This window comes from Nocardia sp. NPDC004151, from assembly GCF_042874235.1.
In the GTDB taxonomy this organism is placed as follows: domain Bacteria; phylum Actinomycetota; class Actinomycetes; order Mycobacteriales; family Mycobacteriaceae; genus Nocardia.
The window spans coordinates 1-56,027 of sequence record NZ_JBIAMR010000002.1; the positions used below are offsets into that span (position 1 = coordinate 1).

The 56,027-nt window shown below is 68.3% G+C and carries 53 protein-coding genes, 3 tRNA genes and 1 pseudogene (1 of these 57 running past the window's edge); 28 read left to right on the top strand and 29 right to left on the bottom strand.

Annotated elements, in window-relative coordinates:
- From ACFYTS_RS03585 to ACFYTS_RS03620, 8 genes and pseudogenes are all read right to left on the bottom strand, one after another.
- Positions 1–507: pseudogene (locus ACFYTS_RS03585) on the bottom strand (transposase); the annotation flags it as partial.
- Positions 423–1,289 (bottom strand): hypothetical protein, encoded by an 867-nt coding sequence (locus tag ACFYTS_RS03590; protein WP_387301092.1) that lies wholly within the window; start codon positions 1,287–1,289, stop codon positions 423–425. The gene ACFYTS_RS03590 and the pseudogene ACFYTS_RS03585, both read right to left, overlap by 85 nt.
- Positions 1,290–1,424: 135 nt before the next feature.
- Positions 1,425–1,802: a hypothetical protein gene (locus ACFYTS_RS03595; protein WP_387301094.1), complete on the bottom strand. Its 378-nt coding sequence runs from the start codon at positions 1,800–1,802 to the stop codon at positions 1,425–1,427.
- Between the two features lie 45 nt (positions 1,803–1,847).
- Positions 1,848–2,429 carry a hypothetical protein gene (locus tag ACFYTS_RS03600; RefSeq protein WP_387301095.1) on the bottom strand — a complete coding sequence of 194 codons (582 nt, stop codon included), beginning with the start codon at positions 2,427–2,429 and terminating at the stop codon, positions 1,848–1,850.
- Positions 2,426–4,150: an alpha/beta hydrolase gene (locus tag ACFYTS_RS03605; protein WP_387301097.1), complete on the bottom strand. Its 1,725-nt coding sequence runs from the start codon at positions 4,148–4,150 to the stop codon at positions 2,426–2,428. The genes ACFYTS_RS03600 and ACFYTS_RS03605 overlap by 4 nt, the downstream gene beginning before the upstream one ends.
- A 38-nt stretch (positions 4,151–4,188) precedes the next feature.
- On the bottom strand, positions 4,189–4,536 hold the full coding sequence (locus ACFYTS_RS03610) for a hypothetical protein (RefSeq protein WP_387301099.1): 348 nt from the start codon (positions 4,534–4,536) through the stop codon (positions 4,189–4,191).
- A 47-nt stretch (positions 4,537–4,583) separates the two neighbouring features.
- The gene (locus ACFYTS_RS03615; RefSeq protein WP_387301101.1) at positions 4,584–5,171 is read right to left on the bottom strand and encodes a tyrosine-type recombinase/integrase; all 588 of its coding nucleotides are present in this window, start codon (positions 5,169–5,171) and stop codon (positions 4,584–4,586) included.
- 437 nt (positions 5,172–5,608) lie between these two features.
- Positions 5,609–5,682: transfer RNA gene (locus ACFYTS_RS03620), tRNA-Arg, on the bottom strand.
- 203 nt (positions 5,683–5,885) lie between these two features.
- On the opposite strand from ACFYTS_RS03620, the gene ACFYTS_RS03625 reads away from it, so the two are divergent.
- From ACFYTS_RS03625 to ACFYTS_RS03660, 8 genes are all read left to right on the top strand, one after another.
- Complete coding sequence (locus ACFYTS_RS03625) at positions 5,886–7,925, top strand: cytochrome c oxidase assembly protein (RefSeq protein ID WP_387301103.1); 2,040 nt, start codon at positions 5,886–5,888, stop codon at positions 7,923–7,925.
- Positions 7,926–7,936: 11 nt separating this feature from the next.
- Positions 7,937–8,881 (top strand): threonine/serine dehydratase, encoded by a 945-nt coding sequence (locus ACFYTS_RS03630; RefSeq protein ID WP_387301105.1) that lies wholly within the window; start codon positions 7,937–7,939, stop codon positions 8,879–8,881.
- 146 nt (positions 8,882–9,027) lie between these two features.
- Positions 9,028–9,477 carry a single-stranded DNA-binding protein gene (locus tag ACFYTS_RS03635; RefSeq protein WP_387301107.1) on the top strand — a complete coding sequence of 150 codons (450 nt, stop codon included), beginning with the start codon at positions 9,028–9,030 and terminating at the stop codon, positions 9,475–9,477.
- A 10-nt stretch (positions 9,478–9,487) separates the two neighbouring features.
- Positions 9,488–11,164, top strand: a complete 1,677-nt coding sequence (ettA, locus tag ACFYTS_RS03640) for an energy-dependent translational throttle protein EttA (protein WP_357279938.1) — start codon at positions 9,488–9,490, stop codon at positions 11,162–11,164.
- Between the two features lie 456 nt (positions 11,165–11,620).
- On the top strand, positions 11,621–16,522 hold the full coding sequence (locus tag ACFYTS_RS03645; protein WP_387301109.1) for an NAD-glutamate dehydrogenase: 4,902 nt from the start codon (positions 11,621–11,623) through the stop codon (positions 16,520–16,522).
- A 38-nt stretch (positions 16,523–16,560) separates the two neighbouring features.
- A complete protein-coding gene (locus tag ACFYTS_RS03650; protein WP_387301111.1) occupies positions 16,561–16,995 on the top strand; it encodes an acyl-CoA thioesterase in 435 nt (144 codons plus the stop codon).
- A gap of 13 nt (positions 16,996–17,008) precedes the next feature.
- Entirely contained in the window at positions 17,009–17,683 is a 675-nt protein-coding gene (locus tag ACFYTS_RS03655; protein ID WP_357279930.1) for a hypothetical protein, read from the top strand.
- Between the two features lie 105 nt (positions 17,684–17,788).
- Positions 17,789–18,520, top strand: a complete 732-nt coding sequence (locus ACFYTS_RS03660; protein ID WP_387301113.1) for a dienelactone hydrolase family protein — start codon at positions 17,789–17,791, stop codon at positions 18,518–18,520.
- Positions 18,521–18,536: 16 nt separating this feature from the next.
- Here the strand turns inward: ACFYTS_RS03660 and ACFYTS_RS03665 are convergent, their stop codons facing one another.
- Entirely contained in the window at positions 18,537–18,854 is a 318-nt protein-coding gene (locus ACFYTS_RS03665) for an AzlD domain-containing protein (protein ID WP_387301115.1), read from the bottom strand.
- Positions 18,851–19,561: an AzlC family ABC transporter permease gene (locus ACFYTS_RS03670; RefSeq protein ID WP_357279924.1), complete on the bottom strand. Its 711-nt coding sequence runs from the start codon at positions 19,559–19,561 to the stop codon at positions 18,851–18,853. The genes ACFYTS_RS03665 and ACFYTS_RS03670 overlap by 4 nt, the downstream gene beginning before the upstream one ends.
- A 93-nt stretch (positions 19,562–19,654) precedes the next feature.
- Between ACFYTS_RS03670 and ACFYTS_RS03675 the strand changes: the two genes are divergently transcribed.
- Positions 19,655–20,254: an XRE family transcriptional regulator gene (locus tag ACFYTS_RS03675; protein WP_357279921.1), complete on the top strand. Its 600-nt coding sequence runs from the start codon at positions 19,655–19,657 to the stop codon at positions 20,252–20,254.
- 30 nt (positions 20,255–20,284) lie between these two features.
- Here the strand turns inward: ACFYTS_RS03675 and ACFYTS_RS03680 are convergent, their stop codons facing one another.
- Positions 20,285–20,647: a hypothetical protein gene (locus ACFYTS_RS03680; RefSeq protein ID WP_387301118.1), complete on the bottom strand. Its 363-nt coding sequence runs from the start codon at positions 20,645–20,647 to the stop codon at positions 20,285–20,287.
- 61 nt (positions 20,648–20,708) lie between these two features.
- Between ACFYTS_RS03680 and ACFYTS_RS03685 the strand changes: the two genes are divergently transcribed.
- Complete coding sequence (locus ACFYTS_RS03685) at positions 20,709–21,164, top strand: MarR family transcriptional regulator (protein WP_357279916.1); 456 nt, start codon at positions 20,709–20,711, stop codon at positions 21,162–21,164.
- A 3-nt stretch (positions 21,165–21,167) separates the two neighbouring features.
- On the opposite strand, the gene ACFYTS_RS03690 is transcribed toward ACFYTS_RS03685, so the two are convergent.
- Positions 21,168–21,896, bottom strand: a complete 729-nt coding sequence (locus ACFYTS_RS03690; RefSeq protein WP_357279914.1) for an HNH endonuclease — start codon at positions 21,894–21,896, stop codon at positions 21,168–21,170.
- A 300-nt stretch (positions 21,897–22,196) separates the two neighbouring features.
- Between ACFYTS_RS03690 and ACFYTS_RS03695 the strand changes: the two genes are divergently transcribed.
- From ACFYTS_RS03695 to ACFYTS_RS03715, 5 genes are all read left to right on the top strand, one after another.
- On the top strand, positions 22,197–22,601 hold the full coding sequence (locus ACFYTS_RS03695) for a globin (protein ID WP_357279911.1): 405 nt from the start codon (positions 22,197–22,199) through the stop codon (positions 22,599–22,601).
- 136 nt (positions 22,602–22,737) lie between these two features.
- Positions 22,738–24,312: a glycoside hydrolase family 13 protein gene (locus tag ACFYTS_RS03700; RefSeq protein WP_357280011.1), complete on the top strand. Its 1,575-nt coding sequence runs from the start codon at positions 22,738–22,740 to the stop codon at positions 24,310–24,312.
- A gap of 100 nt (positions 24,313–24,412) precedes the next feature.
- Positions 24,413–24,691 (top strand): hypothetical protein, encoded by a 279-nt coding sequence (locus tag ACFYTS_RS03705; protein ID WP_357090307.1) that lies wholly within the window; start codon positions 24,413–24,415, stop codon positions 24,689–24,691.
- Between the two features lie 10 nt (positions 24,692–24,701).
- On the top strand, positions 24,702–25,145 hold the full coding sequence (locus ACFYTS_RS03710; protein WP_387301121.1) for a DUF5130 domain-containing protein: 444 nt from the start codon (positions 24,702–24,704) through the stop codon (positions 25,143–25,145).
- Between the two features lie 144 nt (positions 25,146–25,289).
- Positions 25,290–25,703, top strand: a complete 414-nt coding sequence (locus tag ACFYTS_RS03715) for a helix-turn-helix transcriptional regulator (RefSeq protein WP_357279906.1) — start codon at positions 25,290–25,292, stop codon at positions 25,701–25,703.
- Positions 25,704–25,899: 196 nt separating this feature from the next.
- Here the strand turns inward: ACFYTS_RS03715 and ACFYTS_RS03720 are convergent, their stop codons facing one another.
- Complete coding sequence (locus ACFYTS_RS03720; RefSeq protein WP_357279904.1) at positions 25,900–26,487, bottom strand: ATP-dependent Clp protease proteolytic subunit; 588 nt, start codon at positions 26,485–26,487, stop codon at positions 25,900–25,902.
- Positions 26,484–27,086, bottom strand: a complete 603-nt coding sequence (locus ACFYTS_RS03725; protein ID WP_387301123.1) for a ClpP family protease — start codon at positions 27,084–27,086, stop codon at positions 26,484–26,486. Before ACFYTS_RS03725 ends, ACFYTS_RS03720 begins: the two co-directional genes overlap by 4 nt.
- A gap of 179 nt (positions 27,087–27,265) precedes the next feature.
- On the opposite strand from ACFYTS_RS03725, the gene ACFYTS_RS03730 reads away from it, so the two are divergent.
- Positions 27,266–27,400 (top strand): hypothetical protein, encoded by a 135-nt coding sequence (locus ACFYTS_RS03730; RefSeq protein WP_357279899.1) that lies wholly within the window; start codon positions 27,266–27,268, stop codon positions 27,398–27,400.
- Between the two features lie 88 nt (positions 27,401–27,488).
- Here ACFYTS_RS03730 and pepN read toward each other — a convergent pair whose 3' ends face one another.
- Positions 27,489–30,080, bottom strand: coding sequence for an aminopeptidase N (pepN, locus tag ACFYTS_RS03735; protein WP_387301125.1), 2,592 nt, complete (start codon positions 30,078–30,080; stop codon positions 27,489–27,491).
- A gap of 142 nt (positions 30,081–30,222) precedes the next feature.
- On the opposite strand from pepN, the gene ACFYTS_RS03740 reads away from it, so the two are divergent.
- Positions 30,223–31,053, top strand: a complete 831-nt coding sequence (locus tag ACFYTS_RS03740) for a phosphoribosylaminoimidazolesuccinocarboxamide synthase (protein WP_357279893.1) — start codon at positions 30,223–30,225, stop codon at positions 31,051–31,053.
- Here the strand turns inward: ACFYTS_RS03740 and ACFYTS_RS03745 are convergent.
- Positions 31,050–31,736 (bottom strand): NAD(P)H oxidoreductase, encoded by a 687-nt coding sequence (locus ACFYTS_RS03745; RefSeq protein ID WP_387301128.1) that lies wholly within the window; start codon positions 31,734–31,736, stop codon positions 31,050–31,052. The two genes, ACFYTS_RS03740 and ACFYTS_RS03745, sit on opposite strands and share 4 nt — an antisense overlap.
- 116 nt (positions 31,737–31,852) lie before the next feature.
- Here ACFYTS_RS03745 and ACFYTS_RS03750 point away from each other — a divergent pair, with 116 nt between their 5' ends.
- Positions 31,853–32,797: an AraC family transcriptional regulator gene (locus tag ACFYTS_RS03750; protein WP_387301130.1), complete on the top strand. Its 945-nt coding sequence runs from the start codon at positions 31,853–31,855 to the stop codon at positions 32,795–32,797.
- Between the two features lie 98 nt (positions 32,798–32,895).
- On the opposite strand, the gene ACFYTS_RS03755 is transcribed toward ACFYTS_RS03750, so the two are convergent.
- From ACFYTS_RS03755 to ACFYTS_RS03765, 3 genes are all read right to left on the bottom strand, one after another.
- Positions 32,896–34,305 (bottom strand): RNA polymerase sigma factor, encoded by a 1,410-nt coding sequence (locus ACFYTS_RS03755; RefSeq protein ID WP_387301132.1) that lies wholly within the window; start codon positions 34,303–34,305, stop codon positions 32,896–32,898.
- Positions 34,305–34,706: a YciI family protein gene (locus ACFYTS_RS03760; RefSeq protein ID WP_379101157.1), complete on the bottom strand. Its 402-nt coding sequence runs from the start codon at positions 34,704–34,706 to the stop codon at positions 34,305–34,307. Before ACFYTS_RS03760 ends, ACFYTS_RS03755 begins: the two co-directional genes overlap by 1 nt.
- Before the next feature lie 103 nt (positions 34,707–34,809).
- Positions 34,810–36,006 (bottom strand): FAD/NAD(P)-binding oxidoreductase, encoded by a 1,197-nt coding sequence (locus ACFYTS_RS03765; RefSeq protein WP_357279880.1) that lies wholly within the window; start codon positions 36,004–36,006, stop codon positions 34,810–34,812.
- Between the two features lie 184 nt (positions 36,007–36,190).
- On the opposite strand from ACFYTS_RS03765, the gene ACFYTS_RS03770 reads away from it, so the two are divergent.
- The gene (locus ACFYTS_RS03770; protein WP_357279877.1) at positions 36,191–36,835 is read left to right on the top strand and encodes a DsbA family protein; all 645 of its coding nucleotides are present in this window, start codon (positions 36,191–36,193) and stop codon (positions 36,833–36,835) included.
- Positions 36,836–36,909: 74 nt separating this feature from the next.
- Here ACFYTS_RS03770 and ACFYTS_RS03775 read toward each other — a convergent pair whose 3' ends face one another.
- Entirely contained in the window at positions 36,910–37,911 is a 1,002-nt protein-coding gene (locus tag ACFYTS_RS03775; protein WP_357280008.1) for a M48 family metallopeptidase, read from the bottom strand.
- Positions 37,912–38,354: 443 nt separating this feature from the next.
- Here ACFYTS_RS03775 and ACFYTS_RS03780 point away from each other — a divergent pair, with 443 nt between their 5' ends.
- The 3 genes from ACFYTS_RS03780 to ACFYTS_RS03790 all read left to right on the top strand — a co-directional run bounded on the left by ACFYTS_RS03780 (position 38,355) and on the right by ACFYTS_RS03790 (position 40,307).
- Positions 38,355–38,825 carry a ribose-5-phosphate isomerase gene (locus ACFYTS_RS03780; protein WP_357090280.1) on the top strand — a complete coding sequence of 157 codons (471 nt, stop codon included), beginning with the start codon at positions 38,355–38,357 and terminating at the stop codon, positions 38,823–38,825.
- Positions 38,826–38,828: 3 nt separating this feature from the next.
- The gene (locus ACFYTS_RS03785) at positions 38,829–39,641 is read left to right on the top strand and encodes a DNA-formamidopyrimidine glycosylase family protein (RefSeq protein WP_357279875.1); all 813 of its coding nucleotides are present in this window, start codon (positions 38,829–38,831) and stop codon (positions 39,639–39,641) included.
- A gap of 156 nt (positions 39,642–39,797) precedes the next feature.
- Positions 39,798–40,307: a hypothetical protein gene (locus ACFYTS_RS03790; protein WP_387301135.1), complete on the top strand. Its 510-nt coding sequence runs from the start codon at positions 39,798–39,800 to the stop codon at positions 40,305–40,307.
- 13 nt (positions 40,308–40,320) lie between these two features.
- Here ACFYTS_RS03790 and ACFYTS_RS03795 read toward each other — a convergent pair whose 3' ends face one another.
- The gene (locus ACFYTS_RS03795) at positions 40,321–41,322 is read right to left on the bottom strand and encodes a sigma-70 family RNA polymerase sigma factor (protein ID WP_357280006.1); all 1,002 of its coding nucleotides are present in this window, start codon (positions 41,320–41,322) and stop codon (positions 40,321–40,323) included.
- Positions 41,323–41,476: 154 nt separating this feature from the next.
- Between ACFYTS_RS03795 and ACFYTS_RS03800 the strand changes: the two genes are divergently transcribed.
- Positions 41,477–42,076 (top strand): dihydrofolate reductase family protein, encoded by a 600-nt coding sequence (locus ACFYTS_RS03800; RefSeq protein ID WP_357279869.1) that lies wholly within the window; start codon positions 41,477–41,479, stop codon positions 42,074–42,076.
- 27 nt (positions 42,077–42,103) lie between these two features.
- Here ACFYTS_RS03800 and ACFYTS_RS03805 read toward each other — a convergent pair whose 3' ends face one another.
- The 4 genes from ACFYTS_RS03805 to ACFYTS_RS03820 form a co-directional block, all read right to left on the bottom strand.
- Positions 42,104–43,387, bottom strand: a complete 1,284-nt coding sequence (locus tag ACFYTS_RS03805) for a glycosyltransferase family 87 protein (RefSeq protein WP_357279867.1) — start codon at positions 43,385–43,387, stop codon at positions 42,104–42,106.
- A gap of 62 nt (positions 43,388–43,449) precedes the next feature.
- Complete coding sequence (locus tag ACFYTS_RS03810; RefSeq protein ID WP_387301137.1) at positions 43,450–44,790, bottom strand: phosphatase PAP2 family protein; 1,341 nt, start codon at positions 44,788–44,790, stop codon at positions 43,450–43,452.
- A 202-nt stretch (positions 44,791–44,992) separates the two neighbouring features.
- Positions 44,993–45,069 (bottom strand) — tRNA-Pro (locus tag ACFYTS_RS03815).
- Positions 45,070–45,107: 38 nt separating this feature from the next.
- Positions 45,108–45,178 (bottom strand) — tRNA-Gly (locus tag ACFYTS_RS03820).
- Between the two features lie 393 nt (positions 45,179–45,571).
- On the opposite strand from ACFYTS_RS03820, the gene ACFYTS_RS03825 reads away from it, so the two are divergent.
- Positions 45,572–46,585 carry a GGDEF domain-containing protein gene (locus tag ACFYTS_RS03825; protein WP_357279865.1) on the top strand — a complete coding sequence of 338 codons (1,014 nt, stop codon included), beginning with the start codon at positions 45,572–45,574 and terminating at the stop codon, positions 46,583–46,585.
- Between the two features lie 68 nt (positions 46,586–46,653).
- Complete coding sequence (locus ACFYTS_RS03830) at positions 46,654–47,490, top strand: DUF1542 domain-containing protein (RefSeq protein WP_387301139.1); 837 nt, start codon at positions 46,654–46,656, stop codon at positions 47,488–47,490.
- On the opposite strand, the gene ACFYTS_RS03835 is transcribed toward ACFYTS_RS03830, so the two are convergent.
- Positions 47,427–48,368 (bottom strand): alpha/beta hydrolase, encoded by a 942-nt coding sequence (locus ACFYTS_RS03835; protein ID WP_357279860.1) that lies wholly within the window; start codon positions 48,366–48,368, stop codon positions 47,427–47,429. The genes ACFYTS_RS03830 and ACFYTS_RS03835 overlap by 64 nt on opposite strands.
- Positions 48,369–48,483: 115 nt before the next feature.
- Between ACFYTS_RS03835 and ACFYTS_RS03840 the strand changes: the two genes are divergently transcribed.
- The gene (locus ACFYTS_RS03840; protein ID WP_379101176.1) at positions 48,484–49,077 is read left to right on the top strand and encodes a TetR/AcrR family transcriptional regulator; all 594 of its coding nucleotides are present in this window, start codon (positions 48,484–48,486) and stop codon (positions 49,075–49,077) included.
- Positions 49,078–49,217: 140 nt separating this feature from the next.
- Here the strand turns inward: ACFYTS_RS03840 and ACFYTS_RS03845 are convergent, their stop codons facing one another.
- On the bottom strand, positions 49,218–49,967 hold the full coding sequence (locus ACFYTS_RS03845; protein WP_387301142.1) for a hypothetical protein: 750 nt from the start codon (positions 49,965–49,967) through the stop codon (positions 49,218–49,220).
- Between the two features lie 210 nt (positions 49,968–50,177).
- On the opposite strand from ACFYTS_RS03845, the gene ACFYTS_RS03850 reads away from it, so the two are divergent.
- Complete coding sequence (locus tag ACFYTS_RS03850) at positions 50,178–50,651, top strand: NUDIX domain-containing protein (RefSeq protein WP_387301144.1); 474 nt, start codon at positions 50,178–50,180, stop codon at positions 50,649–50,651.
- Here the strand turns inward: ACFYTS_RS03850 and ACFYTS_RS03855 are convergent.
- Both ACFYTS_RS03855 and ACFYTS_RS03860 read right to left on the bottom strand, forming a co-directional pair.
- On the bottom strand, positions 50,648–53,227 hold the full coding sequence (locus ACFYTS_RS03855) for a polynucleotide kinase-phosphatase (protein WP_387301146.1): 2,580 nt from the start codon (positions 53,225–53,227) through the stop codon (positions 50,648–50,650). The genes ACFYTS_RS03850 and ACFYTS_RS03855 overlap by 4 nt on opposite strands.
- Positions 53,227–54,936, bottom strand: a complete 1,710-nt coding sequence (locus tag ACFYTS_RS03860) for a 3' terminal RNA ribose 2'-O-methyltransferase Hen1 (RefSeq protein WP_387301148.1) — start codon at positions 54,934–54,936, stop codon at positions 53,227–53,229. Before ACFYTS_RS03860 ends, ACFYTS_RS03855 begins: the two co-directional genes overlap by 1 nt.
- A gap of 223 nt (positions 54,937–55,159) precedes the next feature.
- Between ACFYTS_RS03860 and ACFYTS_RS03865 the strand changes: the two genes are divergently transcribed.
- A protein-coding gene (locus ACFYTS_RS03865) for a hypothetical protein (protein ID WP_387301150.1) crosses the window boundary here: on the top strand, positions 55,160–56,027 show its 5' portion. It continues 311 nt past the right edge of the window; only the first 868 of its 1,179 coding nucleotides appear in the window; the start codon lies at positions 55,160–55,162; its stop codon lies off the right edge, out of view.

A 56,027-nucleotide genomic window follows, 5' to 3' on the forward strand; every position in this document is an offset into this window, starting at 1 on the left:
ACCACCACCAGAACCCGACCGCACCAACCCTCCTGTCCCCGAATGTGATTCAAAGCGCGGGCTATCAGCCTGGCAAGTGATTCTGCAACAGGCTCCGTAGTCCAGGAACGCGACGAACTCGGTCCAGGCGTTGTTCCAGAGCTTCACGATCGCCGGGTAGCGACCACCCCATTTCGTGGCGAACTCGCCGAACCGTTCGCCGGCCGCGGCCTCGGTCGCCGCGGTGTAGACGGGTTCGAGGTCGCGGTTCATCTCGGCCCGGTGTTGACGACCTGCGTAGCGGAAACTGTTGCGCAGCAGGTGGATCACACACCTCTGCACGATCGTTTGCGCCCAGACGGTGTTGATCGCCTCCGGCAGCCCTTTGAGCCCGTCGCAGACGGCGATACAGACATCGGCGACGCCGCGGTTGTTGAGTTCGGTCAGCACCTGCAGCCAGAATTTGGCGCCTTCACCGCCGTCACCGGCCCAGAGCCCAAGGATGTCGCGTTCGCCGGCGGTGGTGACTGGAGACCTTCCTCGGCAAGCTCCGCCGCGAGGTCGTACTTGCCCATGTAGTAGGCACAGAAGCTCTCCGTGCCGCGTATCCAAGCCTGCAATTGCGCATCTTCCAGAACCTTCGCGATCGCAAACGATTCACGCGCATACATACCCGCGTGGGGAAACCGTCCCCGGTTCACGGCCATATAGCTGAGGATTCCGGAGAGCTTCGCGGCCAGTTCGTACAGCCGCTTGACCTGCTTGGGATGCTGACGCTGCTGAAGGCAACCATCGACTTGGCTTCGAAGCGAAACAACCTCTGGGGCAAGCTTCTTGGGGCTCTCAACCTCATAGCGTTCGAGGATGTCTGCCACCGCGAAGTCGACGATGTCGAGCACCGGATCGTCCACGTCGATCTGGCCGAGCCGCTGCAGTCTTTGCGTGATGATCACCGGGCTTTCGAACGAGTCTGCGGCGGGATCGAGTGCCAGCTCGTGCGACAGCGTGATGCCGGGATAGCCGATATCCACAGGCCGGAGGTCTCGATCAAGCTTCTCGCTGAGCACCGCCAGCATGACGCGACAGCTGCGTTCATTCGGTTGGGCGACGCTGCCGTTCAACCACTTCTTGATAAGCGTGTGACTCGTGGCGAGCACCGGGCCGCCGTCCAGCCGACTGTGATCCTGCATCCGCTTGGCAAGGCCGGTCGGCTGGACGCCGGCCTCGAACATGACGGCCTTCAGCTTCAGGTTGGGCTGCGGGGTTCCAGACGTCCGCAGTCCATCTCGATCTCCGCCAAGAGCGGCCACCAGTCCAGTATATGTCCTTAAATGTCCACGTACGCACCATATTTCGAGTTTGCCAGCATGCGTGCAGCTACTCTCTAGGCGTCGTGCTTCTGAGCGGTGAAATTCCTGCTTGTCGTCGCCTCCGATGCAGGTTCTCTACCAGTCCGGGGCCTTGATTGAACCGCGCTCGTAGTAGTCGTCATCGAGCTCTTCGTCCAGTTTGCGCTGCTTCTCGACCCGCTCGGCTTCCACGCGAGCCGAGTTCGCGTTCGTGTACGTCGATATCGCTTCGAAGGTCGAATCGGCTCGCAGCTCACGCAGTGCCTCATCGACCTTGGGGCGCTTGTCTTCCACCGCCGCTCGATACGCGGCCATGATGGAGGCTTCCTCGTCCACTGTCACCGACAGCAGACGATCCCCGGCATCTACGATCACGCGGACGCCGTTGACGACACCGACTCCCTGGATATGTTCGATGGCATATTGGGCGCGTTGAACTTTCGAACTCAGCGCATCGGAATCATTGTGCTTCACGGATATTCGCTAACCTGTTGATCGGGGTGGGAGTCGCCGATGCTCTCATGATGTGCGCCGGTGGATCTCAGATGGCTGCGGGGTCGTCGACCCGAGTCCCTCGAAAGGAAAGCACGGCGAAGCTGCCGTCACGCTCAACCAGCCGTCACCCTTGCCTGCGTCTTGCAATATGAACGAGTAGTGATCGGGTGTGCCTACACCTGTCAGCTTCGGGGTGGCTTCCGGATCCAACTTCCAACCCCAACTCGTCCACGTGTCCTGCAGCAAGCTCTTGTAATGCGAGAGTTGGCCAGCGGGAATCCCGACAACCCAATAACGCATCTGCACCTGATGCGGGCCGCGCTCCTGGTCCCCTGCGTAACAAGGTGCCCGCAGCGCTGGCTGAAGAGCGGAGCCGTTGTTGCCTTGGTCCGGAGTAAGTGAGAATCCCACCCCGGTTTCATCGGCGGTTTTTTGGAGATAGCTGATGATCTGCTGGTGGGCCGCTTCCTCGGTGAGTGTTTGGCTCACAAACTTCTCCTCGTTCTTGTTCGCGTCCGCGGTCTCATGCGTGCAGCTGACCGGTACCAGCGCTATCGCGATGATGGCCGAGGCGGCGAGCCCCTTCCGTAGGATTCGCATCATCATTTCGCTGTCGGCTCCGCTCCGGCGATGATGTCGCCTAGATTGACCAGTGACTTGCATGGTTTCCCATCGACGATGTCCCAATACTGACCGTGCGCGTCCGTGGTCACCCCCCAAAAGCTGTCCTTACCGGGATCGGACGCGAAATGGGTCGCCCCGAAGCTCGGATCTTCCGGATTGGTGCCGAACGGTTCCATCAGCTGAGCCTCGTAGATGATGTCGTGGGCGGCGGTGGAGACATACACCTTGTTCGGAACCTGATCCTGCGGAACGCCGGTGAGATGCAGATCCGAGGCATGGTCCACCGTCGTTCCCGGACTGGCTACCAATGCCACCGCATCGGCATTCAGGCTGTTTCCGTGAGCTGCGGCATCACCGACGACCGCGGTGCCGTAGCTGTGCCCGACCACGGTGTTGTACGACGGATTCCCGTCGTGCGTAGCACGCAATCCCTCCTGAAACTTGTTGAGTGCCGGCGCTCCGGCATCGGCGTACTTTCGGTTCGACGCATCATCGATGTTCCAGTTGGTCGGATCGGCATGCGCTCCCCAGTCCACCGGTGTGGGAGGCGTGTCGTATCCAATCCACGTAATCACCGCGGGATCCTTTGCGCCTGCTAGTTTCGCGCTTTCGCGCATGAGTTCGGCTCTGTCCATGTAGCCGTCGATCTTCGCCGGTGTCACTCCTGTGCCGGGCACGTAGGTCGAGACGTTGGTGGCTGTGTCGGGGTTGCCCGCGGAGATCGCCGCGTGGGGCATGGTGTCGCCGGTTACGCTGTCCCACACCATCAAATACCGACCCGGTTTATTGGCTTCGGCCTGGACTTTCAGCATGTCGGGAAGGTCTGTCGCGCGGTCCTTCGCATCGTCCAGTTGCTTTTTCCATGCGTCGTATTTGGTGCGGTCAGCGAAGATGGCACCTGGCTCGTTCTCGGGAGGGAGGTTCTCTCCCTTTGCCCAATCCGGGTGCTGTGCGGTCAACTGATCGACAGTGTCCTGGGCGGCCTGCGCGTGGGTGAGCTCGTCGTCGAGTTTTTCGCGGTTGTAGCGATCCCGATCGGCTGTGGGCAGTCCGTCATGGTTGCCGATGTACTGATCGTGTTCGTAGAGCGCGTCCTTCTCCGCGGGGGTCAGCCCATCCCAGAAGTTGCGCAGCTCTTTTGGATCGCTCGGCAACTGCTTGTTGCCGTCCAGGATGTCCTGCACCTGTGACCGGACCGGGGCGCCATCGGGGGTCTTCTCGTAGCCGCCCAGCAACTGTAGATCGGTGGTGATTGCTGTTGCCGCCGAAACTTCCGATAAGCCGAACTGGAACAACAACGCCTTGATCCGCGTCTGCAATCCTGATGCCTGGCCATCAAGCACCTGTTGGGCCAACACGTTGGCCACCGCGTTCGATCCGTCCGACGGCATCTTCGGAGCCGTCACGGTACCGTCGTCGTCGACCTTCATTCCCTCGGGGATCTCATGATCGAGAATCTTCACCAACGCGGTCTGGGTGTCGACGAGCTGGGCACCATAGGTGTTGTAGTGGTCGGCGATATCCACGATCGCGGTCGCGAGATGATTGCCATGCAGCTTGTGCGCCACCGCCCGCTCTGATGCCGCCGTCGCGCCGTCGCCTTTCCACTTGTCCATGGCCTTGTCGACCGCGCTGTTCATCGCGTCGACCTTGGTCACGAACTTGTCGTTCTGTGCCACGATGTCCGCGGCGAAATCGACCATCGACTGTGGATTACAGCCCCGCACATGGCTGATCGTGGTCAATTCACGCCCTCGCCGCGACCGTACTTGTCCAACTGGTCCTTGTTGGACTTATCCATGTCCTCGTATGAGCCGCCGGCCGACTTGGCGCGATCCGCCAGGGTGTGAATCTGGCCGCCGATCAACCCGTACGCCTTCAGTACCGCGTCGCCGACCTGCTCCGAGACCGCGGCCACCGGCGATCCCGGCATGCTCACCGCTTTGGTGAGCTTGAGTTTGCTGATTTCGTCCGCTTGCCCGCCCAGCTCAGTCGCCAGCCCGTGCAATGTCGTGAGGTCGACGTCGAGAATGTCAGCCACCGCTAGACCCCCCTGGTTCAGTTCGCGGTACAAACCTCCGGCGAACATAACATGGCAGCCTGACCAGTCCGGACCGGACGGTTGTGTGAATCGCGCTATAGCTTGTCTCCGAGGTGGGCGTCGCGGGCGCGGGTCTCGGCGGTGGCGCGGGCGTAGCGGCCGAGCATCTGGCGGGAGCGCCAGCCGGCCAGCATCATGAGGTCCTGCTCTTGGCCGCCGTTGGCCAGCCAGTTGTGGGCGAAGAAGTGGCGGAGTTGGTGAGGGTGGAGGTGGGGGATTCCCGCGGCGGCGGCGCGGCGCTCCAGGATTTGGTAGATGCCCCAACTGGTCATCCGGCCTCGTTTGCCCAGCCAGAGTTCGGGATTGTCGTTGGCTGCCTTGGGATGTCGGGCTCGGATCCGGAGGTAGCGGCGTAGGGCGATGCGGGTTTTGTCGCCGAAGGGCAGGACTCGTGGTCGTCGTCCCTTGCCGATGACCAGGGCGGTGTTCTCGTGGAAGTCGAGGGCTTCCATGTCGAGTGCGGCGATCTCGCCGACTCGGGGGCCGATGTCGACCAGCAGGCGGATGATCGCTGTGTCGCGGCGAGCTTCGAAATCAGTTCCTTCGCACGCGGCCAACAGTTTTCGGAGATCCTCGATGGGAGGCACCGGGATGGGCTTCTCGGGGACGTACGGCGGGGTCATCTTGTCGAACGGGTTGTCCTCGAGGATCTCCTCGGACTCTAGGTATTTGCAGAACTGCTGAAGGCTTCGGTACTGGCGGTTCGCGTACTCAGGGGTGAGTGGCTTGCCCGTTCGCCGGTTGGTCCGGTTGAGGGTGTCGATGATGTACGCGCCAATGTTCTCGCGCGTGAGGGCGTCGGCGTTGGCCTCGATGGGAGGCCTCTGGGCTTCCAGGAAGGCGACGAAGTAGCCGACGTCGCGGCTGTAGCAATCGATGGTGCCGGCGGATTTGTTGGCGCGTCGAAGCTCGGTGACGAAGTCCTCCAGGAGCTCGACGATGGCGTCGAAAACTTGCCCGATTACCCCAGGCTGCGCGCGAAAGTTCCGCGTTGTTTGAGCGTTATGTGGGCTGGGTATTGGTGTAACTGCCAGCGTTTTCGCTGGTCAGCCACCCGATGCGCCCCCGGCAGGAATCGAACCTGCGACCTAGGGATTAGAAGGCCCTTGCTCTATCCAACTGAGCTACGGAGGCAGTGCGGGCATCGGCGGTGATGCGGGCTCCAAACACCTTGACCCAAATCGATCTCGGTGTCCAGCGGGTTGAGTATAGCGAGCGTCCAGGTTAGTAATGGTTCGTCGCTTAGCAACTGTTCGGCGCGTCGGGGCGGTAGTGCGGACCGGAGGACCGGAAACCCCAGGGGAGTCTGGATGGGCGCTCCGAACTACGCTGGGCGTATGTCGTCAGTGCAGGACCCGCCCGCAGGATCGGATGTTTCGGCGAATCGGTCGGGTTCGGGGGTGACGTTCGCGGCGGTCACGGCACTGGGCGGGGCGGCGGCCGCGTTGGTGGCGGCGCTGGTCGTGGCGTTGTCGGCGGCGCATGCCCTGACCTTGCTGGGGATTCCTGATCCTGGTCCGCTGACCACGTACGGGCTGCCCGCGGTGCGGGCGGTGGCGGATCTGTCGGCGGCGCTGACCATCGGGTCGTTGCTGTTCGCGGCGTTCTTCGTGCCGCCGCAGGAGAGCGGAGTGCTGGACGTCGGAGGGTATCGGGCGCTGCGGCGGGCCGGGAACGCGGCGCTGGTGTGGGCCGGATCGGCGGCGCTGCTGGTGCCGCTGACGCTGTCGGACACCACCGGGCAACCGCTGCTGAAGTCGATGCGGCCCGAGCAGGTGTGGCGGGCCGCCGATCAGGTCGAGGTCGCGGGGTCGTGGCGGTTCACCGTGTTCATGGTGCTGGTGCTGGCCGTCGCGTGCCGGGTGGCGTTGCGCTGGGGCTGGACGCCGGTGCTGCTGTTGCTGTCGGTGCTCTCGCTGCTGCCGGTGGCCCTGACCGGGCATTCGTCCTCGGGCGGCGCACACGACCTGGCCACCAACAGCCTCATCCTGCACCTGCTTTCGGCCTGCTTCTGGGTGGGCGGATTGTTCGCGGTGCTGGCCTACGCGCTGCGCGACGGCAAATACACGGCACTGGCCGTGCGCCGGTTCTCGATCGTGGCGACCGTCTCGTTCGTGGTGATCGCGATCAGCGGTGTGATCAACGCCCTGGTCCGGCTGCCCGTGTCGGAACTGCTCGGGACCACTTACGGCAAGCTCGTGCTCGCCAAGACCGCGGCGCTGATCCTGCTCGGCGTCATGGGCTACCTGCAGCGCCGCAACGCGATCCCGGACCTGGAGAAGGATCCGCAGGATCGCGGCGCGCTCATCCGCCTCGCCGGTGTCGAGGCGCTGATCTTCGCGGCCACCGTCGGCCTCGCCGTCGGCCTGGGCCGCACCCCGCCGCCGGACCAGCGGACCGTGCCGACCCCGACCGAGGTCGAGATCGGCTACAACCTGGCGGGGCCGCCGACCGTGGCGCGGCTGCTGTTCGACTGGCGCTTCGACCTGATCTTCGGCACCCTCGCCCTGGTCATGGCCGGGCTGTATCTGCGCGGCGTGCTGCGGCTGCGCAAGCGCGGCGACGACTGGCCGATCGGCCGGACCATCGCCTGGCTCGCGGGCTGCCTGACGCTGCTGCTGGCCACCAGTTCGGGGGCGGGCCGGTACGCGCCGGCCATGTTCAGCGTGCACATGGCTCAGCACATGATGCTGTCGATGCTGGCCCCGATCCTGTTCGCGCTGGGCGGTCCGGTGCTGCTGGCGCTGCGCGCGATCCAACCGGCCGGTCGGAATCAGCCGCCCGGGGTGCGCGAATGGATCCTGGCGGCCGTGCACAACCCGGTATCGCGCTTCCTGACCCAGCCGGTCGTCGCCTCGGTGCTTTTCGTCGGCGGCTTCTACGCCCTCTACCTGGGCGGCATCTTCGACAAGTACGTCGGCACGCACGGCGCCCACATTCTGATGAATGTGCACTTCCTGCTCAGCGGATACCTCTTCTACTGGGTGGTCATCGGCATCGATCCCAAGCCACGCCCGGTGGAGCCGCTCACCAAGCTGGGCATGGTCTTCGGCTCGCTGCCGTTCCACGCCTTCTTCGGCATCGCGCTGATGAGCATGGACACCGTGATGGGCGGCTGGTTCTACCGCGGCCTGGGTCTGTCCTGGAACAAGGACCTGCTCGGCGATCAGCACACCGGCGGCAGCCTCGCCTGGGCCAGCGGTGAGGTGCCGCTGGTCGTGGTGATGCTGGCGCTGCTCATCCAGTGGTCGCGCAGCGACCAACGGCTGGCGAACCGGCTCGACCGCAAGGCCGAGCGTGACGACGACGCGGACCTGACCGCGCACAACGCCATGTTCGCCGAGCTCGCTCGGCGCGACAGAGAGGTGCGCAAGTGAAGGATGTCGCCATGGCGACCCGGAAAGTGAAGCGGCTCTACCGATCCGACGTGCGCCAGGCCCGCCGCCTGCTGCGCGGGCACATCCGCAAGACGCCCGTCTTCCACACCGAGATCCTGGGCCCGCACGGCCCGGTCCCGGTCACGCTCAAACTGGAGCATCTCCAGCACGGCGGCACCTTCAAGGTGCGCGGCTGCCTCAACGCGCTGTTGCAGGCGCGCGGCGACCAGACCCAGGTGGTGCTGGCCTCGGCCGGCAATGCCGGGATCGCGGCGGCCCTGGCCAGCGCGGTGCGCGGAATGTCGTGCACGGTGGTGGTTCCGGAGTCGGCCTCGCACACCAAGGTGGCGGCCATGTGGTCGCACGGGGCCGAAGTGCTGTGGCACGGAACCACTTACGCCGAGGCGCACAAGTACGCCCGCCAGCTCGCCGCCGAACGCGGTGCCATGCCCTTGCACGCCTACGACCTGCCCGAGATCGTGGCCGGGGCGGGCGTGGTCGGGCTGGAGATCGAGGAGCAGGTGCGCGGCAGACCGACGGTGCTGGCCGCGGTCGGCGGCGGTGGCCTGGTGGCCGGGGTGGCGGTGTCGCTCGGGCTGCGCGGCCGGGTGGTGGGGGTCGAGCCGGTGGGTGCGCCGACCCTGCACGCGGCGCTGGCGGCCGGGCGCCCGGTGGACGTCGACGTGTCCAGCGTGACCTCGGATTCCTTGGGCGCGAACCGGATCGGTGAGATCGCCATGGAGGTGGCGCAGCGCTACGCGGTGCGATCGGCGCTGGTCAGCGATGACGCGATCGTGATGGCCCGGGAGTATCTGTGGCGCGAGTTCCGGATCGTGGTGGAGCCCGCGGGCGCGACCGCCGTGGCCGCGATCCAGTCCGGGGCGTACGTGCCGGGGCCGGGGGAGCGACCGGTAATCGTCTTGTGCGGGGCCAACACCGACCTGGCGACCCTGTAGTCCATCGCGAAAGTTATCCCCACCCTGCGAGTCGTCCACACTCGCCGAGGCGGGGTCTGCCCCCGCGCACGCCCCCCGGCGAAGCTGGAAGCCGGACCGAACGCAGGGCTCGCGGCGACGGGCTCGAATCGACAAGGGGGAGCGCGATGTACGAGGCGAATACCGCGGTGATCGGCCGGGTCGTCACCCAACCGGTGGTGCGCGCGCTGCAGAACGGTGATCAGCTGCTGAGCTTCCGCATGGCCAGTACCGCCCGCCGCTACGATCAGGCCGCCGGGGACTGGGTGGACGGTGGCACGTTGTACCTCACCGTAAGCTGTTGGCGACGGGGGATCATCGAGGGAGTCGAAGCGTCGCTGCAGCGAGGTGACCCGGTCATCGCGTACGGGCAGCTGCGCTCGAACGAGTACACCACCCGAGACGGCGCGGAGCGCACCGACCTCGAGATGCGGGCCCTGGCAGTGGGTCCCGACCTGGGCCGTTGCACCGCCCCGGTGGTGCGCAAAACCTTCGGTCGACCCGACCGGACCGACCCCGTGGAACGGCCGTCCGCCGATCCGGACACTGCCGGAGAACCCGCTACTACACACAGTTAGGCTTGCCGATATGGCTGAGTTCATTTACCAGATGGTGAAGGTGCGAAAGGCGCATGGCGACAAGGTCGTGCTCGACAATGTGACCTTGAACTTCCTTCCCGGCGCGAAGATCGGTGTCGTCGGCCCGAACGGCGCGGGTAAGTCCAGTGTGCTGAAGATCATGGCGGGACTGGACCAGCCGAACAACGGTGATGCCTGGCTCGCGCCGGGCGCGACGGTCGGCATCCTCATGCAGGAGCCGCCGCTCAACGAAGAGAAGACCGTGCGTGGGAACGTCGAGGAGGGCCTCGGCGAGATCAAGGTGAAGCTGGACCGCTTCAACGAGATCGCCGAGCTCATGGCGACCGACTACTCCGATGAGCTGATGGAGGAGATGGGCAAGCTCCAGGAGGAGCTGGACCACGCCGACGCGTGGGATGTCGACTCGCAGCTCGAGCAGGCCATGGACGCGCTGCGCTGCCCGCCGCCGGACGAGCCGGTCACCAACCTCTCCGGTGGTGAGCGCCGTCGGGTCGCGCTGTGCAAGCTGCTGCTGAGCAAGCCCGACCTGCTGCTGCTCGACGAGCCCACCAACCACCTCGACGCCGAGTCGGTGCTGTGGCTCGAGCAGTTCCTCGCCTCCTACCCAGGCGCCGTGCTGGCCGTCACCCACGACCGGTACTTCCTCGACAATGTGGCCGAGTGGATCCTCGAGCTGGACCGCGGCCGCACCTTCCCCTACGAGGGCAACTACTCCACCTACCTGGAGAAGAAGGCCGAGCGCCTCGAGGTGCAGGGCAAGAAGGACCAGAAGCTGCAGAAGCGCCTCAAGGAGGAGCTGGCGTGGGTCCGCTCCGGCGCCAAGGCGCGTCAGGCCAAGAACAAGGCGCGTCTGGGCCGCTACGAGGAAATGGCCGCCGAGGCCGAGAAGATGCGCAAGTTGGACTTCGAGGAGATCCAGATCCCGGCCGGTCCGCGCCTGGGCAACGTGGTCGTCGAGGTCGAGAACCTGGACAAGGGCTTCGGCGAGCGCCAGCTGATCAAGGATCTGTCGTTCACCCTGCCGCGCAATGGCATCGTCGGTGTCATCGGCCCGAACGGTGTCGGTAAGTCGACGCTGTTCAAGACCATCGTCGGCCTGGAGAACGCGGACAGCGGCAATGTGCGCGTCGGCGACACGGTCAAGCTGAGCTACGTCGACCAGAACCGTGGCGGCATCGACCCGAAGAAGACGGTCTGGCAGGTCGTGTCCGACGGTCTGGATCACATCCAGGTCGGCCAGGTGGAAATGCCTTCCCGCGCTTATGTTTCGGCCTTCGGGTTCAAGGGCCCGGACCAGCAGAAGCCGGCCGGCGTGCTCTCCGGTGGTGAGCGCAACCGCCTGAACCTGGCGCTGACCCTCAAGCAGGGCGGCAACCTGATCCTGCTCGACGAGCCCACCAACGACCTCGACGTCGAGACCCTGAGCTCGCTCGAGAACGCGCTGGAGAACTTCGCGGGCTGCTCGGTGGTCATCTCCCACGACCGCTGGTTCCTGGACCGCACCTGCACGCACATCCTGGCGTGGGAGGGCACCGAGGACAACCCGGCCGCGTGGTTCTGGTTCGAGGGCAACTTCGAGGCCTACGAGGCCAACAAGATCGAGCGCCTCGGCCCGGAAGCCGCCCGTCCGCACCGGGTGACCCACCGCAAGCTCACCCGCGGATAGCGCACCACCCCAACCGAATTCACCGCTCGCCCCCACCCGGAGATCCGGGTGGGGCAGCCGGACCGCGCCGTCATCGGCCGGCTACCGCGGGCTCGGGTTCTGATCCGGCCCGCGGGCGAGCGGTCGGTTGGTCACTTTTGCCTGGTTCGACGATGTTTGCTGGACGGTTTACGGTTCGCTGGATGGCGTGCGGTGGCCGAAGAAGTGAACGGTTATCGAACAGCGAACTCAGCGGTTTCGCATTCGCACTAGTGCGTGAAAACTGTTTTGGTGCAAGGTTTGTCGGAGACGACCTGGCGATATCGGGCGAACATCTCACTCATCGAACCGTCCGGTTTGTCGGTATTGCGAGACGCGGCGTGGCATTGACAAGAATTCGACCCGGTACCTCCTGGGTCCAGCTACTCTCGCATCGGCGTCACTTTGTTACGGAACCGAATCCGAGGAGTTGGCGAAATGACGGTCTCGTCCGAACTGTCCAGCAAGGCCTGGGCCGCGAGTTTGCCCAAGTCGCTGGGCGGCAACCTCGTGTCCCTCGAGGAGGCATATTTCCGTCACGTCGACGCCGGCGACGCGGACTGCGCCATTCCCGCGACCTCCACACACATCTTCCGCTGCCACGTCGATCTGGCCGTGCGGCGCACCCCCGGCACCGCGAATGTCCATGTGTACCAGGCGGATGACGAGGCCGGGCTCGGCGTCGCCATCCAGTTGGTCACCGACGACATGCCGCTGCTCGTCGAGTCCGTCACAGCTTTCCTGAGCCGCATCGGCGTCAGCGTCAGCGAGGTCGTGCACCCCATCTTCGAGGTCACCCGAGACGCCGCGGGTCGCCTGGAGACCGCGGTGCCGCACGAGGTCGACGGCAATGGCGCGACCGGTCTGCGTGAATCCTGGATGCACGTGCAGCTGCATCCGGCCACCAGCCGCGCCCAGCTCGAGCGCATCGAGTCCGCGCTGCCCGACGTGCTCACCGACGTGCGCCGCGTCATCGAGGACACCGAGGCCATGCGCCAGGCCCACGAGCGTGTCGCCGGTGAACTCGACAGTGCCGCGGCCGCCGGTAGATCCGGCTTCCCGGCAGCCGACCTCACCGAGTGCGCCGACCTGCTGCGCTGGCTGGCCGACGGCCATTTCACCGTCCTCGGCTACGCCCGGTACGAACGCAGCACCGTGGACGGCCAGGCCAAGTCGATCATCGTCCCGGAGACCAGCCTGGGTGTGCTGCGCCCCAATGTCGGCACCGACTTCCGCGTCCCGGACAACAGCGGTGACCAGTCGCTGCTCATGCTGACCCAGGGTCTGGTCCCGGCCACCGTGCACCGCGCCGTCTACCCGTACTTCGTCGGCGTCGCCGAGATGGACGAATCGGGTGTGGTCACCGGTGAACACCTGTTCATCGGTGTCTTCACCGTCACCGCCCTGCACGAGAACGTGCTCGACATCCCGATCATCCGCCGCCGGGTGAAATCCATCATCGAATCCAGCGGCTTCGACCTGGACTCGTTCTCGGGCCAGGAGATGCTCGAGGTCATCCAGTCCTTCCCGCGCACCGAGCTGTTCTCCTCGCACGGCGACGCGCTGCGCCGCACCGCCAGCGCCGTGCTGAATGTCGGCATGCGCCGCCAGGTCCGCTTGTTCATGCGCCTGGACGGCTACGGCCGCTTCGTGGCCTGCATGGTGTACCTGCCGCGTGACCGCTACACCACCCGCGTGCGCCTCGAGATGCAGGACATCCTGGTGCGCGAACTGGGCGGCGTCTCCATCGACTACTCGGCGCGGGTCTCCGAAAGCGACCTCGCCAGTGTGTATTTCACCGTCCGCCTGCCCGATGAGGGCACCGCGGTCGACACCACCGAGACCAACCGGCTGCGCATCCAGCACCTGCTGTCCGAGGCCAGCCGCACCTGGGACGACCACCTGCGCGACGAGGTGGCCACCTCCGCGGTCCTGGATCCGGCCGTGGCACAGCGCTACGCCGAGTCCCTGCCGGAGAGCTACAAGGAGGACTTCGATCCCACCCGGGCCATGGCCGACATCCTGCGTCTGCAGGGTCTGGCCGAGGGCGGCATCGATCAGCACCTCTATCGCTGGCCCGATTCCGCCCCGGGTTCGTGGCGTTTCACCCTCTATGTCGGCGGTGGCGGCATCTCGCTGAGCCAGGTGCTGCCGCTGCTGCAGAGCCTCGGCGTCGAGGTGATCGACGAGCGCCCGCACCAGGTCGACGGTGACCACGGCCCGGAACAGTGGATCTACGACTTCGGCCTACTGGCTCGCCCGGAACTGCTGCGCAGCGCCCTGGACCGGAACATGGACGCCGAACTGGTCGAGTCCGTGGGTCGCCTCGATGTGCTCGACGCCCAGGTGCGCGGGCTGCGCGTACGGTTCACCGAGGCGTTCGAGGCGCTCTGGTACGGCCGCGCCGAGGCCGACGGTCTCAATGAGCTGGTGCTGCGCGGTGGCCTGAACTGGCGCGCCGTCTCCATCCTGCGCGCCTACTCGAAGTACCTGCAGCAGGCCGGATTCCCGTACAGCCAGGCCGCCATCACCCGCGTGCTGCTGGCGTTCCCGGAGGCGGCGAGCATGTTCGTCGACCTGTTCTCGGCGCTCTTCGATCCCGATTCGGCCAATGCCGAACATGCCGTGGAGCTGGAGGCCGCGGTCCGCCGCCGGATCGACGACGTGGTGAGCCTGGACGCCGACCGCATCCTGCGCGCCATCCTCGGCCTGATCAAGGCCACCCTGCGCACCAACTACTACGTCCTCGACGCCGAGGGCCGGCCGCGGGACTACCTGTCGCTCAAGGTGGAACCGCGCGAGATCACCGAATTGCCCAAGCCCCGTCCGCAATTCGAGATCTTCGTCTACTCGCCTCGGGTCGAGGGCGTGCACCTGCGTTTCGGCCCGGTCGCGCGCGGCGGTCTGCGCTGGTCGGACCGCCTGGAGGATTTCCGCACCGAGATCCTGGGCCTGGTCAAGGCGCAGGCGGTGAAGAACGCCGTGATCGTGCCGGTCGGCGCGAAGGGCGGATTCGTGGTGAAGCAGCCCCCGGCCGCCACCGCCGATCCGGTCGCCGACCGCCAGGCGCTGCAGGCCGAGGGCATCGCCTGCTACCGCACCTTCATCTCCGGCCTGCTCGATGTCACCGACAATGTCGATCGCGCCACCGGGGCGGTGCTGCCCCCGGCCCGGGTGCTGCGCCGCGATGCCGACGACACCTACCTGGTGGTCGCCGCCGACAAGGGCACGGCCACCTTCTCCGATATCGCCAATGACGTTGCCCAGCAGTACGGTTTCTGGCTCGGCGACGCCTTCGCCTCGGGCGGTTCGGTGGGCTACGACCACAAGGCCATGGGCATCACCGCCAAGGGCGCGTGGGAGAGCGTGAAGCGGCATTTCGCCGAGATGGACATCGACACCCAGTCCGAGGACTTCACGGTGGTCGGCGTCGGCGACATGTCCGGGGACGTGTTCGGCAACGGCATGCTGCTCTCGCGGCACATCCGCCTGCTCGCGGCCTTCGACCACCGGCACATCTTCCTGGACCCGAATCCCGACGCGGCCACGTCGTTCGCCGAGCGTGAGCGCATGTTCGCCCTGCCGCGCTCGTCCTGGGCCGACTACGACAGGTTGCTGATCAGCACCGGCGGCGGCGTCTACGACCGCACGGTCAAGTCGATTCCGGTCAGCGAGCAGGTGCGTGCGGCCTTGGGGCTGGCCGCCGATGTCACCTCGCTGTCCCCGCCGGAGATGATCCGCGCCATCCTGCTGTCCCCGGCCCAGCTGCTGTGGAACGGCGGCATCGGTACCTACATCAAGGCCTCCACGGAGACCAATGCCGAGGTGGGTGACAAGTCCAATGACGCGGTCCGGGTGAACGCGAACGCCCTGCGCGTCACCGTGATCGGCGAGGGCGGCAACCTGGGCGTCACCGCGCACGGCCGCATCGAGTTCTGCAAGCACGGCGGCAAGATGAACACCGACGCGCTCGACAACTCCGCCGGTGTGGACTGCTCGGACCACGAAGTCAATATCAAGGTCCTGCTCGACGGCGTGGTCTCGGCGGGCGAGCTGTCCCAGGCCGAACGCAATCCGCTGCTGGCGTCGATGACCGACGAGGTCTCGGCGCTCGTGCTGCAGGACAACGTGTCCCAGAACTATCTGATGGGCATGTCCCGGGCCGAGGCCCCGCGCATGCTGAATGTGCACCAGCGCCTCATCGAGGATCTCGAGGACCGCCGCGGCCTGGACCGCGAGCTCGAGGCGCTGCCCGCGGACGTGGAGCTGAAGCGGCGCATCGAGGAGGGCGCGGGCCTGACCTCGCCCGAGTTGTCGAATCTGATGGCGCACGTGAAGCTTTCGCTCAAGGCCGACCTGCTCACCAGCGACCTGCCCGACACCGCGTACTTCGCGGCACGGGTGTCGCAGTACTTCCCGACCCCGCTGCGCACCCGGTTCGGCACGGCCATCAAGCGGCACCGCCTGCGCCGCGAGATCACCAGCACCATGCTGGTGAACGAGGTGGTCGATCTCGGCGGCATCACCTACGCCTTCCGGCTGGGCGAGGAGATCGGGGCGTCGGCCTCCGACGCGGTGCGCGCGTTCACCGCCGCCACTCAGATCTTCGATCTGCACACGGTGTGGAAGACCATTCGCGCCGCGGAGGTCTCCACGGGCATGAAGGACGCGCTGGAGCTGGAGACCAAGCGCACGCTGGACCGCGCCTCGCGCTGGCTGCTCAACAACCGCCCGCAGCCGGTCGCGGTGGGCGCGGAGATCCACCGCTACTCGCAGGGCGTGCGCACACTCGCGCCGAAGGTGCCGGGCTGGCTGCGCGGCCACCACATCGACACACTCAACGAGCAGTCGCAGGCCATCGCCGAGCAGGGCGTGCCCGCCGAGCTGGCCACCGCGGTGTTCGGGCTGCTGAACCAGTTCCCGCTGTTGGACGTGCTCGACATCGCCGATATCACCGATCGCAGCGGTGAGGAGGTGGGCGCGCTGTACTACGCGCTCAACGATCACCTGAAGATCGATTGGCTGCTGCAGGCGGTCAGTCACCTGGAACGCGGCGACCGCTGGCACGCGCTGGCCCGGCTCGCCCTGCGCGACGACATGTACGGGTCGCTGCGCTCGCTCACCCTCGACGTGCTCTCCGCCGGCGACCCGGAAGAGACCGCCGAGGAGAAGATTGCATACTGGGAGTCGAAGAATCAGTCCCGATTGGGCCGCGCACGCTCTGCCCTGTCGGAACTTTTCGAGTCCGGAACCCACGACCTGGCCACGCTGTCGGTTGCGGCGCGGCAGGTGCGCAGCATGGTGAGTGGGGTGGGTGCGCAATCGGAGGTACCGCGTTGACGATCGGTTCGCTGAACGGCCTAGCAGCAGGCCCGGGTGTGACGGACACGGCCACACCCGGCCGCTTCCACACCCCCGTGGAGGTCCGCTGGTCGGATATGGACGCCTTCCAGCACATCAACCATGCCCGCATGGTGACGCTGCTGGAGGAAGCCCGGATCCCGTGGCTGTTCCTCGACGAGCGACCGACCGTCAAGCTGCGGGCCGGTTGTGTGCTGGCCGACCTGCGGGTGCAGTACAAGGGCCAGCTGCGCCACGAGGATTCGCCGTTGGACGTCTCCATGTGGATCGAGCGGCTGCGCGCCGTGGACTTCACCGTCGGCTACGAGGTGCGCGCCGCGGGCGCGTCCCCGGACTCCCCGCCGGCGGTGGTCGCCTCCACCCAGTTGGCCGCCTTCGACATCGACACCCAGCGCCTACGCCGCCTCACCACCGAGGAACGCGACTACCTGTCGCTGTGGCTGGCCGACTGACCCGAGAACCGTCTTGTCGGGACAACTGACCCTGCACGTTCCGGATCCCGCGGAACGCGAGAACCTGGCCACCTTCCTCACCCACGCCGTCCGGCTCGACCCGGCGGCGGTCATCCGCCTGCGCCGGCGCGGAGACCGCTTCGTCTCCGCCTGGGCCGCCACCGGATTCGAGGCGCTGGCCGTCCGCACCGTGGTCGCCGAACTCGGGACGGACGATGTGACCGTCGGCGCGGACGCCGTCCTCGCCGGGCTGCACGGGCCCGGCGCCAGCGCCGCGTTCGGGCTGGGCTTCGCCATGGATTCCGCCTGGCACGGGGCCCTGCCGCCGGAGAACGGCTTCGTCCACGTGGAGGATGTGCCCGCGCGCATGCTCGTGGAATTGGCCGAGCGCGGCGCGGAGGTGGCGCAGGAGCACGGCGGGAAACACGGCCCGCCCGCGGCGCTCTTGGACCAGACCGTGCTCACCGTCTCCAATGCCGGTGAGCGGGTCGAGGTGCCGATGCGGGTGGTGTTCGCGCTGGCCGCCATGGATTTCATTCCGCACGGCGGCGAGAAGACCGACTCCCGGCGCATCTCCGTCGACGAGATCGTGCGGGTCCGCGCGGCCCGCACCTGGCTGCGCCTGGACGCTCGCTACGGGTCGGTGGCCCGCCGCCGCGGACCCGCCCTGCCGCTGCTGACGCACTGAGCCCCACGGGCCGTTTCGAAAGATGATGTGTCCCATCGGCTGTTCGATGGGACACATCGCCGGATCGACTGCCCGTGTCACCGCCCGCCGCACTACGTTTGGCATATGACAGCTGTCGCGATCGAGACCGGGTGGGTCGACCTGAAGGTCGGAGACACCGTGATGAGCGCCTATGTGGCTCACCCCGCCGAGCCCGGCGCCTACCCGGGAGTCGTTGTCGGACACGAGATCTACGGCTTGCACGCCACCGCGAAGCAGGCCACCGAGCGCATCGCGGCCCTCGGCGCGATCGCCATCCTGCCGGATCTGTTCCATCGGCGGGCGCCGCGCGCCGACCTGGAGTTCGGGGGAGAGGGACGTGAGCGCGGCCTGGAACTGCTGCGCACGCTGAGCCGACCCGAGGTGCTCTCGGACATCTCCGCCTGCCTGGACGAACTGCGCGGCCGGGAAGCCACCTCCCTGAACATGGTCGGCTTCAGCGCGGGCGGCCACATCGCCTACTACGCCGCGACGCAACTCCCGCTGGCCGCGACCGCCGCCTTCTATCCCGGCTGGCTCACCAATACCGATATCCCGCTGTCCACCCCTGAGCCGACCATCGAGGCCACCCCCGGCATCACCGGCAGCATCCTGTTGTTCTTCGGCGGCCTGGACCCGCTGATCGACGCCGAGGCGCGGGACGAGCTCGAAGAAGCCTTGACGGCCAATGACATTCCGCACGAGATCGTGGTCTACGAGGACGCCCCGCACGGCTACGTCTACCCGGGTCGCGACTGGTACCGCGCCGAACTCGCCGAGGATTCCTGGACCCGCATCGCGGACCTGCTCGGCCGCTGAGGTTCCCGAGCGGAGATCAGTGCACGCCGAGCATCCGTAGCCCGGCGGTGACGACCGCGGCCGACAGGATCACCACGATCAGCGGCGCCCGCCGCCAGGCCAGCACGGCCGCGACCAGCACCCCGGCGGGCAGCGCCCACCCGAATCGACTTCCGCCCGAAGGCATCAGCGTGGTGACGGCCAGCGCGGTGAGCAGCACGACCGAGGCGATCTCGAGCAGCCGGACCGTGCGCGGCGAGATCCGGACGCGGCTCCGTAACAGCGGCCCGGCGAACCGGAACGCGAAGGTGCCCACGGCCAGTGCCATGGTGGCCATCAACAGGGTCTTCGTCATCGGGCCGCGCTCACGGTCGAATCCGTGGTGGCGTCGTCGGATCCCGCGCGGCGGGCGACCAGCAGGACCGCGCCCAGCGCGAGCAAAACGGGCAGACCCGCGCCGAGGAACGGCGTGGTCGCGGCGGCCACGGCCGCACCGGCCAGTGCGGCAGTGCGCGTGAGGGAGTCACGCAGGGCCGGAAGGACGAGGGAGAACAGCACCGCCGGGAAGACGGCGTCCAATCCGAAGATGTTCGGGTCGGGCACGACCGAGCCGAGGATCGCGCCGACGGCCGCGCCCAGCGGCCAAGCGGCCAGCACAGCGAGTCCGCACAGCCAGTAGGCGGCGCGACGGCGGTCGCGGTCGGGCTGCGACAATGCCATGGCGACGGATTCGTCGTTCATGACGTGGGTCCCGAGCAGTCGCCGCCAGCCGGTGCCGACCACATCGGGCACGGACAGGCCATAGGGCACGTGCCGCGCATTGACGAGCAGTCCGGCCAGCACGGCCGCGACCAGCCCGCCACCGGCGGTGAGGATGCCGATGAAGACGAATTCCGAGCCCCCGGCCACCACCGCCACGCTCAGGAGAACCGGCAGCCAGCCGGGCAGTCCCGAGGTCACCGCGGTAGCGCCGTAGGACACGCCGATCAGGGCGACTGCCAGGCAGATCGCCGCGATTCCTGTGAGCACACCCCGATCGAGTGTTCGCCATGCCGAACGCATGTTTTCTATAATGAACACACCCGGCCGGGTTCGTCAAAGGGGCGTGCCGGAGGAAAGGGTGAGACCGTCCGGGCCGGTACTGTGAACGCCATCATGACCCAGCAGTCCGACCGCTCCGCACCGGCGTCCCCGCCGGACGCGATTCCCCCCTCTCCGCAGGAGGCGATCGCCGCCGCGCTGCGCCGGGAGCGCGCCCGCTCCGGGCTCTCGCTGACCGAGGTCGCCAAGCGGGCCGGGATCGCGAAATCCACGCTGTCCCAGCTGGAATCGGGCTCCGGCAATCCCAGCATCGAAACCCTGTGGGCGCTGTGCATCGCCCTCGACATCCAGTTCTCGCGGCTGCTGGACCCGCCGACGCCGCAGGTGCAGGTGATTCGCGCGGGCGAGGGCCCGGTGCTCGCCTCGGCCCAATCGGAGTACCGGACCACGCTGCTCGCGGCCTCCCCGCCCGCCGCGCGACGCGACGTGTATCGCGTCACCGCCGAGCCTGGCCACCCCCGCGACTCGGCGCCGCACTCGCGCGGCGTCGTCGAGCACATCGTGCTGTGCGCCGGTCGTGCCAAGGTTGGGCCCGCCGAGGATCCGGTCGAGCTCGAGCCCGGCGACTACATCTGCTATCCCGGCGATATGCCCCACGTCTTCGAAGCCCTCGAGCCGGGCACCTGGGCGCTGCTGGTCAGCGAATACAGCTGATCCTCGAATGACCCTGTCGCCACAGGGTTTTCACTGCACCGCCAGCCACCAGGCGGACAGCAGATGCACTGCCGCCAGCCCGACGCAGGTGGCGGCCATCGGCCAATTGCGCCGTCCCGCACCGATGATCGCGTCCCCGATCTGAGCCAGCCCGGCCACCACCAGGACCGGCGCGAGCCCGTCGCGCGCCCCGGCCGCGAGCAGGATCAGCACCACGATGCTCAGTGGCACCGCCCGGGCTCCGTATCCGTAGGCGAAAAACCTTGTCCCCGCGTTGATCCGGCCGCCGTCCGGCATCGCGAGCGCGGGCCGCGCCATGCCCACCACGCTGGAGATTCCGGAGATCAAGGCGACCGCTCCATTGGCGATGGCGATTCCCGTGTACGCGTCCATGTCGTTCACTCCAATAATCATTCACGCTCTGAATGGTTCGAGCAGAAGTATCATCGGACCGGTGAACGATGTCAAGAAGTCGACCGGGCTCCCGAAGACCGTCGCGTTCCGCCTCGGCACCGTCGGCGCGGTAGTCGCGGACCGATTCGCCGCGCGCATCGAGCCGCTCGACCTCAAGCCCAAGCACGCGGGCCTGATGACCGCGCTGAGCCACGGCGAGGCCGCCTCGCAGCAGGAGTTGGCGGGCCGGCTCGGCGTCGCGCCGAGTCTGGTGGTGGCGCTGGCCGATCACCTGGAACGGCTGGGCGCGATCGAACGCGTGCGGGACCCCGCCGATCGCCGGCGGCAGGTGCTCACGCTCACCGAACCGGGGCATGCCCTGCTCGCGGCATGCGAACAGGCCGCGCGGGAACTCGACGCGGAGCTCACCGCCGGATTGCGGCCCGACGAGCGCACGGCTCTACGGCGTGCGCTCGGCGTACTGGCCGCCGAAGCCGGGCTGCCGACAGGCGAGTGACGGCTAGGCCGCGCCCTCGCCCAGGTACTGCAACCACGTCGGGTCCAATTCGGAGCTGGCCGACAGCAGCCGCCAGTGCGGGCCCTTGGGCGCGACCATCGGATGGTGCAGGGCCCAGCCCAGTTCACTCAGCAGCTTGTCCGCTTTGCGGTGATTGCAGGGCGCGCAAGACGCCACGCAGTTCTCCCACGAATGGGCTCCGCCGCGGCTGCGCGGAATGACGTGATCGATGGTCTCGGCCTTGCCGCCGCAATAGGCGCAGCGGTAGCGGTCGCGATGCATGAGGGCGGCGCGGGTCATGGGTACCCGTGCCCGGTACGGAACGCGCACGTAGTTGCGTAGTCGGATGACCGAGGGGAGTGACACCGAGGTCCCGGCGGAATGCACGACCGGACCCTCCGGATTGTCGTGCACGGTATCGGCCTTGTCGCAGATCAGCAGCACGATGGCGCGGCGCGCGGACAGGGCCGTGAGTGGCTCGTATGTGGCGTTGAGCAGCAGCACGCGGCGTTTGGCCCAGGCGGGAACGGGTGCTGCGGTGGGTGGGTGATGCGAGTGTTCGCGGTGGTCGCCCGGATGGGCGGGCTCGGGATGAGCGCCCGGATGATGCTCGGCATGAGAATGTTCGGACAGTAAGTGCAGCGGAGTAGCCCCCGACCCACGATTGTGGACATCGGCGGGCTGGAGTTGTCGATGCGTCCGCGCCTCACGGGCGCCGTGCCGCTGCTTCATGGGCCATACCCCGGTTTCGTATTCGTCCGATTGTGTGGTATCTCGGCAGACTGCCACCCAGTTGACCATGGAACGGCGCGCAATGCCATCTCTTTCGACACATTGTCAGACACATTCGGATGAACACCGCGTGACGGTGTTTTATCTGCCCCTCCGCTGCGCTGCGGGGCGGGTTCGTGGCCCCCGAAGTCTCGGTTCTTCCCTTCTCCGCTCGTCCGCTTCGCTCCCCCGCTCCTTCGGTCCGGAATCGAGACGGGCCGCGAACTTCGGGCGGGTGCGGGGGCTAATTAGACTCGAGGCGTGACTTCCGGCGAGCAGACTCAGATCTCCTTCTTCGAGGCCGTGGGCGGGCAGGCGACGTTCCATCGGATCGTGGCCGCCTTCTACCGCGAAGTGGCCGCGGACGAGGTGCTGCGGCCGCTGTACCCGGAAGAGGATCTGGGTCCCGCCGAGCGTCGGTTGCGGATGTTCCTGGAGCAGTACTGGGGCGGCCCGCGGACCTACTCCGACGAGCGTGGCCACCCGCGGCTGCGGATGCGGCACCACCCGTTCAAGGTCGGTCCGATCGAGCGGGACGCGTGGCTGCGGGCCATGCACATCGCGGTGGCGGAGATCGAGCCGGAGGTGCTCGATGACGCGCATCGCAAGCAGTTGCTCGACTACTTCGAGATGGCCGCCAATTCGCTCATGAACTCGCCTTTCTGATTGTTGCCGCAGAAGTCGCAGCTTTCCACGGGGATTCAGGTCGGTCGTGGCTGTCCGCTGATCATTTGCTGAATCTGGACAAGTACTTCCGACGCGCCCGCGAAAGCCGCTGTGCTTTGGCACCATTACCGCTGTGATGGACGATCTCGCCGAACTGCCCTGGTGGCGCTCGGCCGTGTTCTACCAGGTGTATCCCCGTTCCTTCGCGGACTCCGACGGCGACGGTGTGGGTGATTTAGGCGGATTGCGCGAGAAGCTGGGCTATTTGGAGCTGCTCGGCGTGGACGCCTTGTGGATCTGCCCGGTCATGCGCTCGCCCATGGCCGACGGCGGCTATGACGTGTCCGACCCACGTGACATCGACCCGCTGTTCGGCGGCCAGGCCGCACTGGACGAGGTCATCGCCGAGGCGCACGACCGGGGCATGCGGGTGACCATGGACCTGGTTCCGAATCACACCAGCGATCAGCACCGGTGGTTCCGGGAGGCGCTGGCGGCCGGGCCGGGCAGCCCGGAGCGGGCGCGCTACTGGTTCCGGGACGGTCGCGGCCCGGATGGCGCACTGCCGCCGAACAACTGGCCGAGCATCTTCGGCGGCCCGGCCTGGACCCGGGTGTACGAACCCGACGGCAGGCCCGGGCAGTGGTACCTGCACATCTTCGCGCCCGAGCAGCCGGACCTGAACTGGGAAAACCAGGAGGTCGCAACCGATTTCGAACAGACCTTGCGGTTCTGGCTGGATCGCGGTGTGGACGGTTTCCGCCTGGATGTCGCGCACGGCATGGCCAAACCCCCGGGCCTGCCGGACATGGAGCGCATCGACACCCGCATGCTGCACCTCGAGGACGAGGATCCGCGGTTCAACAACGCGGGGGTGCACGAGATCCACCGGCGCGTGCGCAAGGTGATGGACGAGTATCCGCACGCGGTCGCCATCGGTGAGGTGTGGGTCAACGACAACGCCCGCTTCGGCGAGTACGTGCGCGCCGACGAACTGCACCTGGCCTTCAACTTCCGCCTCGCCCAGACGCCCTTCGATCCGGACCGCATCCGTACGGCCGTGGACAATTCGCTGCACGCGGTGGCGGGCGTCGGCGCGACGCCCACCTGGACGCTGTCCAACCATGACATCGAACGCGAGGTCACCCGCTATGGAGACGGCCCGGTCGGGCAGGCCCGGGCGCGGGCCATGATCATGCTGGAGCTGGCGCTGCCGGGCGCGGTATTCGTCTACAACGGAGCCGAATTGGGTCTGGCCAATGTGGACGATCTGCCGGAGTCGGCGCTGCGCGACCCCACCTGGGAGCGATCCGGTCACACCGTGCGCGGCCGCGACGGCTGCCGGGTGCCGCTGCCCTGGGAGGGTGCGCGGCCGCCGTTCGGGTTCACGACGGGTGTGCCGTGGTTGCCGATGCCGCCGGAGTGGGCGGGGATGAGCGTGGAGCGGCAGCTGGAACGGTTGGATTCCATGCTGTCGCTGTACCGGATGGCGATCGAATTGCGGGCCGTCCGTCCGGAATTCGCCGGGTCGGGTGTCGAGTGGTACAGGAGCCCGCCGGGCTGTCTGGCGTTTCGGCGCGAGGGCGGGCTGTTGTGCGTGCTCAATGCCACCGACTCGCCGATTCTGCTGCCCGCGGGGGAGGTGTTGCTGACCAGCGCTCCGCTGGCCGGTCGCAAACTCCCGGCGAACTCGACGGCCTGGTTGGTCTGATCGGCGAGGTTTCGCCGGTCCGAAAGGTGAATGTCACGACACGGCCGCACTAACCCTTACCGGTCGTAGTAGTCGCGGGGCGATCGACTACCGTTGGGCCGTGAGCATTCTCCAGACAGTGCTGATCTACGTCGGCATCCCGGTCGCGATCTATCTCGCGATCGCCGGATTGTCGTTCCTCGGCAAGCCGCTGCCCGGCGAGAAGCCGGAACACTACGAACTCGGTGCGAAGTGGACCCAGCCTCCGGTGCTGTGGAGCGCGACCGACGAGGTGACCGGGTCCGGCCACCACGACACTGCTGATTCGCATGGACACCATGCGGCTATCGAAACCGCCAACGCGGAGCTGATCGGAGGCCGGGCAAGTGGCAAGTTCTAATTGGCCCGCGGTGAACGAGGCCGACCTGCCCCACGGTTGGGCCCTCACCTCCAGCGGACGCGTCTCCGGTGTGCACGAGGCCGGCGACGTCTTCAAGGAAGCGCCGTTCAGCGACCGTGAGCGGCTGCTCATGGACAATGCCCTCACCGACGCCACCCGCGCCACCAAGGTGCGCTTCAACGTCTACATCGGCGACCTGGGCGCCGACTCCGCCGCCGGCGTGGACGCGCTGTTCCCGGCCACCCCGGAGGCCGCCCGCTCGGTCCTGATCGCGGTGGACCCGAACACCAGCTCCGTCGAGGTCCGCTCCGGCCACGAGATCGCCGAGCGCGCCAACGACCGCGTCTGCCAGCTCGGCGCGACCGCCGCCACCAGCTCCTTCCGTCAGGGTGAGCTGATCGACGGCCTGGTCTCCGCGGTGCGCGTGATGGCCGCCGCCATCGGCCGCGTCTAGCCGGTTTCCGATCCGACGAGGGACGCCCGGGGCTCGAGCCCCGGGCGTCTTTTCGCGTGTGCCGGGCCTTCGAGCGTTCGCCGCGGAGTTCGCTCTCAGCAGATCGAGGCGCGACGGCCGGGCCAGGCACTTTACGCTCGGTGTATGTCCGAGCATCCGCGTCTGAAGGCGCTTCCCGGTGGTCTGGATCGAGCAGGCCGGTCGGTACGGCCTACGGCATCACCCGCGCCCGTCCGCGAGCGCGCGGATCGGGAACCGCTGTGGCGCGAGGCGCTCGGCGAGCGATTGCGCTCGATGCGGCTGGACCTGGGGGAGAAGCTCACCGAAACCGCTGGGCGGGCCGGGATCTCGCCGCAGTACCTCTCCGAGGTCGAGCGCGGTCGCAAGGAACCGTCGAGCGAGATGATCGCCGCGCTGGCCGGAGCCCTCGGCGTCAGCGTGGGCGGACTCACCCGCCAGGTCGCCGAGGAGCTGCTGCGGACCCGTCTGGTCCCCGCCGCACCGCCCGCGGTGCCGCACCGCTACGCCGGTCAGGTCATGCTGTCGCTGGCCGCCTGACCCGCGCACCGGCCGCCCGCGCCGCGCGGGTCGGCCGTTTCCCGCGCAGCCTCCGGAGACCGTGCCCTATAGTTCTGATGAGCCGTAATTGGTTGTGGATCAAGACAATTCGTGACGGCCGGTTCGGGGCACGGTCTCCTGGCCGAATGGTTGGGCGGCGGTGCTCTCCATCACCACGAGTGCGAACCGACGGCTCTCAGCGCGGGCCGAGCAGTTGGTCGGCGAGGCCGTAGGCGATGGCGGTTTCGGCGGTGAAGACACGGTCGCGGTCGGTGTCGCGGCGGAGGGTTTCGGCGGGCTGGCCGGTGTGGGTGGTGAGGATGGCTTCGATCTGGGCGCGCATGCGGACGATTTCGTCGGCTTGGAGGATGAGGTCGGGGATGGTGCCCTGGCCTCGGATCGCGGGCTGGTGCAGGACGATTCGGGAATGGGGGAGGACGTTGCGGCGGCCTTTCGCGCCACCGGCGAGCAGGACCGCGCCGACGGCGATGGCCTGGCCGACGCAGGTGGTCACGACGGGCGACGAGATGTGCTGCATGGTGTCGTAGATGGCGAGCATGGCGGGCAGTTCGCCGCCCTCGCAATTGATGTAGAGGTTGATGTCCTGGCCGGGGCTCTCCGCGTCCAGGTGCAGGAGTTGCGCGATGAGGGCGTTGGCGACGCCGGAGTCGATGGGGGTGCCGAGGTAGACGATGCGCTCGCTGAGCAGGTGCGAGTAGACGTCCATGATCCGTTCGCCGCGCGGGTCGCGGGTGATGACGTTCGGAATCGTGTAGGTGCTCATGCCGAGATCCCCAGTTTCTGTCGCGCGGGGACCACCTGGTGGAAGGAGTCCACGATGTGGTCGATGAAGCCGTAGTCGCGGGCCTGTTCCGCGGTGAACCACCGGTCGTGGAGCGAATCCTCGAAGATCTGGTCGTAGGGCTGACCGGTGTCCTCGGCGATCAGGCCGAGCACGGTCTGCACCGTGTAGCGCAGGTCGTCGGCCTGGACCTCCACCTCGACGGCGCTGCCGCCGATGCCCGCCGAGCCCTGGTGCATGAGGATGCGGGCGTGCGGCAGGGCGTGGCGGTGGCCGGGAGTGCCCGCCGAGAGCAGGAATTGTCCCGCGCTGCATGACAATCCGAGCGCCAGTGTCGACACCGGGCACGGCACCAGGCGCATCACGTCGCGGATGGCGAGCATGGCCGGCACCGAGCCGCCGGGCGAGTGGATCCACAGCGAGATCCCCGCTTCCGGATCCTCGGCCGCCAGCGTCAGCATCTGGGTCATCAGCAGCGTGCCGTTGTCGTCGTCTAGCCCACCGTCCAGCACCAGGACCCGCCGGGCGAAGAGTTGCTCCCTGGTGCTCCAGTTGAACATCGGAGTCTTGTTGTCTGCCATGCCTTCACGGTGCCGCAGTCGGCCCCCGGAAGTCGCGCCCCGCTGCTGTGGGCAGATCCGCTCTGAGCAGCGGGAATTCGAGCCCCCTGGATCGGGGGCACCGGTTCGGAGGTCTTCAGATCGAGGGTTGCAAGGCCCTAATCTGCTGAAGGGTTGGGAAATCCGAGAGAGGACAAAGCATGACCTTCGTCGCCACCTCCACCGGCAGTGATGTCGGCAGCCTGGCCGCCGCCCTGTTGAAGCTGCTGGGCATCACGTCGATGTGCACGATCTCGGCGAACTGGGCCGGGTGCAACCCCGGCCAGGTCTGGTAGAGGGGCTGATCCTCCACACGAACAACAGCGCCTCCCGAAGGTTCGGGAGGCGCTGTTGTGTGTGGAAGGTGTTGCCGGGCAGCGCTTTCTAGCCGCGATCGAACGCGCGGGCGCGCAGCGAGCGTTCGATGCCCGCCTTGCCCTCGACCACCAGGCGGCGCAGCGCCGGCGGGTGGTCGCCGCCGAGGAACTTGTCGGCCACGGCGACGGCTTCCTCGGTGACGGCCCAGTGCGGGTAGAGGCCGACGACGACGGTCTGGGCGACCTCGCTGGAGCGGCGGTCCCACACCGCGGCGATATCGGCGAAGTAGCGCTCCACGTACGGGCTGAGCAGCTCGGACTGCCCCGCCGGCGCGAAGCCCGCGACGATGGCGCGCGCGGTGATGTTGGGCACCGTGTCGTCACCCATGACGGTGTCCCACGCCGATTCCTTGACCGCCGATTGCGGGCGGGCGGTGGATGCCGCGGCGGCCTGGCGGCGGCCCGCAGCGGTGTCGTCGCGGGCGAGTTCGGAGTCGATGACCGGGGTTTCGATGCCGTCGGAGTCGATGGCTCCGGCGGCGGCCAGCGCCTGGGTGATGCGCCAGCGCAGGTCGGTGTCGATGGTCAGGCCGGGCAGGCCCGCGCGTTCGGGGTCCTCGGCGCGCAGCTGGCGCAGCACCTGGATGTGCTGCGGGGACAGCAGCGCGCCGGTGAGCGCATTGACGAACGCCAGCTGGTGGTCCGAGCCGGCACCGGCGGCGCGGGCCAGCTCCAGCAGCCGGTCGGCGTAGGCGGGCCAGCCCTCGGTGCGCGCCCACTCCGGGTCGGCGTAGGCGCTGAGCGCGGTGCTCGCCTGCATGAGAAGCCGCTGCACGACGCCGATCTCGGTTTCCGCGCCGACGCCGCGCTGCACCAGCGCCACGAAGTCGCGGGCCTTCATCTCGGCCTGGCGGGTCATCTCCCAGGCCGCGGACCAGGCCAGGGTGCGGGGCAGCGGTTCGGCGATGTCGGCGATGCGGGCCACCACGGTGTCGAGCGAGTCGGCGTCGAGGCGGACCGAGCAGTAGGTGAGGTCGTCGTCGTTGACCAGCACCAGCTTGCCGCGGCCGACGCCGATCAGCTCGGGCACGTCGGTGCGCTCGGCCGCGTCCGCGTCGAGCTCGACGCGCTTGGTGCGCACCAGCTTTCCGTTCTGGTCGTCGTAGATGCCGATGGCGAGCCGGTGCACGCGCCGCTCACCGGCACCGGGCTCGGCACCGTCCTGCACGACCGCGAAGGAGGTGAAGTTGCCGGCGTCGTCCACGGTGAAGTCGGGGCGCAGGATATTGAGGCCCGTGGTCTTGAGCCACTGCGCGCCCCAGTCGGACAGGTCGCGGCCCGACGCCTTCTCCAGCGCGCCCACCAGATCATCGAAAGTGGCGTTGCCGTAGGCGTGTTCGGTGAAGTAGTCGCGCAGACCGGCCAGGAACGGCTCCTCGCCGACGTAGGCCACCAGCTGCTTGAGCACGGAAGCGCCCTTGGCGTAGGTGATTCCGTCGAAGTTGACCTCGACAGCGGCCAGGTCGGGGATGTCGGCGGCGATCGGGTGGGTGGAGGGCAGCTGGTCCTGCCGATAGGCCCACGACTTCTCGACATTGGCGAAAGTGGTCCAGGCGTTGGTGTATTCGGTCGCGCCGACCTGGCACAGCACCGACGCGAAGGTGGCGAACGACTCGTTCAGCCACAGGTCGTCCCACCACTTCATGGTGACCAGATCGCCGAACCACATGTGCGCCATCTCGTGCAGTACGGTCTCGCAGCGGCGCTCGTAGGACGCGCGGGTCACCTTGGAACGGAAGACGTAGTCCTCGAGGAAGGTGACGGCGCCGGCGTTCTCCATGGCGCCCGCGTTGAATTCGGGCACGAACAGCTGGTCGTACTTGCCGAAGGCGTAGGGCACGCCGAAATTGGCGTGGTAGAAACCGAAGCCCTGCTTGGTCTCGGTGAAGAGCCGTTCATGGTCCATGAACGTGGCCAGCGAGGCGCGGCAGTAGATGCCGAGCGGGATCTCGCCGTGCGAATCCTGGTAGGAGTCGGTCCATTTCGCGTACGGCCCGGCGATGAGGGCGACCAGATAGGTGCTCATGCGCGGGGTGGTGGCGAAGGTGTGGCGGACGACGGCGCCGAGCCGGTGGGTGTCGGTGACGGCACCGTTGGAGATGACCTCCCAGTCCTCGGGCGCGGTCACGACCATGTCGTAGGTGGCCTTGAGGTCGGGCTGGTCGAAGCAGGCGAACATGCGCTTGCAGTCGGCGGTCTCGAACTGCGAGTACAGGTAGACCTTGTTGTCGGTGGGGTCGACGAAACGGTGCAGGCCCTCACCGGTGTTGGAGTACTCGCCGTCGGCCTCGATCACCAGCTCGTTGTTCGCGGCCAGGTCGGGCAGGGTGAGGCCCTGCTCCTCGTCGTAGCCGCTCACGTCCAGGTCGACGCCGTTGAGCACGGCCGAGCGCAGGCCCGCGCCCACGAAGTCGATGAAGGTCTGCGCACCCGGCGTCGCGGTGAAGGTCACCGTCGCCTTCGAGTGGAACGTCTCACTGCGAGGCGCGTCGGCGCTGGTGGGCTGGCCGGTGAGGTCCAGCTCGACCTTGTAGTTCTCCACCTGGACCGTGGCGGCGCGTTCGATGGCCTGCTCGCGGGTGAGATTCGGTGCGGACAAGGAGGCTCCTTAGCTCTCGGAGAACTGTGCGGCAGTAGCCAGCTTGCCATGCCCGGGGTCGCGCGGTTGGGCGTGTCCGATGCGAGGACGGCCACCCACTAGGCTGGGCGGCGGCAGCTATCGCCCAGCACGAGGAGGACCGTTGAAGCACATCCACGCCGGTAAGGTGCGCGACCTGTACGAGGACGGCGATTCGCTGATCCTGGTCGCATCCGACCGGGTGTCGGTGTACGACGTGGTGCTGCCGACCCCGATCCCGGACAAGGGCGCGCTGCTCACCCAGCTGTCGAACTGGTGGTTCGGCTTCTTCTCCGATGTGCCCAACCACATTCTGTCCACCACCGACGTGCCCGTCGAGTTCGCGGGCCGCGGCGTGCGGGTCAAGCCGCTGAAGATGGTGAAGGTGGAGTGCATCGCGCGCGGCTACCTGACCGGCGGCGGCCTGGCCGAGTACAACCGCACCGGCACCGTGTCCGGCATCGCGCTGCCGCCGGGCCTGCGCGACGGCGACAAGCTGCCCGAACCCATCTTCACCCCCACCACCAAGGCCGACGAGGGCCACGACGAGCCGATCAGCTTCGCCGACGTGGTGAACCAGGAGGGCAAGGAGGTCGCCGACAAGCTGCGCGACCTGACCCTCGAGATGTACTCGCGCGGCGCCGACCACGCCGCCGCCAACGGTGTCATCATCGCCGACACGAAGATCGAACTCGGCTGGGACGGTGACGTTCTCACCGTCGGCGACGAGGTGCTGACCTCGGACTCCTCCCGCTTCTGGCCCGCCGACGACTACGAGCCGGGCCGCCCGCAGAAGTCGTTCGACAAGCAGTTCGTGCGCGACTGGTCCACCTCCACGGGGTGGAACAAGGAGTACCCGGGCCCGGAGATTCCGGCCGACATCATCGACGTGACCCGCCAGAAGTACAAGCAGGCCTACGAACTCATCACCGGCAACGCCTGGACCGGCGTCTAGGCCGGAACCGCCTCGGCGGCAAGGAAGTTCGTGACGAACTCGTCGGCCCGGCGCTCCAGATCGGCGTACTGGGCGACCCGTTCGGCGCCGACGGTGGCCGGGTCGATGAGCAGTTGCCCGTCGGCGTCGAGCCGCTGACGGCGTTCCTCGGCGTCGGGCAGCAGGCCGACGCTCGAATGGGAGAAGCCGCAGTAGTAGGCGATTCCCATATTGAGCTGGCCCTCCAGTGACTGCTGGAGGAAGTCCACGAGCGGGTCGCCCGCGGCCATTCCGGCCAGGCCGAGCCACAGCATGCGCTTGCCCGCCAGGCGAGGCTTGCTGCGGCCGTAGGCGAATCCGTAGTTCCACACGCGGTCGATCCAGCCCTTGAGCAGCGCGGGGACGCTCGCCCAGTAGACGGGGAAGACCGCGATCACCACGTCGGCGGCGAGGATGCGGTCCATGTGCTCGTGGACCTCGGGGGAGTAGAGCTTCTCGCGATTGCCCCAATCCGGCTGGTCGGCCTCGATCATGCGGGGATCGAAGCCCTCGGCCCGCAGGTCCAGCAGGTCGACGCGGTAGCCGTCGGACTCCAGCCGGGCGGTCGTGCGGGCGGCGAGGTGCGCGGTCAGGGAATCGGATCGGTGGTGGGCGACCACGACCAGCGCGGTGCGGGCGGGCTGATCGATACCGTCGTGCGACAAGGGATTCCTCCTGGATCCGGGTGGTTGTTTGCTGTGCTCCCAGTACACCCGCCCGGATGTAGACGATCCATGGGTGAAAAGCTCGGCCTGATAGGAATTCGTCTACCCTCGATGAGGTGGATCCTCTGAGTAAGTTGCTGAGCGGTATTCGAGCCGAAGGCGCCGTGGTCACCCACGCGGTGATGCCCGCGCCCTGGACGATCCGCTTCGCCGACCGTGCGCCACTGACGATGATCACCGTCATGCGCGGAGGCGGGACGCTGCTGCTGCCGGACGGCGACCGTCGGACACTCGAGGCGGGCGATACCGCACTGGTGCGTGGCCCGGGCGACTTCCGGCTTGTCTCAGGTGATTTCGACAGCGGCGAGCCCGGGGCGGGCGCTGCCGCTCCGGCCGAGTACGAGATCTCCTGCTTCGCCGTCGATTCCGAGTGCGCGGGTGAGGAACTCGGCGGAATCCACTGGGGCAGTGACGCCGACGCCACCGCCCTGATGGTGGGCGCCTACCGCACCTCCTTCCGTCGCCACGAACGTCTCCTGCGTGCGCTCCCAGCGGTATTGGTGGTCAGGGAGGACTACGAATCCTGCGGCTGGTACGAGTCGGCCGCCGCCTCCGCCGTCCTGCAGAGCGCGGGCTCGCAGGCCATGATGGACCGCCTGCTCGACTGGAGCCTGGTCTGCACCCTGCGCACCTGGTTCGACCAAGCCGGACCCGAGGCGCCGACCTGGTTCCGCGGCCTCGCCGATCCGGTCATCGCCCCCGCGCTGCAATCGATCCACACGACCCCCGGCGCGCCCTGGACCGTGGCCTCGCTGGCCGCCGAAGCCGGGGTCTCCCGGGCGCTCTTCGCCAAACGCTTCACCGCCGTGATGGGGCAACCGCCGCTGGCCTACCTCACCGAATCGCGGATGGACGAAGCCGAGGAACTCCTCACCGACACCGACCTGACCATCGCCCGTATCGCCACATCGGTCGGTTACGCGGATCCGTTCGGCTTCTCCGCCGCATTCAAACGCCATCGCGGCGTGAGCCCCACCGCCTTCCGCGCGTCCGCCGCCTGAGGCGCGCCGCGGCAGAGACGGCGGCTCCGCGGTCACGTGGACGGCGGCCACCGCTCAGGGATCGCGGACACGCGGGATCGGATCTGCCCCGCGAAATCTCAACCACGACGCAGGCGGGCGGCGCGGATCGTGAGGTAGTCGCGTTCGGGGAGGCTGGTGGTGCTGCGCGCGGCCGCCGTGTAGCAGGCGACGGCTTCCTCGTGGTCGCCGGCCATTTCGTGCAGGTGGCCACGGACGGCATCGAGGCGGTGGTTGCCCGGCAGCGACTCCGCGAGGGTGTCGGCGAGGTCCAGACCGGCCTGCGGCCCGTGCACCATGGCGGTGGCGACCGCGCGGTTGAGGGTGACCATCGGGTTGGGGGACTGGCGTTCGAGGGCGTTGTACAGCAACAGGATTCGGGGCCAGTCGGTGTCCTCGGGTCGCAGCGCCTGCGCGTGCAGGGCGGCGATGGCGGCCTGGATCTGATAGGGGCCGATGAGTCCGCGGCTGACCGACGCGGTCGCCAGGCGCACCCCCTCGATGATCATCTCCCGATCCCACAGCCCGCGATCCTGTTCGGCGAGCGGGATCAGTTCGCCGTGCTCGCCGGTACGGGCGGCGCGCCGGGCATCGGTCAGCAGGAGCAGTGCGAGCAGGCCGGTGACCTCGGGATTGTCCGGAAGTACGCGATACAGCGCCCGGGCCAGCCGAATCGCCTCGCTCGACAGGTCGCCGCGGCGTAGTCGCTCGCCGCCGCTGGTGTGGCCTTCGGTGAAGATCAGGTACAGCACCCGCAGCACGCTGTCCAGGCGCGTATTCCATTCCCCGCGTTGCCCGTTCGATTCCGCGGGCATGGCGAAGGGGCGGTCCTCCTCCGCGATGCGCTTCTTGGCGCGGGTGATCCGTTGCGCCATGGTGCGTTCCGGGAGCAGGAAGGCCCGGGCGATCTCCTCGGTGGTGAGCCCGCCCACCGCGCGCAGGGTCAGGGCGATCGCGCTCGCGGGCGACAGTGCGGGGTGGCAGCACAGGAAGAACAACGTGAGCGTGTCGTCGCGGTCCTCGGTCCCGGTATCGGGGGCAGCTCGGCCGGTGACCGCGCCGCCCGGATCGGCCGTGCCGCGGATACCGGATGCCCCGGAGGGCGCGGCCGCACGGCTCGCACCGTCCGCGCCGGGTGCGGCGGCCAGTTGGTCGAGTCCCGTCTCCGACAGCGCGGCGACGACGGCGTCGGCCGGGTCGGGGGTCGCCGTGCCCAGGCGTTCCGGGTCGCGGATCGCGTCGGCGGTCTCGCGGTTGCGGCGGGCGGAGTCGGCGCGGATGGCGTCGACCATGCGGCGCGCGCCGACCTGGATGAGCCAGCCGCGCGGGTTGCCGGGCAGGCCGTCGGCGGGCCACTGGGTGGCGGCGGCGAGCAGGGCTTCCTGGAGGGCGTCCTCGGCGGCGTCGAAATCGCCGTAGCGGCGGACGAGCGCGCCGAGGACCTGCGGGGCGAGTTCGCGCAGCAGGTCCTCGATCGCGGTGTGCGGCATCAGAGTTCGGCGGCGGGGGCGCTCATGATCTGCCGGACCTCGATGTACTCGCCGATCGGCTTGCCGCCGGGGCCGGGCGCGGCCGAGGCCTGGGCGGCGATCTCGACGGCCCGGTCGGGAGTGTCGACGTCGACGATCCAGTACCCGGCCAGCAGCTCCTTGGTCTCGGGGAACGGGCCGTCGGTGACGACCGGCGCGGACCGGCCGTCGGAACTGACGGTGATCGCCTGCCCCGGGTCGGCGAGGCCCTGCGCTTCGACCAGCTCGCCGGACTTGGCCAGCTGCTCGCCCAGGGTGCGCTGGAAGTCGATGTGCGCCTGGATCTCCTCGGGCGCCCACTGGTGGATCGGGGTGTCGCAGAAAGCGGCCGGGGTGTAGGACTTGATCAGCATGTACTTCATGGTCGGCTCCTTCGTCGGCGCGCCGCGGTGGCGCTCTCGCATACAGGTCGGAGCCCCGCACGCCGGATCGACGTATCGCGCAGCCCATGGTGTGTGACGGTGGTCACAAGGCTTCCGGGTCGACGGCCCGGCCGCTCAGGATCAGCTCCTTGATCTTGTCGGTGACATCCCACACGTTCACGTTCATCCCGGCCAGCACCCGATCGTTCGGATCGAGCCAGTACGCCACGAACTCGCGTCCGGCCAGATCACCGCGCACCACCACGCGCGCCTGCTGCCGGGGGGAGACGTAGCCGGTGTACTCCATCCCCAGGTCGTACTGATCGGTGAAGAAGTAGGGCAGCCGGTCGTACACGGCGGGCCTGCCGAGCATGGTCAGGGCCGCCACGGCGGGCTGATTGAGCGCGTTCGCCCAGTGCTCCACCCGGATTCGCTGACCCAGCACCGGATGCTGCTGATCGGCGATATCGCCGACCGCGACGATATCGGGGTCCGAGGTGGCCAGGCTCTCGTCGACCAGGACCCCGCCGTCGACCGCCAGCCCGGCCTCCGCGGCCAGCTCGATATTGGGTCGCGCACCCACCGCGACCAGCACCGCGTCCGCCTCGATACGGGTACCGTCGTCCAGGAGCACACCGGTCGCGCGGCCGTCGGCGGTGGTGATCTCGCTGACCTTCACGTCCGTGCGCAGGTCCACGCCGTGCGCGCGGTGCAGGCCCGCGAACACCTCGCCCATCTCGGTGCCGAGCGCGGCCCGCAACGGAACCGAGTCCGCCTCCAGCACAGTCACTTCCACGCCCGCAGCCCGTGCGGCCGCCGTCACCTCGAGTCCGATCCAGCCCGCGCCGATCACCGCCAGCCGCTGGACCTCGCCGAACATGGCCAGCAGCGCGTCGGAGTCCTCGATGGTGCGCAGCACGTGCACGCCCCGCGCGTCCACCCCGGGCATGCGCAGCATGCGCGGGCGCGAGCCGGTGGCCAGTGCCAGTTTGTCGTAGGGCAGCGTCGTACCGTCCGGCAGCGCAACGGTTTTGGCGCCACGGTCCAGGCCGGTGACGGTGGTGCCGGGCATCACCTCGATATGATGGTCGCGGTACCACTGCGACGGGTCCACGGTGAAGTCGGGCAGCGACTTCTTGCCCAGCAGATGCTCCTTGGACAGCGGCGGGCGCTCGTAGGGCAGATGCTCCTCGGCGCTGACGAGGGTCACCGTGCCGTCGAAGTCATTGGCCCGCAAGGCTTCCGCGAGCTTCGCCGCGGCGAGTCCGCCTCCCGCGATGACGAACCTGGAACTGGTCATGCCGAACCTCCCTGCTCACGCGGCCGGGGACAGCTCCACCGGATGTGGCCGTCCTCCCGGCGAGGCCGATATTTCGACCCTAGACCCGGGTGAGTCGGGCGGAGCGGAAATATCGGCAACAATCCGGGTTGTTGCCTTAGGGGAACGGCCGTGTGTCGGCCGTCGACTGTGAAAGGACTTCCTTGTGAGCGACACCAAAAAGGACCGGGTCGACTTCTGGTTCGATCCGATGTGCCCCTGGTGCTGGATCACCTCCCGCTGGATCCTCGAGGTCGAGCAGGTCCGCGATATCGACGTCAACTTCCATGTCATGAGCCTGGGAGTGCTCAACGACGGCCGTGAGGGCCTGCCGCCGGAGTACGTGGAGCTGCTGCGCACCGCGTGGGGCCCGGTCCGGGTCGCCATCGCCGCCGCCCGCGAGCACGGCGACAAGGTGCTGGCGCCGCTGTACACGGCCATGGGCACCCGCTTCCACAACCGCCGCGCCGAGTACGAGCAGGACGGGCCGCGCGCCGACCTGATCGAGGTCATCATCGCCGAGTCGCTGGCCGAGATCGGGCTGCCCGCCGAGCTGGCCGCCGCGGCCACCTCCGTCGAATACGACGAGGAACTGAAGGCCTCGCACCACGCGGGCATGGACAAGGTCGGCCAGGATGTCGGCACGCCGACCATCCACATCAACGGCGTGGCCTTCTTCGGTCCGGTGCTCTCGCGCATCCCGCGCGGTGAGGTGGCGGGCAAGGTGTGGGACGGCGCCGTCGCGCTGGCCTCCTACCCGCACTTCTTCGAGCTGAAGCGGACTCGCACCGAGGACCCCGCCTTCGACTGAGGGGCAGGGCTTTCGGTGATATAGACACAGATCGGGCGGGGTCCGTGGACACGGACCCCGCCCGATTCGTGTGATCAGTGCGGCCGGTACTCGTGGTAGGTGGCGGTCTCGCCGTACTGCGGCGCGGGACCGCCGTACGGCTGCGGAGCGCCGTAGGGTCCGGCCACAGGCGGCCGCTGTGGGGCGTCGGGACGCCAGAACAGCTTGCCGTGGCGGCTGCGGTCGCGCAGCGCCCACATGCGCCAGGTCAGCACCGGATGGCTGGCGGTCGCATTCGCCATCCAGACGAAGAAGCCCTTCTCCTGCGGCGCGCGGTCGGCCATCTCGTCGAAACTGACCAGATTGTTCAGGTACTTGCCCGCCGCCAGCGTCTGCATCGCCGTCGGTGCGCCCTGTGGGCGGTTGCAGAAGCCGTGATTGTCGGCCGTGTACTCCTGCGAGCGGATCAGCGAACTGCCCAGGATCGGCAGGAACGGGGCGAGGAACATGCCCAGCTGCCGCCAGTACGAGACGTGGCCCGCCGCGATGTGCCCGACCTCGTGGCCGATGATGAAGGCCAGCGCCTCGGGATTGCGTGCCGCGCCGCTGATCTCGAACAAGTCGCTGTAGACGACCACGTAACGGCGGAAGCCGTGCCCGGAGGCGAAGGCGTTGATCTGGCCGTTGCCGGTGACCACGTAGGCATCCGGGACCCGGGTCATGCCGAAGCGGGCCGCCGCCTCCTGCACCATGCGGAAGCCGTCGGGGAACTGGGTCGGCGACATCTTCACGCCGTTGACGCGCTGCGCGGCGTAGTTCATCCCGCGGCCGAGGTAGACCAGCAGCGGCGCGAACACCAGCACCAGCACGATCTGGTTGGAGGAGCCCGACACCAGCGCGAGCAGCGCCAGCAGGAACGCCAGCACGGTGGCGATGATCACGATCACCAGCAGCGGGATCTCCCAGCTGTGCCGCGCGGGCATCCCGAACGGAGACAGGCCGCGGTTGCCGGTCTGCACCACCGGCGGAGGCGGCGGCGAATACGGTTGCTGCGGAGCCCATCCCGGCGGGCCCACCCGCGGATCCCAGCCGGACATGCCGGTGACGGGGTTCCACGCGGGCTGGGCGCCCGGGGGCTGCGCGGCGGGGTAGGAAGTCGTCGGGTGGGCGTACCCGCCGGTCGGCCGGCCCGGGTGGACGGCGGTGGGCTGGGCCCCGAAGTCGCCGGTCGGATACGGCGGATACGCGCTCGCGGGCTGCGCGGGGTAGCCGCCCGCGGGCCCGCCCGGGTGAGCGGTCGTGTGATCGGCGGACCGATCGGCGTTCGGCTGCTCGCCGCTCGGCGGCTGTCCTTGATCTCCGCTGGCGGATTGCCCCCCGTAGGCGTTCGGCGTGGATGAACTGTCGTCGGACGTCATGCCTGGATAGTACGTTCGCGCGCGTCGTCGGGTCGTGCTCGCCAGGAGTGGCTCACACCTCGTATTCCGCCGGTGACAGCCCCCTGCGTGGGCGGTCGTGCGGGGCTGACAGAATCGCAGCCATGCGCGTATACCTGGGTGCCGACCATGCCGGCTTCGAACTGAAGAACCACGTCAAGGCTCACCTGGAGGGCCAGGGCCACGACGTCGTCGACTGCGGCGCGCTGGAATACGATGCCCTCGACGACTATCCGGCCTTCTGCATCGAGGCGGCCCGCCGCGTCGTCGCCGAGCCCGGCTCGCTGGGCTTCGTCTTCGGTGGCTCCGGCAACGGCGAGCAGATCGCCGCCAACAAGGTGCCCGGCGCGCGTTGCGCCCTCGGCTGGAGCGTGGAGACCGCGCAGCTCGCCCGCCAGCACAACAACGCCCAGCTGCTCGGCATCGGCGGCCGCATGCACTCCACCGAGGAAGCCCTCGCCATCGTCGACGCCTTCATGACCACCGAGTGGTCCGACGAGCCGCGCCACCAGCGCCGTATCGACATCCTGGCCGAGTACGAGAAGACCGGCGTCGCCCCCGCGCTGCCGAACTGACCTGTGCCGGAAGGCCATACGCTGCACCGCCTGGCGAAGCTGCACGACAAGCGCTTCGCCGGCGGTCAGGTCCGAGTCTCGAGCCCCCAGGGCCGCTTCGCCGACGGCGCGGCGCTGATCGACGGCCGCGTCCTCACCCGTGCCGAAGCCTGGGGCAAACACCTGCTCCACCACTACGATTCGGGCGTCACCCTGCACGTCCATCTGGGTCTGTACGGCAAATTCACCGAATCCGCCGTCCCCATGGACGCTCCCGTCGGCGAGGTCCGCATGCGCCTGATCGGTGCGGGGCGTTCCGGCGAAGCACACGGCACCGACCTGCGCGGACCGGCCGCCTGCGAAATCCTCCACGAGCCGGAGGTCGAGGCCCTTACCGCCCGCCTCGGCCCCGACCCGCTGCGCCGTGACGCCGACCCCGACCGGGCCTTCGCGCGAATCCAACGCTCCCAGCGCCCCATCGGCGCCCTGCTCATGGACCAGAAAGTCCTGGCCGGAGTGGGCAACGTGTATCGCGCGGAAGTGTTGTTCCGCCACAACATCTCACCGCACCGCCCCGGAAAGTCCCTGAGCCGCACCGAATGGGACGTCCTCTGGTCGGACCTGGTCGACCTCATGAAGGTCGGCGTCCGCCGCGGTTTCATGCACGTCGTCCGCCCCGAACACGACCACGGCGCCCCCTCCTACGCCGCCGACCGCCCCCGCACCTACGTCTACCGCCGCCTCGGCGAGCCCTGCCGCCTGTGCGGCTCGACTGTCGTCCACACGGTGATGGAAGGCCGAAACCTCTTCTGGTGCCCCACCTGCCAGGCGGGTTGAACCGTGTGGCACGAACGCACCGCCGGAGTCCTTCGGATAGGGGCTCACGCTGATCAATTCACGCCCCCTTCCGCCCTCGAGCCGTTGGAGGTCTCGACTCACCGCGCGCGAAACTCGACGTATCAAGCGTCTTCCGGCTCGGCCCAGTGAATTATGTTGGGCGGCATGCTCAGAACAAGGCGGCATCTGCTGGGACTGGCCGCCGTCACGACCGTTGTCGCCGCGGTGTCGGCCTGCGCGAACCCGCCGGAGGCGCCTGCGCCGCCCGCCGAAGCCCTCCGTCATGACCTCGAGCCCCTGACATCCCGATGGCCTGCCCTCGCGCAACCCGCGTCGGCGACCTGGGCTGCGGGCGTCGTGGGCGTGGCGGCGACGCCCTCCCGCATCGATTTTCCTGGTCCGTCCGACTACTGGCTCCAAGCCATCGTCACCCTCGACCCCGTCGTGGCCGAATCTCTTCGCACGCGAACCATCACCGGCCCGGCCGCCTCGGCTGCGCCGAATCCGGTTCCCGGGCTCCACGCGGAGCTCGCGCCATCGCTGCCCGCCGGCGAATACCGGACGAGCCGTGAGCTCGATGCCGAGTTCGTCACCGCCGAGTTCAAAACCATTGCCTACCTGCAGGTTTCGGGCAGTGTGCTGGTGCTCGCCGCCCACACTTCGTAATCGGCGCCGGTGCTCACGCACCGGGGAGAGATTGCGGTAGGCCGAATGCGGGGAGGACGGTGTTCTCGAATCGGGTCATGGCGCTGATGCGGTCGCCGGCGAGAGTGAGGACGAACAGGCCGGATCCGTGGGTGCCGAGGGACGGGTGTCGGTAGACACCGAAGGCGGGTTGACCGTTGGCTCGGGTCGGCACCAGGTCGAATCGGTGTGCCGAGTCGAAAACGAGGGCGAAGAAGCGGGCCACGAGGTCTCGTCCTCGGTATTCCAGGGGGATCGGCGGCATCGACATGAAGACGTCGTCGGTCAACAGTGCGACCAGGGCGTCGATGTCGGCGGATTCGTAGGCGGTGACGAACTTCGCCACGATCGCGTCCTCGGCGGGTGAGTCGCCGGCGGGCGGGCGCGGGGCAGTGGTCGGCGGCAGTCGGTCCTGCATTCCGGCACGCGCGCGTTTGAGTGCGCTCTTGACCGATTCGACGGTGGTGTCGAGCATGTCGGCTACCTCGTTCGCGTGGAAGCCGAGGACATCGCGCAGGATGAGGACGGCGAGCTGACGGGGCGGCAGGATCTGCAGGGCGGTCACGAAGGCCAGGGAAATGGATTCGGTTTGCTCGTAGCGCGCCTCCGGGCCGAGCGGCACGCTGATCGCACCGTCCAGCAGGGCGTCGGGATAGGGCTCGAGCCAGTGGATTTCGCCGAGTCCAGTGGGTTCCGGCAGGTCGATTCCCGGGACGTCCCACTGCTTCGCGGGGCGTCGGCGGGCGGAGCGCAGCGCGTCGAGGCACCGATTGGTGGCGATGCGATACAGCCAGGTGCGCAGCGAGGCGCGCCCGTCGAACCGTTCGAGACCTCGCCAAGCCGCGAGCAGCGTGTCCTGCACAGCGTCCTCGGCATCCTGAAACGACCCGAGCATCCGATAGCAGTGCACCTGAAGCTCGCGACGGTGCGGCTCGGTCAGCGCCCGGAACGCCTCGCCGTCCCCGCCTCGCGCCCTCGACAACAGATCCGTTCGCACCGACTCCACTCCCGCCACCTCATTCCCTGTGCGCAGTCCCATCCCGTATGGACGTCGGCGGCGGCGCGAAAGGGTCGGTCGCGGAGCGCCCCCTTCGACAATGCCGCACCGTCCACACCTGTGACAGCCGACAACATCGTCCAAGGAGCAGGAAATGGGAAAGATCGTCATCAGCTCGAACGTCACTCTCGATGGAGTGGTCCAGGACCCGGACGGCGCGGAAGGCTTCACGCTGGGCGGCTGGTTCCACCGGTTCGTGGGGAGCAAGGACCTCGAGGACTGGGCCGCCCGGGAAACGGCGGAGCTGCTGGGCGTCGACGCGCTCCTCCTGGGCAGACGGACCAGTGAGTGGTTCGAGTCCCGGATGCGACCGGGCGGCGGCGCGGAAGCCCGCGTGAGCCCCGAGTGGGCGGACAGAATGAACAGCATCCCCAAGTACGTCGTGTCGTCGACCACCGAACCTTCCCGGTGGAACAACACCACGATCCTCAACGGTGATGCGGCGAAGGAGATTACGGAGCTCGAGCGCACGGTCGCCGGGGAGATCCTGGTCTACGGCAGCTACCAGCTGGTGCGCACCCTGCTGGAACAGAACCTGGCCGATGAACTGCGGCTGGTTGTTTTCCCGGTCGTGCTGGGAAGCGGCCTGCGCATCTTCGACCAGACCGGCGACAAGAAGCCACTGCACCTGGTCGACACCCGAAAGATGGGTGACGGCCTGGCGTTCCACACCTACGAATTCGTGCGCGGCTGACCGCCGCGGCCGACGCCCCGGTCCGGGTTATGCCCGGGCCGGGGTGCGGCGTTTCAGGAGTTGGGCGAGAGCCAGGGTGAGCAGGACGGCGGTGGCGAGGATGTAGATGTCGCCCGGGAGGTGTTGCCACCAGTGCCAGTGGAGTTCTTGGTGTTTGCCGTTGGGGACTATGCCGGGACCGATGAGGAAGAACAGGGCGAAGGTGGCGATCAGGGCGTAGGTGGCGGGAGCCGGGCGGGTAGTGGTCCAGGCGATGGCCGCCACCAGGGCGGGGGCTGCCCAGACCCAGTGGTGGGTCCAGGAGACGGGGGAGACCAGAAGGAGGACGGCGGCGTTCACCAGGAGGGTGGCGACGGTGAGGACCGTCATGGGGGCGGGCGCGGGGACGCCCGCTTCGGTGGCGTCCTTGCGCTCGAGACCGGTCAGGTGGTGCATGAGGTACGCGCCCGCTGCCGCAACCAGGAGCGCGAGGCCGAGCCAGACGATGGTGGCGGTGGAGGAGGAGAAGCCGAAGAGGCGGAAGGCCATGCCCTTGAGGGACTGGTTGCCGACATAGTCGGGGGAGCCGATGCGATTGGTGTCGATGACGGCGTGGAACCAGTAGTCGCGGGATTCGTCGGGGAGCAGGACGAAGCCGGCGGCGACGACGCCGAGGGCGGTGGCCGTCGCGGTGGCGGCGGCTTTCCAGTCGCGGCGGATGAGGAAGTAGAGGATGAACGCGGCGGGGGTGAGTTTGGTGACGGCGGCGATGCCGACCAGGACGCCTCGGGGCCAGCGGGGCTTCTCGGTGAGGCAGTCCAGGGCCACGGCGGCCATCAGGACCAGGTTGATCTGGCCGAACCACAGGGTGGTGCGGACCGGTTCGACGGCCAGCATGAGGACCACGGCGGACACCGTCAGGGTGAGTTTGAGGCGGGAGTCCAGGTCGGGGCGGACGCGGGACATGACCAGCCAGAGGGTGACGCCGAGGCAGGCCAGGGAGCTGGCGGTCACCAGGAGTTCGGCCAGCCAGAGCGGGACGATCGCGAGGGGGATCATCAGGACAGCGGCCGACGGCGGGTAGGTGAACGGCAGGTCGGTGTGGCCGGCGACGGGGAGGGTCGGGCCGTAGAGGGTGCCGTGCTCGAGCCAGCCGCGGGTGTCGATGCGATACACCTGCAGGTCGAGGAAGCCGTGCATGGCGGAGAAGATCGCCGTGATCGCCAGCGTCAGCAGAATCCCGATCACGATCGGAATGCGAGGCAGGCCCGCGCGGCCGTCAGACTTGAGAGTGCGCAGCAAACTCTGTTGCCCCGCCCGCGTAGTGATCATCAGGGAGAGGGTAACCCTTTCAAGGTTCGGGCAAAGATGTCCGGATTGCGTTGGGGGAGTGGTTAATCGACGGCAAATCCGTCGATGGGTGTTCGGCCTCCCCAGTGCGCCAGCCGGCTGCCCGGACGCGCGAACCAGGTCGCGTAGAAGAGGAACGTGACGGCCGCCAGTGAGCCCAGCACCACCGCCCCCGCGACGACCGGATACGCGGCCATGGTGTTGGCCAGGAACCGATAGGCCAGCAACAATCCGGCGAGCACCGCCGCACCGAGCGACACCATGCGGACGCGCGGATGTTCCCACCCGCGTTCGGGATCGCGCAGCGCCGACTCCACGGTCATGCACAGCACCGCGCCCGCCACCAGATCACTGCCGTAGTGGTAGCCGAACCCGAGCGTCGCCAGCAGCGTGCACACCAGCCAGAACGTGCCCGCCCAGCGCAGCCACCGCGGCCCGCGGCGGGAATGGATGAACAGCGCGGTCGCCCACGCGGTGTGCATGGACGGCATGCAGTTGCGGGCGGTCTCGGAGTCGAACAGCATCGGCTGCGGATCGGTGGTGAACGCGGGCCACACCTGCGGCCAGTCCCCGATCTCCAGCCCGTGCCCTAGCGGCCCGTACGCGAACACCGGCCCGACCACCGGGAACAGCACGTACCCGAGCGGCCCGATCACGCCCAGCAGCAAGAACGTTCGCACCAGGTGGTGCCGCGGCCACGAACTCGTCGACACGTGACGCAACTGCCACACGGCCACGACCACCGCCGCCACCGGCAATTGGATATAGACGACATGCAGTACATGCGACGGGATCGGACCGAGCGTGTCCAGCAGCCGCCCCACCACCCACGCCGGTTCCCCCAGTGCCCGGTCGGCGAGTTGCACGTACTGATCGAGCACCCGCGGCCCGGCGACGATGCTCACCATCAGCCAGGTGTCGGCGAGTTTGGACGCCATGACGAGCAACACGCCGAACGCGATGGCCTGCAAGGCGGTCCGGCGCCGCTCGCCCTCCCATCGGAGCACGACGACCGTCAGCGCGGTGAGCGCGAGAGTCGGCCCGGTCCCGATCGACACATGCCAGCCACAGGCCACCTGCAGCCCCAGAGTCAGCAGGTCCAGCACTCCCGCGGCAACCAGTGCGATCGCCCGGGTGCGGGCGGGCACCCCGATACAGGCGAGCCCGAGTCCCGCCCACGACACCGCCGCCGACTGCGGATTGGCGAAGTAGTCGTCGACCAGGCTGCGCAGCGGTCCCATCACGCCGTGGGCGGAGGCCCACGCCTGCGCGATGGCCAGCACGAGCACCGCGACACCCAGCCCGGCGGCCGGGACGAGTCGAGAACGCGTCTCGCGGCCGGACAGCACCGAGCCGGGAACGTTCATCTTGTCGTCGACCAGCACCGTAAATCGATAACACAGTGCAAACGGAGGCACAACATCCGGTTACCGGAATCCGGCTTCCGGGTGACTCGACACACCCGGGCGATGGGAGAGATGGGACACAGCCGAAACGACGGACGGCGCGACGCACCCGCGAGCGCCGTGCGAGTGAAGTGAATTGTCCGCTTCTACCAGTGAAATCGGGGTGGAGCGGCTCGAAAGATGGTCGGGGTGACAGGATTTGAACCTGCGACCCTCCGCTCCCAAAGCGGATGCGCTACCAAGCTGCGCTACACCCCGTTGCGCGTCGCAATCGACGCTCCCGCAGAACGGGAAAGAGCGGGTGACGGGAATCGAACCCGCACCATCAGCTTGGAAGGCTGAGGTTCTACCATTGAACTACACCCGCAGTCACCGCATCCGTGGATGCCGTGTGCGTCAGCACTGTACCGAACCTCACTCCCGGAATGCCAATCAGGTCGCGTCTCCGCACGTCGCGGCCGGTCGGGACCGGCCTCCGGCGCGTCGCGGAAAACATGCCGAAATCGGGTGTAACACCGGAGCTCGGCCAGCGATGAGACATCCGATCGCCATTCGCGAGACAGTGGGAACCTGTTCTGAATCAGGGGTTTTCGATGTCGGGTGGCTTGCTAGGATCCTTTTTGTCCGGACGGGGGTATCTGGAAAGGGGGCGGTGAGCATGCACCACTGGTGTGGCCGACCGCGTAGTAGTGAGTTCGATCCGAAGGGCGTGGCTGGCGCGCACGCCGGCCCTGGCATCACGTACGCGGGGTGAGCGCGCATGCCCATCCGTCTCGATACCCGAACCTCCGCCATCGTGGCGGCGACCATCCGGGAATGGGTGCGGTCGGTGCACCCCGGCGCGAGCAGCGCCGCACTGGGCCAGGCGCCCAGCGTTCCCTCCGCTGACCTCGAGCGCATCTTCGGCGGCGTCATCGGCGAACTGCTGGAATTGGCGGGCTCCGAACCGTTTCCGGTGCGCTCCGCCCGTCGGATCGGCCGCAGCCTCGCGGACGCCCCGTTCGAGCGCACCCGCATGCTCGCCCCCGCCAGCCGCGCGCTGCTCGGGCTCTCGCCGGGCGTGCGCGGGTCGCTGATCGCGACCCGCTGGTCGTTCATCGCCAGCCAGGCCATCGACGCCTACGCCGAGGCGCTGCAGCAGCGCGCCCTGGTCCAGCAGGAGCGCAGCCTGTCCGAGGCGGTGTCGGTGCGGGTGCAGGAGATCGCTGCCCTGCAGACCCGGCTGCGGCACGAGGCCACCCACGACGCGCTCACCGACCTGGCCAACCGCTCGCTGCTGCAGGAGCGGGTGCGGGTGATGGCCGCCGATCCGGCGCGCGGCGTCGGGCTGCTGCTCATCGACCTGGACGATTTCAAGGCGATCAACGACAACTACGGCCACACCGTCGGCGACGAGGTGCTGGTCAGCATCGCGCAGCGGCTGCGGGCGGCCTGTCCGCCGGAGACGGTGATCTCCCGTTACGGGGGCGACGAGTTCGTGGTGGCCCTGCCCGCGCGCCGCAATTCGCTCAGTGAACTGGCCATGCGGGTGCTGGCGGCGCTGTGCGAGCCGGTGCCCACGGCCACCGGATTCGTGCCCGCGTCGGCGAGTGTCGGCACCGCGTTCTGCCCGCCCGGCCGCGAGTGTGATTTCTCGGACCTGCTGCGTAGTGCGGATCGGGCCATGTACTCGGCGAAAACCGCCGGCAAACGACAGTTCGCGGTGTCGGAGCCGGACGAAGAGGAGGTTGATCCAGCCGGTCATACGATCCGCTTCGCCGCGGTAGCCGGCTAGGCCGAAGATTCAGCGAACCCACAGCAGGTAGCAACTAGCTGGCGAATTTCGCCGCGTAGGCTGGTCGCGTGTCTACCGTCGTCGTTCTCCTCCTGGTCATCGTCCTCGTGCTGCTGGCCGTGGTCGCGGTCAATCGCGGGCAACGCTCGCGCGCCGGGACCGAGCTGGCCGACGCCAAGGCCGACGCGCGCCGGGTGATCGAACGCCTCGGCGGCCAGGTCTACAACCTCACCGGCAGCGACGACGCCTCCAAGCAGGCGCTCGCCGACGCGGGGGAGCGGTTCAACGCCGCGGGCGCGCAGATCGAGCAGGCCGGGACCGCCGCGCAGGCGCGGCTCGCGAAAGAGACGGCGCTCGAAGGGCTCTACTACGTGCGCGCGGCCCGCGTCGCCATGGGGATGGATCCCGGCCCGGACGTGGCCGAACTGGACGGGCAGCGCAGTGCGGGTCGGGTGACCGAGGACCGGGCCATCGAATTCGAGGGGCGCCGGGTCGAGGCCTCGCCCACGCCGTCGCCGTCCACGCCGAACTACTACCCGGGTGGCCGGGTCGCGGGTCGGCCGGTACCTGCCGGTTGGTACTCCGAACCGTGGTGGAAGACCGCCCTCGTCGCCGGAGCCTGGGGTGTCGGGTCCGCCCTGCTGTTCAATGCGCTGTTCAGCGGCATGTCCGGCGTCGGCTATGACGCGGCCGCCTTCGAAAGCGGTTACGGCGACGGCTATCAGGACGGCCTCGACGCCGCCGACGGCGGATATGCCGACGGCGGCTCCGACCAGGGCTCCTACGACCAGGGTGGCTATGACCAGGGCGGCTACGACCCCGGCACCCAGGACTTCGGTGGTCAGGACTTCGGCGGCGGCACCGATTTCGGTGACTTCGGCGGATTCGACGGCGGCGACTTCTGATCGTTCAGGAAGACCTGGATCGCTCGGATCAGCTGTTCGGGCTGATCCTCGGGCGAGAAGGTGCCCGAATCGTGGATCCACTCGATGCGCGCGTCCGGGAAGTCGACGGCCATCCGCTCGGCGTACCGCTCCGGGAAGAAGCGGTCACCCGCCGACCAGGCCAGCAGCACCGGGTTCTTGAAGTCCGCGAAAGTCCGTGCGGCGGACAGGGTGTACCGGCGATCGAGACCGGTGATCGCGCGCCGGACGTCCGCCCGGATGCCCTTCGTGCCGACCGGTAGCGCGTAGGAGTCGCTCGCCGCGCGGTCGATCGGGCGGCGGGCCAACCAGCCGTAGGCGATGGGCAGGCGGCGGATGGGCCGCAGCCGCATGGTCGCCGCCAGCGAGGTGAGCGCGCCCGGGGTGCGGGCCGCCAGGCCCAGGTAGTCGAAGAACGACGGCGGGAAGTTCTCGTACGCGTCGCAGGACGTGAGTACCAGCCGGGCGACGAGGTCGGGGCGGGCGGCGAGCACGAGCTGGCTGACCGCGCCGCCGGAGTCGTTGCCCACCAAGGTGACCGGGCCCAGATCGAGCTGCTCGATGGCCGCGATGACCAGCTCGGCCAGACCGGGCGGGGTCAGGTCGGCGTCGGGCATGGCCGCGGTGTGCGAGCCGAACGGGAGATCGATTGCCACGCAGCGGTATTCGCCGGAGAAGGCGGGGATGATCTTGCGCCACAGGTTGGCGTTGACCAGTAGTCCGTGCACGAAAACGATGGGATCGCCGCTGCCGCTGTCGAAGACGGGCAGGGTGCCCTGCGGGAGTGCGAGTTCGCGGCGGGCGCCCAGTGCTGGATCGCGCCAGGCCGCGGGGGATTGGGGGGAGATGGTGTTCGTCATCCGTAGGACTCCCTCTGGAGTGGAGATGGTGAAGACCTTCTCAAACTAACAAACAGGCTGCCTGTTTTCAATGGTTCGGCGTTACGATCCACCTACCCCGCTCAGAAAGGCGTCGATGATCAGGCAAGCCGAACGATCCGAGTCGACCCGCGCGAACCTGATGGCCGCAGCGCGCGAACTGTTCGCCGAACGCGGGTACGCGGCGGTCAGCACGCCCGAGATCGTGGAGCGGGCGGGCAGCTCCCGCGGCGCGCTGTATCACCAGTTCAAGGACAAGAAGGACCTGTTCCGCGCGGTCTACGAGCAGGAACAGCAGGCGATCCTGCAGCAGGTCGCCGAGACGATGGCCGAGGCCCCGCCCACCGACGCCATGGCCGTGCTCGAGGCGGGCCTGCACAACTTCCTGCTCTCCTGCGTCGACCCCGAACGCGTGCGCATCACCCTCATCGACGCCCCCGCGGTGCTGGGCTGGCAGGAGTGGCGCGAGGTCGACGAGAAATACGGCCTCGGCCTGATCGTCGCGGGCCTGCAATCCGGCATCCAGTCCGGGCAGCTGCGCGCCGACCTCGACATCCGGCCGCTGTCGCTGATGATCCTGTCCGCCCTCGGCGAGGCCGCCATGTTCATCGCCAACTCCGACGACCCCGAATCCGCCCGTGCCCGAACCGAACCCGCGGTGCTGGCGCTGGTCGACGGCCTGCGGGTCTAGCCAGCGCATCCCGGCGGGGTGGCTTGCGCAATATCGCCGAACGCGCCGCCGAACTCGGCGGCACCCTCGAAATCGGGTCGGGACTCGACGGGCTAGGAACCGCGCTGGTGTGGCGGGTTCCGAGTCCGCGGGCCCGACGATCAGTTGGCGGGCCCGACGGGCTGCGCCGAGGCGGCCGGAGTCGGTGCGGTCGTCATCTTGTCGGCCCACTTGGTGGTGCCGTCGGCGGCCTGCATGGTGGCGAGCAGGTCGATGCCGTTGGCGATCAGGACGGGGCTGCCTACGGCGATACTGCCGATGATGCCACCCACGGTGGCGCCGGTGATCAGGCCCGGGAAGCAACCGGCCACCAGGGTGACGACGCAGCCGATGGTCGCGCCGATGGCGGTGCCGACGAAGGTGCCGATCGTGGTGGCCAGGCCGAACTGGCCGGCGAAGCTGCTCATGGCGCGCTGGTTCTCCAGATCCGAGGCAACGGGTTTCACGACCAACGGCTGCGACAGTGACAGCCCGTCCGGCTTTCCGGAGGTGAGGGCCAGCACGGTGCCGTTCTGCCGGACCTCCGGCTCGACCGGGATATCGATCAGGCCCAGGCTGAATTTCATCGGCAGGGTCAACAGCACCTTGTTGTCGGCGTTCTTCACGTTCAGGACCGGGGTCGCCCTGGCCGCCGGGCCGGTCTCCGGGGTGACGGCCGGCGCCAGCTCGAAGGTTCCGCCCTTCAGGGTGCTGATGACCGTCTTGTCCACCAGCTTGACCGAGTACTCGACACTCGGCGCGGCGGCGGGCTGGGCATTCGCCGGGATGGTTGCCACGGTGAACGCGGCGGCCTGGGTGACGAGTGTTCCGGTCACCAGGGTGGCGGTCGCAGCAGCAATGCGGAATTCCATGCCTATCCAATCTGCATCGGGTGTGGGCATATCCGAAGCCAGGAGCTTAGTGGAAATAAATGTTGCCGAAAAGGTTTCAGGCCCAAGGGAAAGGGTGGGAATTGTTCGTCCTATATGGGGAAATAGTCCTCGAAGTCCGAATTGCCGCAATGTTGCTCGCGGTTGTGCCCGATGTGGGCCTGCGCCAGGGTGTTCGGCACACTCGTTTCCATGAGCTTCAAATACAGTGCCGGAGTCCTGCTGTTCCGCCGCACGAACGGCCTCGAAGTGCTGGTCGGGCACATGGGCGGCCCGCTGTGGGCCAAGAAGGACGCCGCCGCCTGGTCCATTCCCAAGGGAGAATACGATCCCGCCGAAGAACAGCCGCGCGATGCCGCCCGCCGCGAATTCAGCGAGGAACTCGGACTGCCGGTTCCCGACGGCGACTGGATTCCCCTCGGTGAGGTCGAATACGGCAGCGGCCGGGGCAAGAAACAACTCACCGTCTGGGCCGTGGAAGCCGACCTCGACCCCGCCGAGGTCGTTCCCGGAACTTTCGAAATGGAATGGCCGCCGCGATCCGGGCGAATCGCCGAATTCCCCGAAATCGACCGGGCCGCATGGTTCGATCTGGCCCTTGCCGAGGAGAAGCTCGGCAAGGGCCAGCGCCCCTACCTCCAGCGTCTGAAGGATCTCGTCGGTTAGAGACGCGGGTCGACCGGCTCGGTTTCGAGGGCGAGGATCGCGAAGACCGCCTCGTGGACCCGCCACAGCGGCTCACGGGCCACGAAACGGTCCAGGGCCTCCAAGCCCAGGGCGTATTCGCGCAGCGCCATCGACCGTTTGCCGCCCAGGCCGCGCTGACGCAGGCGATCCAGCTGACCGGGCCGCAGGTACTCCGGGCCGTAGATGATCCGGAGGTATTCCGGCCCACGGCATTTCACGCCCGGCTGCACCGGCCGCCCGCTGCGGCTGCCGGTGCCCGCCACCAGCGACTCCAGCGGCTTGACCACCATGCCCTCGCCGCCGGCCAGGGTGAGTTCGGTCCACCAGGCCGTCGCGGCGGCCTCGCTCTCGGGAGCGGCGAGGTCGACAACGCGGCGGCCGGTCGCGGTGAAGAACTCCGGGTCGGCGGCGACCAGGCGGTCGATCCGCTCCAGATGCCAGCTGTGGTCGCGCACAGCGTAATTCGCGCCGGACGCCGCCAGCAGCTGGAACGGGGCCAGGCGGACGCCGTCCAAACCGTCGGTGGGCCAGCAGTAGCGGCCGTAGGCGGTGGTGAAGGCGTCGGCGTCGGCCCGCCGATCCGCGGTGCGCTCGGCGAGATCGCCCAGCTCCACCCCGCGTGCCGCCGCGGCCTCCAGCACGTCCGAAGCCTGCGCCAGCGAGGCCCGCGCGGCCGCGCCGACCGCGGCGTACTGGGAACGCAACAGGCCCATCGCCTTCGCCGACCAGGGCAGCAGCTCGGTGTCCAGCAGCAGCCAGTCGGTGCCCAATTCCTCGAACAGCCCGGCGGTTTCGGCCGCCGCCCGCACCCGGGTGAGCACCGCCTCGGTCCGCGCCGGATCGTCGAAGAACGGGCGGCCGGTGCGGGTGTACACCGCGCCCGTGCTGCCGTCCTCGACCCCGAACCGGTCCCGCGCGGCCTGCGCCGACCGCGAAACCGCCACGACCGCACGCGAACCCATGTGCTTCTCCTCGCACACCACGGTGCCCACGCCCTCGGAGCGGTAGTACTCGAAGGCCTGCGCCGGGTGCTCGAGGTGACCGTCCAGCGTGGAGGTGGCGCACGGGGACATGGTCGGCGGCAGGTACACCAGCCAGCGCGGGTCGACGGCGAATCGGCTCATCACCTCCAGCGCGGCGCTCGCGGCGTCCTCGCGCACGGTGACCCGGCCCAGGTGGCGGGTCTCCACCACCCGCCGGCCCAGCACGTCGTCGAGATCCAGCACGCCCGGATCCCGCTGCACCACCGCCTCGCCGGTGGCGAAGGTCGCCGCTTCCAGCGGGCGCACCGGCTCGAACCAGACCTGTTCGGCCGCGACCGATACCGGCTCCCGCTCCGGGTAGCGCAGGGCGGTCAGGCGGCCGCCGAACACCACGCCGGTGTCCAGGCACAGGGTGTTGTTCACCCACACCAGTTCGGTCATCGGCGTGTGGCCGTAGAGCACCAGCGCCTTGCCGCGGTAGTCGTTGGCCCACGGGTAGCGCACCGGCAGGCCGTATTCGTCGGTCTCACCGGTGGATTCGCCGTACATGGCGAACTCGCGGACCCGGCCCGAGGTGCGGCCCTGGTACTCCTCCTTGAGACCGGCGTGCGCGACCACCAGCTTGCCGCCGTCGAGCACGTAGTGGCTGACCAGGCCGCGCATGAATTCCTGTGCGGCCTTGCGGAACTCGGTGTCCTCCGCCTCCAGCTGCGCCAGCGACTCGGCCAGGCCGTGCTTCACCGTGACGCGGCGGCCGTCGAGAGCGCGCACCAGTTTGAACTCGTGGTTGCCGGTGACGCACAAGGCGTTTCCGGACGCCACCATGCCCATGACGAGCCGCAGCACGCCCGGGGTGTCGGGTCCGCGATCGACCAGGTCGCCGACGAACACCGCGGTGCGGCCCTCGGGGTGATGCGCGTTCACCGGACGGTCATCGTCATCCCGGACCAGGATGTAGCCGAGTTCGCCGAGCAGTGTCTCCAGTTCACCGCGGCAGCCGTGCACGTCGCCGATCACGTCGAACGGCCCGGTGACATCGGTCTTGTCGTTCCACAGCCGCTCGTCGCGAATGGTCGCCGCCTCGATCTCCTCGACGCCGCGCAGCACGTGCACCGTGCGGAAACCCTCACGCTCCAGGAACTTCAGCGAGCGCTTCAGATCGCGCACGTGGCGGCCGACCACGTGCGGGCCCAGATCGGCGCGATCCACCCGCAGCGCGTTGCGCTCCACGCACACGCTCTCCGGGACGTCCAGCACGATGGCCACCGGCAGCACGTCGTGGGCGCGCGCCAGCTCCACCAGCGACTGCCGCGCCTTGGGCTGCACATTGGTGGCGTCGATGACGGTGCGCAGGCCGCGGCGCAGGCGCACACCCGCCACATGGTGCAGCAGCTCGAAGGCCGCGTCGGTCGCCGACTGATCGGCTTCGTCGTCGCTGACCAGCCCGCGATAGGCGTCGGAGGACAGCACCGCCGTCGACCGGAAATGCTTGTGCGCGAACGTCGACTTTCCCGAACCGCTGCTGCCGATCAGCACGACCAGCGACAGCGCCGGGACGGACAGTTCTGCCATTACGCGGCCCCCTTCGCGGCGTCGTCATCGGTCTTCCTGGTGAACACAGCCATCTGTGTCGAGGCCCCCACTTCCGCATCCTCGGGCCCGACGGGCTCGAAACGCACGGCATACCCGTGCGTCGCGCCGACCCGGTGGGCCCAGTCCGCGAATTCTGCCCTGGTCCACTCGAACCGGTGATCCGAATGCCGGAAAGCGCCCGCGGCGAGCCCGTCGTAGCGCACATTGAACTCGCTGTTCGGCGTGGTCACGACCACCGCGCCCGGAGCCGCCGCCCCGAACACGGCCTGCTCCAACGCCTTCAACCGGGGCGCGTCGACATGCTCGATCACCTCCATGAGCACGGCCGCGTCGAAGCCCCGCAACGAGGCGTCGGTGTAAGTCAGCGCGCCCTGCCGGACGGTGACCCGCCGCGCCTGCCACTCCGGCAGCCGCCGCACCCGCCTGGCCGCGATCTTCAACTCGCGCATCGACACATCGATGCCGACGATCTCGGTGAGTGCCCGGTCCGCCGCCAGTTCGAGCAGCAACGCACCCTGCCCGCACCCGAGGTCGAGCACCCGGCTCGCCTCCTCCGCCAGCAGTGCCCGATGCACCGCCGCCCGCCGCAGCACCGCCAGCGACGGGCCGCGTTCGCCGGAATCCACCGGCTGCGCGGCCGTGTCGCCGTCGGCCGACCCGCCTGGCTCGAGCCCCTGGCCACTCGCGGTCGAGCCGCTGCCCTCGACAAGAGCGTCGCGGGCACCGGTCTCGGCGGCAGACTGCCCGGCCGCCCCGGTCATGCCGGGACGGACCGCGGCGTCGCTCGCCGCTGTGTGCTCACCGGCCACCGGAGCGCCGGCGAGTTCAGTAGTCGGCGCGGCAAAGTCGACGCCGCGATGCGGGCGGGTCGTCTCGGTGCCGGGTCCCTCGTCGTCGAAGTCGTGTTCCATCGCACCGAGTTCCTCCGGGTCCTGGTCGTCGAGCTCCGCCAGGCGGGCCAGGGCGGTGCGGACCAGGGTGTGGCGGCGGGTCAGGTAGCGGCGGGTGATCCACTCGCGCTCCGGGTGGGCGGTGAGCCAGCCCTCGCCGAAACGGAGCAGTTTGTCGATCTCGGCGGCATCGAGCCAGTAGTGCTTGCTGCCGTCGAGGACAGGCAGCAGGACATAGAGATGGGTCAGGGCCTCGGCCAGGCGCAGCGTACCGGTGAGTTCGAGGCGGACGTAATGGGAATCGCCCCACTCCGGGAACGCCGGGTCCAGCGCCAGGGGAGTGGCCGCGACGGTCCAGCCCAGCGGCGCGAAGACGCGCTTGGCGTACTCCGGGCCGCCCTTGCACGGCACGGCCGGAAGTTCGATCCGCAGGTCGAGGGCGGTGCCGGCCAGCTGCGGCCGCTGTGCGCACCGGCCGTGCAGCGCGGTCCCGAAGACCGTCGAAATGGCCACGGACAGCAGGGAGGACGCCGCGTAGGGGCGGTCGTTCACGTACTGGCCGAGACTGAAGTCCGGTGTGCCCTCGGGCTTTCCGCGCACCAGGCGCACCGGGTCGATCTCCAGCAGCAGCGCCGCGGTACAGCGGTCGTCGCTCGCCTCCGGGTAGAGGACGTGCGCGACGCCGTAGGACTGCTCGAAAGTCTGTCTGCGCGAGGGATTCTTGTGCAGCAGATACCCCAGGTCGGTGGCGGGCCACTCGGCTTCCGCGGGGCGCGTACAAGAGATCGTCAACAGCATCCTGAGATGCTCCCGGAGGCCACGACCGGCCGCAAACAATTTTCCGTCTACGGAACCCGTTGCGGCAGGCCCGAATTGTCACGGACCGGTCGCGATGTCCCGATAACCGGTTGTCACGGGTGACCGGTGCGCCCACACTCGGAAATCGAGCGGCTACGGGGGTGGCGGGATGCGCCGTGACGATCCGACGAACCGGCGGGGTCATGCCGGACCAATCCCACTGGTGTCCATCGCGGTGCTGGTGAGCGCCTGCGCCATCGCGGGTGTACCGCGAGCGGCGGCACCGGAACTGCGCGCACTGGATCTGGGCGGCTACAGCGGTCGACCGCTCGTCGTGCCCGGGGACACCGGCGAAACCTATGCGCGGCTCCTCGAATCGGTGCGTATGGCCGACGCCGTCGTCTCGCCCCGCGACGTCGATCCCGCGCTGTCGCGGGTCTCGGCCATCCCGGTGCCGACGCCGACGGACGCGGTCGGCATCCTCGCCGAGGCGACCCGGCCCACTCTCACCGCGCACGGCATGCTGGCGGGATTCAGCATCGGCGGCACCGACGATCCGAGCGGCAGCCCGAGGGAGGGCGCGGCCACCGGACTGCGCATCACGGTCCTGCGCATGAGCGACCCGATGGCGGCCATCGAGACCGCCCGCGAGATCGACGCCTCCGACGCCGCGGTCAATCGCGACAATGTCACGGTCCCGTTCCCCGAATACTTTGCCACACACGGGCATTGGCGGCCCTATGTCCCGACCATGGCGGTGACGCTCGCCCACGGCCCCTATGTGGTGAGCCTGTACATCGTCGATCCGGCCACCGACCGCGCCGCCATGAAGGCGCTGGCGACTCGCGCTTTCGACGCGGAACTCCCACGCCTGGACGCCTTCACGGCCACCGCGCCCGAGGCGCTCCCGGCGCTGACCCTCGATCCGGAGGGCATGGTGTCGCGCCTGCTGCCCGCCGAACCCGGGCACTGGCCGTATCCCACGCTGTTCCAGGACGAATACGGCCTCATCGCGGGCTGGGGCGGGCCGCGGCGCGCCACCGGAGTCGTCTACGGCCCGGTCGTGGCCGACCAGCTGATCAACCCTCCCG

Bases quoted from the DNA above. Each gene is read 5' to 3' on its own strand.
- ACFYTS_RS03600 (WP_387301095.1), bottom strand. From the start codon at position 2,429: ATGATGATGCGAATCCTACGGAAGGGGCTCGCCGCCTCGGCCATCATC.
- ACFYTS_RS03605 (WP_387301097.1), bottom strand. From the start codon at position 4,150: ATGGTCGATTTCGCCGCGGACATCGTGGCACAGAACGACAAGTTCGTG.
- ACFYTS_RS03610 (WP_387301099.1), bottom strand. From the start codon at position 4,536: ATGTTCGCCGGAGGTTTGTACCGCGAACTGAACCAGGGGGGTCTAGCG.
- ACFYTS_RS03615 (WP_387301101.1), bottom strand. From the start codon at position 5,171: ATGACCCCGCCGTACGTCCCCGAGAAGCCCATCCCGGTGCCTCCCATC.
- ACFYTS_RS03625 (WP_387301103.1), top strand. From the start codon at position 5,886: ATGTCGTCAGTGCAGGACCCGCCCGCAGGATCGGATGTTTCGGCGAAT.
- ACFYTS_RS03630 (WP_387301105.1), top strand. From the start codon at position 7,937: ATGGCGACCCGGAAAGTGAAGCGGCTCTACCGATCCGACGTGCGCCAG.
- ACFYTS_RS03635 (WP_387301107.1), top strand. From the start codon at position 9,028: ATGTACGAGGCGAATACCGCGGTGATCGGCCGGGTCGTCACCCAACCG.
- ettA (WP_357279938.1), top strand. From the start codon at position 9,488: ATGGCTGAGTTCATTTACCAGATGGTGAAGGTGCGAAAGGCGCATGGC.
- ACFYTS_RS03645 (WP_387301109.1), top strand. From the start codon at position 11,621: ATGACGGTCTCGTCCGAACTGTCCAGCAAGGCCTGGGCCGCGAGTTTG.
- ACFYTS_RS03660 (WP_387301113.1), top strand. From the start codon at position 17,789: ATGACAGCTGTCGCGATCGAGACCGGGTGGGTCGACCTGAAGGTCGGA.
- ACFYTS_RS03665 (WP_387301115.1), bottom strand. From the start codon at position 18,854: ATGACGAAGACCCTGTTGATGGCCACCATGGCACTGGCCGTGGGCACC.
- ACFYTS_RS03670 (WP_357279924.1), bottom strand. From the start codon at position 19,561: ATGCGTTCGGCATGGCGAACACTCGATCGGGGTGTGCTCACAGGAATC.
- ACFYTS_RS03675 (WP_357279921.1), top strand. From the start codon at position 19,655: ATGACCCAGCAGTCCGACCGCTCCGCACCGGCGTCCCCGCCGGACGCG.
- ACFYTS_RS03680 (WP_387301118.1), bottom strand. From the start codon at position 20,647: ATGGACGCGTACACGGGAATCGCCATCGCCAATGGAGCGGTCGCCTTG.
- ACFYTS_RS03690 (WP_357279914.1), bottom strand. From the start codon at position 21,896: ATGAAGCAGCGGCACGGCGCCCGTGAGGCGCGGACGCATCGACAACTC.
- ACFYTS_RS03700 (WP_357280011.1), top strand. From the start codon at position 22,738: ATGGACGATCTCGCCGAACTGCCCTGGTGGCGCTCGGCCGTGTTCTAC.
- ACFYTS_RS03715 (WP_357279906.1), top strand. From the start codon at position 25,290: ATGTCCGAGCATCCGCGTCTGAAGGCGCTTCCCGGTGGTCTGGATCGA.
- ACFYTS_RS03720 (WP_357279904.1), bottom strand. From the start codon at position 26,487: ATGAGCACCTACACGATTCCGAACGTCATCACCCGCGACCCGCGCGGC.
- ACFYTS_RS03725 (WP_387301123.1), bottom strand. From the start codon at position 27,086: ATGGCAGACAACAAGACTCCGATGTTCAACTGGAGCACCAGGGAGCAA.
- ACFYTS_RS03730 (WP_357279899.1), top strand. From the start codon at position 27,266: ATGACCTTCGTCGCCACCTCCACCGGCAGTGATGTCGGCAGCCTGGCC.
- ACFYTS_RS03755 (WP_387301132.1), bottom strand. From the start codon at position 34,305: ATGCCGCACACCGCGATCGAGGACCTGCTGCGCGAACTCGCCCCGCAG.
- ACFYTS_RS03760 (WP_379101157.1), bottom strand. From the start codon at position 34,706: ATGAAGTACATGCTGATCAAGTCCTACACCCCGGCCGCTTTCTGCGAC.
- ACFYTS_RS03765 (WP_357279880.1), bottom strand. From the start codon at position 36,006: ATGACCAGTTCCAGGTTCGTCATCGCGGGAGGCGGACTCGCCGCGGCG.
- ACFYTS_RS03775 (WP_357280008.1), bottom strand. From the start codon at position 37,911: ATGTCCGGCTGGGATCCGCGGGTGGGCCCGCCGGGATGGGCTCCGCAG.
- ACFYTS_RS03780 (WP_357090280.1), top strand. From the start codon at position 38,355: ATGCGCGTATACCTGGGTGCCGACCATGCCGGCTTCGAACTGAAGAAC.
- ACFYTS_RS03800 (WP_357279869.1), top strand. From the start codon at position 41,477: ATGGGAAAGATCGTCATCAGCTCGAACGTCACTCTCGATGGAGTGGTC.
- ACFYTS_RS03805 (WP_357279867.1), bottom strand. From the start codon at position 43,387: ATGATCACTACGCGGGCGGGGCAACAGAGTTTGCTGCGCACTCTCAAG.
- ACFYTS_RS03825 (WP_357279865.1), top strand. From the start codon at position 45,572: ATGCCCATCCGTCTCGATACCCGAACCTCCGCCATCGTGGCGGCGACC.
- ACFYTS_RS03835 (WP_357279860.1), bottom strand. From the start codon at position 48,368: ATGACGAACACCATCTCCCCCCAATCCCCCGCGGCCTGGCGCGATCCA.
- ACFYTS_RS03840 (WP_379101176.1), top strand. From the start codon at position 48,484: ATGATCAGGCAAGCCGAACGATCCGAGTCGACCCGCGCGAACCTGATG.
- ACFYTS_RS03845 (WP_387301142.1), bottom strand. From the start codon at position 49,967: ATGGAATTCCGCATTGCTGCTGCGACCGCCACCCTGGTGACCGGAACA.
- ACFYTS_RS03850 (WP_387301144.1), top strand. From the start codon at position 50,178: ATGAGCTTCAAATACAGTGCCGGAGTCCTGCTGTTCCGCCGCACGAAC.
- ACFYTS_RS03855 (WP_387301146.1), bottom strand. From the start codon at position 53,227: ATGGCAGAACTGTCCGTCCCGGCGCTGTCGCTGGTCGTGCTGATCGGC.
- ACFYTS_RS03860 (WP_387301148.1), bottom strand. From the start codon at position 54,936: ATGCTGTTGACGATCTCTTGTACGCGCCCCGCGGAAGCCGAGTGGCCC.